Origin of the sequence: Aeromonas sp. FDAARGOS 1405 (genome assembly GCF_019048265.1) — a bacterium.
Taxonomy (GTDB): domain Bacteria; phylum Pseudomonadota; class Gammaproteobacteria; order Enterobacterales; family Aeromonadaceae; genus Aeromonas; species Aeromonas veronii_A.
On the sequence record NZ_CP077311.1, the window covers coordinates 2,454,485 to 2,512,155 of the forward strand.

47 protein-coding genes (2 of these 47 running past the window's edge) are annotated in these 57,671 nt (G+C 61.0%); 23 read left to right on the forward strand and 24 right to left on the reverse strand.

All coding sequences use genetic code 11. The features are described from left to right. On the forward strand, positions 1-181 hold the final stretch of the coding sequence (locus tag I6L35_RS11640; RefSeq protein ID WP_005338498.1) for an HAAAP family serine/threonine permease. The gene continues 1,112 nt to the left of window position 1, outside the view; 181 of the gene's 1,293 nt are visible here — the last part of the coding sequence; the start codon falls outside the window, past its left edge; the stop codon is at positions 179-181. Between the two features lie 66 nt (positions 182-247). Here the strand turns inward: I6L35_RS11640 and I6L35_RS11645 are convergent, their stop codons facing one another. Further along, positions 248-1,276, reverse strand: coding sequence for an MBL fold metallo-hydrolase (locus I6L35_RS11645; RefSeq protein WP_216978226.1), 1,029 nt, complete (start codon positions 1,274-1,276; stop codon positions 248-250). A 155-nt stretch (positions 1,277-1,431) separates the two neighbouring features. On the opposite strand from I6L35_RS11645, the gene I6L35_RS11650 reads away from it, so the two are divergent. The 6 genes from I6L35_RS11650 (at position 1,432) to pdxY (ending at position 10,898) form a co-directional block, all read left to right on the forward strand. Further along, positions 1,432-2,331 carry a LysR family transcriptional regulator gene (locus I6L35_RS11650; RefSeq protein WP_216978227.1) on the forward strand — a complete coding sequence of 300 codons (900 nt, stop codon included), beginning with the start codon at positions 1,432-1,434 and terminating at the stop codon, positions 2,329-2,331. A gap of 101 nt (positions 2,332-2,432) precedes the next feature. After that, positions 2,433-3,713 (forward strand): L-methionine/branched-chain amino acid transporter, encoded by a 1,281-nt coding sequence (gene yjeH, locus I6L35_RS11655; RefSeq protein ID WP_216978228.1) that lies wholly within the window; start codon positions 2,433-2,435, stop codon positions 3,711-3,713. A 388-nt stretch (positions 3,714-4,101) separates the two neighbouring features. After that, positions 4,102-5,655, forward strand: coding sequence for a lysine decarboxylation/transport transcriptional activator CadC (cadC, locus tag I6L35_RS11660; RefSeq protein ID WP_216978229.1), 1,554 nt, complete (start codon positions 4,102-4,104; stop codon positions 5,653-5,655). Positions 5,656-6,396: 741 nt separating this feature from the next. Continuing rightward, the gene (gene cadB, locus I6L35_RS11665) at positions 6,397-7,731 is read left to right on the forward strand and encodes a cadaverine/lysine antiporter (protein ID WP_005347861.1); all 1,335 of its coding nucleotides are present in this window, start codon (positions 6,397-6,399) and stop codon (positions 7,729-7,731) included. Positions 7,732-7,808: 77 nt separating this feature from the next. Further along, positions 7,809-9,941, forward strand: coding sequence for a lysine decarboxylase CadA (locus tag I6L35_RS11670; protein WP_216978230.1), 2,133 nt, complete (start codon positions 7,809-7,811; stop codon positions 9,939-9,941). Between the two features lie 93 nt (positions 9,942-10,034). After that, positions 10,035-10,898 (forward strand): pyridoxal kinase PdxY, encoded by an 864-nt coding sequence (gene pdxY, locus I6L35_RS11675; protein ID WP_216978231.1) that lies wholly within the window; start codon positions 10,035-10,037, stop codon positions 10,896-10,898. An 81-nt stretch (positions 10,899-10,979) separates the two neighbouring features. Here pdxY and I6L35_RS11680 read toward each other — a convergent pair whose 3' ends face one another. Beyond that, complete coding sequence (locus I6L35_RS11680) at positions 10,980-11,417, reverse strand: PliI family lysozyme inhibitor of I-type lysozyme (protein WP_005347855.1); 438 nt, start codon at positions 11,415-11,417, stop codon at positions 10,980-10,982. 120 nt (positions 11,418-11,537) lie between these two features. Then, a complete protein-coding gene (locus I6L35_RS11685) occupies positions 11,538-13,571 on the reverse strand; it encodes a M13 family metallopeptidase (RefSeq protein WP_216978232.1) in 2,034 nt (677 codons plus the stop codon). Between the two features lie 180 nt (positions 13,572-13,751). On the opposite strand from I6L35_RS11685, the gene tilS reads away from it, so the two are divergent. Next, a complete protein-coding gene (tilS, locus tag I6L35_RS11690; RefSeq protein WP_216978233.1) occupies positions 13,752-15,110 on the forward strand; it encodes a tRNA lysidine(34) synthetase TilS in 1,359 nt (452 codons plus the stop codon). An 80-nt stretch (positions 15,111-15,190) separates the two neighbouring features. Here tilS and I6L35_RS11695 read toward each other — a convergent pair whose 3' ends face one another. Further along, positions 15,191-16,093 (reverse strand): GGDEF domain-containing protein, encoded by a 903-nt coding sequence (locus I6L35_RS11695; protein ID WP_005347848.1) that lies wholly within the window; start codon positions 16,091-16,093, stop codon positions 15,191-15,193. A 118-nt stretch (positions 16,094-16,211) separates the two neighbouring features. Here I6L35_RS11695 and I6L35_RS11700 point away from each other — a divergent pair, with 118 nt between their 5' ends. Then, the gene (locus I6L35_RS11700) at positions 16,212-18,164 is read left to right on the forward strand and encodes a monovalent cation:proton antiporter family protein (RefSeq protein ID WP_216978234.1); all 1,953 of its coding nucleotides are present in this window, start codon (positions 16,212-16,214) and stop codon (positions 18,162-18,164) included. A gap of 28 nt (positions 18,165-18,192) precedes the next feature. Here I6L35_RS11700 and I6L35_RS11705 read toward each other — a convergent pair whose 3' ends face one another. The 4 genes from I6L35_RS11705 to I6L35_RS11720 form a co-directional block, all read right to left on the reverse strand. Beyond that, positions 18,193-19,338, reverse strand: coding sequence for a patatin-like phospholipase family protein (locus I6L35_RS11705; RefSeq protein WP_158111224.1), 1,146 nt, complete (start codon positions 19,336-19,338; stop codon positions 18,193-18,195). 112 nt (positions 19,339-19,450) lie between these two features. Continuing rightward, positions 19,451-20,329 (reverse strand): alpha/beta hydrolase, encoded by an 879-nt coding sequence (locus I6L35_RS11710; protein ID WP_216978235.1) that lies wholly within the window; start codon positions 20,327-20,329, stop codon positions 19,451-19,453. A gap of 81 nt (positions 20,330-20,410) precedes the next feature. Beyond that, on the reverse strand, positions 20,411-21,007 hold the full coding sequence (locus tag I6L35_RS11715; RefSeq protein ID WP_216978236.1) for a TetR/AcrR family transcriptional regulator: 597 nt from the start codon (positions 21,005-21,007) through the stop codon (positions 20,411-20,413). 113 nt (positions 21,008-21,120) lie between these two features. Beyond that, on the reverse strand, positions 21,121-21,765 hold the full coding sequence (locus I6L35_RS11720; RefSeq protein ID WP_201937267.1) for a response regulator transcription factor: 645 nt from the start codon (positions 21,763-21,765) through the stop codon (positions 21,121-21,123). Between the two features lie 171 nt (positions 21,766-21,936). Between I6L35_RS11720 and I6L35_RS11725 the strand changes: the two genes are divergently transcribed. After that, complete coding sequence (locus I6L35_RS11725) at positions 21,937-22,563, forward strand: glutathione S-transferase (RefSeq protein ID WP_216978237.1); 627 nt, start codon at positions 21,937-21,939, stop codon at positions 22,561-22,563. A 75-nt stretch (positions 22,564-22,638) separates the two neighbouring features. On the opposite strand, the gene I6L35_RS11730 is transcribed toward I6L35_RS11725, so the two are convergent. The 5 genes from I6L35_RS11730 to I6L35_RS11750 form a co-directional block, all read right to left on the reverse strand. Beyond that, positions 22,639-24,750 carry an alpha-amylase gene (locus tag I6L35_RS11730; RefSeq protein ID WP_216978238.1) on the reverse strand — a complete coding sequence of 704 codons (2,112 nt, stop codon included), beginning with the start codon at positions 24,748-24,750 and terminating at the stop codon, positions 22,639-22,641. A 229-nt stretch (positions 24,751-24,979) separates the two neighbouring features. After that, positions 24,980-26,146, reverse strand: coding sequence for a hypothetical protein (locus I6L35_RS11735; RefSeq protein WP_216978239.1), 1,167 nt, complete (start codon positions 26,144-26,146; stop codon positions 24,980-24,982). Continuing rightward, positions 26,146-26,517 (reverse strand): GtrA family protein, encoded by a 372-nt coding sequence (locus I6L35_RS11740; RefSeq protein ID WP_216978240.1) that lies wholly within the window; start codon positions 26,515-26,517, stop codon positions 26,146-26,148. The genes I6L35_RS11735 and I6L35_RS11740 overlap by 1 nt, the downstream gene beginning before the upstream one ends. Beyond that, entirely contained in the window at positions 26,514-27,533 is a 1,020-nt protein-coding gene (locus I6L35_RS11745) for a glycosyltransferase family 2 protein (RefSeq protein ID WP_216978241.1), read from the reverse strand. Before I6L35_RS11745 ends, I6L35_RS11740 begins: the two co-directional genes overlap by 4 nt. Positions 27,534-27,588: 55 nt before the next feature. After that, positions 27,589-28,134, reverse strand: coding sequence for a hypothetical protein (locus tag I6L35_RS11750; RefSeq protein WP_041202288.1), 546 nt, complete (start codon positions 28,132-28,134; stop codon positions 27,589-27,591). Between the two features lie 316 nt (positions 28,135-28,450). Here I6L35_RS11750 and I6L35_RS11755 point away from each other — a divergent pair, with 316 nt between their 5' ends. The 4 genes from I6L35_RS11755 (at position 28,451) to I6L35_RS11770 (ending at position 31,802) form a co-directional block, all read left to right on the forward strand. Next, complete coding sequence (locus I6L35_RS11755; protein ID WP_216978242.1) at positions 28,451-29,215, forward strand: ABC transporter substrate-binding protein; 765 nt, start codon at positions 28,451-28,453, stop codon at positions 29,213-29,215. Between the two features lie 92 nt (positions 29,216-29,307). Further along, positions 29,308-30,792: a murein L,D-transpeptidase gene (locus I6L35_RS11760; RefSeq protein ID WP_216978243.1), complete on the forward strand. Its 1,485-nt coding sequence runs from the start codon at positions 29,308-29,310 to the stop codon at positions 30,790-30,792. 165 nt (positions 30,793-30,957) lie between these two features. Next, complete coding sequence (locus tag I6L35_RS11765) at positions 30,958-31,503, forward strand: DUF882 domain-containing protein (RefSeq protein ID WP_005338458.1); 546 nt, start codon at positions 30,958-30,960, stop codon at positions 31,501-31,503. 47 nt (positions 31,504-31,550) lie between these two features. Next, on the forward strand, positions 31,551-31,802 hold the full coding sequence (locus I6L35_RS11770; protein WP_005338457.1) for a hypothetical protein: 252 nt from the start codon (positions 31,551-31,553) through the stop codon (positions 31,800-31,802). Between the two features lie 85 nt (positions 31,803-31,887). On the opposite strand, the gene I6L35_RS11775 is transcribed toward I6L35_RS11770, so the two are convergent. Continuing rightward, positions 31,888-32,502, reverse strand: coding sequence for a trimeric intracellular cation channel family protein (locus tag I6L35_RS11775; RefSeq protein WP_005338456.1), 615 nt, complete (start codon positions 32,500-32,502; stop codon positions 31,888-31,890). A 146-nt stretch (positions 32,503-32,648) separates the two neighbouring features. Continuing rightward, positions 32,649-33,413 carry a sulfate transporter CysZ gene (gene cysZ, locus I6L35_RS11780; protein WP_100654293.1) on the reverse strand — a complete coding sequence of 255 codons (765 nt, stop codon included), beginning with the start codon at positions 33,411-33,413 and terminating at the stop codon, positions 32,649-32,651. Positions 33,414-33,626: 213 nt separating this feature from the next. On the opposite strand from cysZ, the gene I6L35_RS11785 reads away from it, so the two are divergent. The 3 genes from I6L35_RS11785 to ligA all read left to right on the forward strand — a co-directional run bounded on the left by I6L35_RS11785 (position 33,627) and on the right by ligA (position 40,259). Then, a complete protein-coding gene (locus I6L35_RS11785) occupies positions 33,627-37,001 on the forward strand; it encodes an AAA family ATPase (RefSeq protein ID WP_216978244.1) in 3,375 nt (1,124 codons plus the stop codon). 15 nt (positions 37,002-37,016) lie between these two features. Beyond that, positions 37,017-38,147, forward strand: a complete 1,131-nt coding sequence (gene zipA, locus I6L35_RS11790; protein WP_005347811.1) for a cell division protein ZipA — start codon at positions 37,017-37,019, stop codon at positions 38,145-38,147. Between the two features lie 99 nt (positions 38,148-38,246). Then, a complete protein-coding gene (ligA, locus tag I6L35_RS11795; RefSeq protein WP_216978245.1) occupies positions 38,247-40,259 on the forward strand; it encodes an NAD-dependent DNA ligase LigA in 2,013 nt (670 codons plus the stop codon). Positions 40,260-40,457: 198 nt separating this feature from the next. Here the strand turns inward: ligA and ygjK are convergent, their stop codons facing one another. The 4 genes from ygjK to I6L35_RS11815 form a co-directional block, all read right to left on the reverse strand. Further along, entirely contained in the window at positions 40,458-42,938 is a 2,481-nt protein-coding gene (gene ygjK / locus I6L35_RS11800; protein WP_216978246.1) for an alpha-glucosidase, read from the reverse strand. A gap of 195 nt (positions 42,939-43,133) precedes the next feature. Next, a complete protein-coding gene (locus I6L35_RS11805) occupies positions 43,134-43,934 on the reverse strand; it encodes an AraC family transcriptional regulator (protein WP_216978247.1) in 801 nt (266 codons plus the stop codon). Between the two features lie 11 nt (positions 43,935-43,945). Further along, positions 43,946-44,482 (reverse strand): YbhB/YbcL family Raf kinase inhibitor-like protein, encoded by a 537-nt coding sequence (locus I6L35_RS11810; protein ID WP_043822362.1) that lies wholly within the window; start codon positions 44,480-44,482, stop codon positions 43,946-43,948. A gap of 197 nt (positions 44,483-44,679) precedes the next feature. Beyond that, on the reverse strand, positions 44,680-45,936 hold the full coding sequence (locus I6L35_RS11815; RefSeq protein WP_005362191.1) for an adenylosuccinate synthetase: 1,257 nt from the start codon (positions 45,934-45,936) through the stop codon (positions 44,680-44,682). Between the two features lie 170 nt (positions 45,937-46,106). Between I6L35_RS11815 and I6L35_RS11820 the strand changes: the two genes are divergently transcribed. Next, the gene (locus I6L35_RS11820) at positions 46,107-47,021 is read left to right on the forward strand and encodes a LysR family transcriptional regulator (RefSeq protein ID WP_042658174.1); all 915 of its coding nucleotides are present in this window, start codon (positions 46,107-46,109) and stop codon (positions 47,019-47,021) included. Positions 47,022-47,125: 104 nt separating this feature from the next. Here I6L35_RS11820 and I6L35_RS11825 read toward each other — a convergent pair whose 3' ends face one another. After that, positions 47,126-48,538, reverse strand: coding sequence for a TAXI family TRAP transporter solute-binding subunit (locus I6L35_RS11825; protein ID WP_216978248.1), 1,413 nt, complete (start codon positions 48,536-48,538; stop codon positions 47,126-47,128). A gap of 81 nt (positions 48,539-48,619) precedes the next feature. Further along, a complete protein-coding gene (locus I6L35_RS11830) occupies positions 48,620-49,765 on the reverse strand; it encodes a MalY/PatB family protein (protein ID WP_216978249.1) in 1,146 nt (381 codons plus the stop codon). A 182-nt stretch (positions 49,766-49,947) separates the two neighbouring features. Here I6L35_RS11830 and I6L35_RS11835 point away from each other — a divergent pair, with 182 nt between their 5' ends. Continuing rightward, positions 49,948-51,120 (forward strand): MFS transporter, encoded by a 1,173-nt coding sequence (locus I6L35_RS11835; protein ID WP_005334914.1) that lies wholly within the window; start codon positions 49,948-49,950, stop codon positions 51,118-51,120. Between the two features lie 15 nt (positions 51,121-51,135). On the opposite strand, the gene I6L35_RS11840 is transcribed toward I6L35_RS11835, so the two are convergent. Together I6L35_RS11840 and I6L35_RS11845 are read right to left on the reverse strand one after the other, a co-directional pair. Then, positions 51,136-52,050 (reverse strand): LysR family transcriptional regulator, encoded by a 915-nt coding sequence (locus I6L35_RS11840; protein WP_216978250.1) that lies wholly within the window; start codon positions 52,048-52,050, stop codon positions 51,136-51,138. A gap of 127 nt (positions 52,051-52,177) precedes the next feature. After that, positions 52,178-52,933 carry a YciK family oxidoreductase gene (locus I6L35_RS11845; protein WP_216978251.1) on the reverse strand — a complete coding sequence of 252 codons (756 nt, stop codon included), beginning with the start codon at positions 52,931-52,933 and terminating at the stop codon, positions 52,178-52,180. A gap of 222 nt (positions 52,934-53,155) precedes the next feature. On the opposite strand from I6L35_RS11845, the gene sohB reads away from it, so the two are divergent. The 3 genes from sohB (at position 53,156) to I6L35_RS11860 (ending at position 57,006) form a co-directional block, all read left to right on the forward strand. After that, the gene (gene sohB / locus I6L35_RS11850) at positions 53,156-54,163 is read left to right on the forward strand and encodes a protease SohB (RefSeq protein ID WP_216978252.1); all 1,008 of its coding nucleotides are present in this window, start codon (positions 53,156-53,158) and stop codon (positions 54,161-54,163) included. Between the two features lie 180 nt (positions 54,164-54,343). Then, positions 54,344-55,564 (forward strand): MFS transporter, encoded by a 1,221-nt coding sequence (locus tag I6L35_RS11855; protein ID WP_216978253.1) that lies wholly within the window; start codon positions 54,344-54,346, stop codon positions 55,562-55,564. 236 nt (positions 55,565-55,800) lie between these two features. Further along, a complete protein-coding gene (locus I6L35_RS11860; RefSeq protein ID WP_216978254.1) occupies positions 55,801-57,006 on the forward strand; it encodes an MFS transporter in 1,206 nt (401 codons plus the stop codon). A 1-nt stretch (position 57,007) separates the two neighbouring features. On the opposite strand, the gene I6L35_RS11865 is transcribed toward I6L35_RS11860, so the two are convergent. Then, on the reverse strand, positions 57,008-57,361 hold the full coding sequence (locus I6L35_RS11865) for a DsrE/DsrF/TusD sulfur relay family protein (RefSeq protein ID WP_216978255.1): 354 nt from the start codon (positions 57,359-57,361) through the stop codon (positions 57,008-57,010). Between the two features lie 158 nt (positions 57,362-57,519). Here I6L35_RS11865 and I6L35_RS11870 point away from each other — a divergent pair, with 158 nt between their 5' ends. Beyond that, on the forward strand, positions 57,520-57,671 hold the 5' end (the start) of the coding sequence (locus I6L35_RS11870) for a DUF1090 domain-containing protein (protein ID WP_216978256.1). 241 nt of this gene lie beyond the right edge of the window; 152 of the gene's 393 nt are visible here — the first part of the coding sequence; its start codon is at positions 57,520-57,522; the stop codon falls past the right edge of the window.

Genomic DNA, 57,671 nt, shown 5'->3' on the forward strand with positions numbered 1-57,671 from the left:
CCTCGGCATGATTGAAGACCTGGGCGGCCCGATCATCGCAATGCTGCTGTTCCTGATGCCGATGTACGCCATCACCAAGGTTCCGGCCATGCGCAAATACGCTGGCAACATCAGCAACGGCTTCGTGACCATCATCGGCCTGATCGCCATGTCCGGTATCATCTACAAGCTGATTGCCTGATAACTCCGGTTAATCTGTTTAGTGAAGAAGCCGCCTCGCAAGAGGCGGCTTTTTTATGGCCGGGATTCAGGATTGGGCATTGTCGATATTCTCCGCCTGCCAGAGGGCATAGCCCTTGCCGGACGGCGTGGTGGGCAGGTCAATCTGCATCAGGTCATTGCCGATGACGAAGGGGCCTGTGTAGCGGGCGCGCAGATCCTGCGCCAGATCTTTCACCGTGATCTTGCCGTTGAGCCCGATGTGGCTGAATACGGTCAGCGCCGGTTTGGCCTCATTCAGAACGCGGGCGGCCTGCTCGGGGGAGGCGAGGTGACCGGCTATCGCCTTGTAGCCCGGGTTGGCCTTCATCTGCTCGGCAGAGGTCATGGAGACGCAGTGCACCAGCAGATCGGCTCCCTTGGCCTCTTTCACCACCTGCGGGCTGTAGCGGGTATCGCCGGAGAGCACCACGCTGTGGCCGTGGTAGTCGATGCGATAGCCAAACGAAGGCTTGATGTTGACCCCGTGGTCGTTGTCAAAGGCGGTCACCTTGACCCCATCCCGGTCATAGACCACCCCTGCTGTTACCTCGTGGCTGTTGATCTTCACCCCGTCCAGCGGCGTCCCCTCATCCTTGACCCGGGTAGCGATATCGGTGGCGTAGGCCTGCTGCAGGCCGTGAGCCAGGGCATCGGTGCCCTTGGGGCCGTAAAGCTCCATCGGCGCGTGGCGCTGGCCATAGGCCGGTTGCAGCCAGCCGGTCAGCCAGAGATCCGCCAGCCCGTTGGTGTGGTCGGAGTGAAAGTGGGTGAGGAAGAAGGCGTTGACCCGGCCGATGGGGATGTGCAGCTGCCACAGGCGAGTGGCGGAGTTGCGGCCAAAATCGAACACCAGCTTCTGGTTGCCCGCCTCGATGAGGGTGCTGTAACCGCCCCGGCTGATCCGGGGTACCGGAGTGCCGGTGCCGAGCAGGCTGACCCGAAAGATATCGGGCCGGGCTTGAGTTGCTGAGGCAGGTGCATGGTCGTGGTTGCTGATAAAGCTGCTCTCGGCGGCCTGACTGGCGCCGCTGGCCAGCAGACCGACCAGTAATGCGGCCAGATAGGTGCTTTTCATGGGAATTTATCCTGTGGGGAAGGGACGGCATCACTGTATTGGTAACTAAAGGTTGAATAAATTGGCTAAAATCCATTTCTTACTAAACTTATGGTTGTGAATCAGGGCCCTGGTCGCGGGCCAAACGGCCTTGAAACGGGCAAAAAGGAGGGGTTGTGGACCGATTGACCAGCATGCGTATCTTCACCCGGGTGGTGGATCTCGGCTCCTACAGCGCGGTGGCGAGCGAAGAGGGGATCAGCGCCCAGATGGTGGGTAAGCATGTGTTGGGGCTGGAGCAGTGGCTGGGGGGCAAGCTGTTTCACAAGACCACCCGCCAGCAGACCCTGACCGAGCTGGGCCAGCTCTTTCTCGCTCGCTGCCAGCGGGTGCTGGAGGAGCTGGCACTGACCGAGTCGCTCACCCAGAACCTGCTGGCCGAGCCGGCCGGACGGCTGCGCATCGCCGCTCCCCTCAGCTTTGGCCACCACCGGCTGGTGCCGCTGCTGCCCGCTTTTCTCGACCGCTACCCCAAGCTGGATCTGGATCTGCAGCTCACCCCCCGCTGGGTCGATCTGGTGGAGGAGGGGTTCGATGCCGCCATCCGTACCCTGCGCCCGCAGGATGAGGCGCTGATTGCCCGTCCGCTGCTGACCCAGCACTACCGCCTCTGCGCGGCCCCCGACTACCTCAATCACCACGGCGTGCCCCGTCATCCGGCCGATCTCGCTCACCACCAGTGCCTGCACGGCAACTGGGGCGAGCACGAGCGTTGGCAGTTTGTCGGGGAGGATGGCCAGAGCGAGGAGGTGCGGGTCGCCTCGCGCCTGCGCATCAATCACTGGCCAGCCTTGTTGACGGCTGCGCTCTCGGGGGCTGGCATCACCTTGCAGCCAGCCGAACAGGTGCGTGAGCATATCGCTGCGGGGCGTTTGCTGCCGCTGCTTGGTCGCTATCAGAGCCCGGCCAAGAACCTCTACTTCATCTATCCGGCGGCGCGGCGGCAGGTGCTCAAAATCACCCTGCTGGGGGATTTTCTGGCCGAATCCCTGCAAGCTGAGTCCGAGCCTGAATAAAAGGCTGCATATTCTCGCCACAGTGCTTAACCATCGTACTTAACAAAAGGGCGGGGCAGGCCTAACATGGCGGGATGTTTTTTTAGTCAGGACAAAAGGATATGTCTGGGTTGAAAAAGGATCTCGGGCTCTGGCAGGGGATGGGGCTGCTCGCCACCTCGCTGCTTGGCACCGGGATCTTCGTGGTACCGGCGACCGCCGCCTCGCTGGCGGGCGGGGCCTCGCTCTGGGCCTGGTTGCTGCTGATTGCGCTGGTGCTGCCCATCGCCTTTACCTTCGCTCGCCTCGGCCGTCGCTATCCCCATGCGGGCGGCGCGCCGCACCTGATTGGCCTAGCCTTTGGCAACGGCGCCGAGCGCTTCTCCGCCTTCCTCTTTCTGGCGGTGCTGCCGGTGGGGCTGCCTGCCGCCCTGATGATTGCCGCCGGCTTCTGGCACGCCCTGTTCGAGATGGGGGAGTGGACCCTCTGGGCCATCCAGCTGCTGACCCTGCTCGGGGTCTTTCTGCTGGGGCTGCGTGGGGCGCGATCTTCCGGCAACCTGCAACTGCTGATTGCGCTCGCCATTTTGGGGCTGACCCTGCTTATCTGGTTCAAGGGGGAGGTGAGCTGGCGCGATGCAGCCCGGCCATTGCCTAGCGCGGACGAGTGGCCCCCTATGGCCACCGCGCTGGCGGTGATGTTCTGGTGTTTTGTCGGGCTGGAAGCCTTCGCCCATATGGGGGAGGAGTTCAAGCGGCCGGAGCGGGACTACCCCATCGCTCTGCTCGGCGGGGTGCTGCTGGCGGGGCTTATCTACTGGATCCACTCGCTGGTGGTGCTCAAATATGGCCTCTACGGCGATGAGGCGAAAAACGCCACCGCCATCCCCTCCCTGCTGGCGCTGCTGTTTGGCCCCACCGCCAAGTGGCTGGTGGCGGTGCTCGGTTATCTCTCCTGCTTTGCCAGCATCAATATCTACATTCAGGGCTTTGCCCGGCTGATCTGGAGCATGGCGCGGGAAGGCAAGCTGCCCCCCTCGCTGGCCGTACTCACCGCGCGCGGCGCGCCGCTGCGGGCACTCGGTCTGGTGCTCGCTATCTGTCTGCTCTGCATCACCCTGATCATCTGGCTGCGACTGCCGCTCGATGAGCTGATCCGCTACGCCAACGGCAACTTCGTGCTGGTCTACCTGCTCTGCATGGCGGCGGGCTGGCGTCTGCTTGGCGGTGTGGGCAAGGGGCTGGCGGGGGTGAGCGTGCTGCTCTGTGCTCTGGTGCTGGTGGCGCTCGCCACTCAGGTGCTCTATGCGGTGGCGCTGAGTCTTGGCTACGGCGGCTTCTCGTTGTGGCGGCGTCATCTGCGCCGCAGTCGTCAGCAGGATGCGCTCCCGGTAGCGAAGTAACGTCTCCCCGATGGTCGAAGAAATGAGAAAGCCCTGATGTTCAGGGCTTTTTGATTCCGGCATATGGGATGTTCATATGAATACTGGTTGGCACGCTATTTGCCGAAAAGTGCGGTGTCGGATCAACTCAACGGCGATTTATAGCCAAAAAAAGTGGGATCCAGCTCCCGTTTTGCTTAAAGTGCTTTTTCCGATCCCGTTAGTCGGAATGCCCGCAAGGATGCCCTTCAGACGCTAGCAGGATGGCCTGGCCAGACTGGCTCACAGAGATTTTATTGCTTCGGTTCTCTTTCATCTGTCACCTCGTGACAGCATCCTGTTCCGTTCAGTCAGTCCGGGTTTTGCGTCTCTCTCATCGTGCATTGTCTCCATCTGCAGCGAGTGAATCATGAGCGAATCGGTTTTTGAGATCCACGACTGGACCCTGAGCGTTGACGACAACATGTTGTGTCGCCCCGACCGCGAGGTCTACCTCGAACCCAGACTGGTCAATCTGTTGCGGTTTCTGGCCCACAATGCCGGCACCGTGTTTGGCCGCGATGCCCTGATCAACGAGGTGTGGGATGGCGCCGAGGTGACCGATCAGGTAGTGACCCAGTCCATCTTCGAACTGCGCAAGATCCTCAAAGATGGTCGCACCGATGCGACCGACTATATCGTCACCGTACCCAAGCGCGGCTACAAGCTGGTGGCACCGGTGCGGCCGCTGCAGGTGGTTTCCGTGGTGATGGCGGACGAGCAACCCGTGCCCGCAGTCAATACCGCTCTCTCCGACAACTCGACGCTCTCCGATCTGAGCCCACCCGCGGCTGAGCAGGATGATGATGCACAGCCCAATGTCGCCCCTTTTCCCGCCGGGCCCCTGACCCGCGCCATCTCCACCCATGCCAAGGATGCCCGCAGCCGCTGGAAGATGGTGAGTTTCGATATCTTCGTTGCCATCGTGCTGATCGCCATTGTCAGCATGCTCAGCTACCAGCACACCAGCCCCCAGGTACACGCCATGCTGGATCCCAACCTGCTGGTGTTCCGCTTTCACTCCGGCATGGATGACAACAACGAGAACGTGCGCCTCGCCGATGGCATTACCCGCGCCCTGATGGGGGAAGTGGCCGTGGCTGCGCCGCTGCGGGTGCAGTACGGCGCCACCACTCTGATGGGGGGCATCATGCCCGGCAAGGAGCTGAGTGTGCGGGTCACCCGCCAGCCCCGTGGCACCTATCTCGATCTGGAGTATCGCAATATCAATACCAACCGGGTGCTGTTCAGCCATCAGTACCAGCTCAGTCGCCACAGTGTGCACGGCGTGTTGCAGGCCAGCAGCCAGGATCTGCTGCGTGCCCTCGACCAGCCCGATGCCGAGCCGGGGATGGGCTGGCCGACCGATGATGCCTCCCTGATGGCGATGATGGAGGCGCAGTACTACATCAACAGCCGGGATCCGGTCGCCCTCAAGCGCGGCATCGATCTGCTGGAGCAGGCGCTGATTGCCCATCCGGATCAGCCGCTGCTGCTGGCGGAGCGCTATCTGGCGGGCGAGGCGCTGGCCACCCTGGCGGGCAAATCCGAGAGCGAGCGGCTGCAGGGGATTGGCACTCATCTCGCCAGCGTGGTGCAAAACAGCGGCGCCCTGCCAGCCCGGGTGTGGGAGGCGTTGACCCTGCAGGCGATCCTCAATGGCCAGCAACAGCAGGCCAACTATCTGCTGGAGAAGGCGGCGAGTCGCGGCCGCTCGGTGCTCTATTACATACTGCAGGGCAAGCTGGCGGAGCTGGACGGTCGCCCCGAGGCGGCGGGTGATGCCTACAGTCAGGCCTTCCTGATGGAGGCGACCGAGCAGACCTATCTGCTCTGCCAGCAGCTCGGTTTCTACAGCAATATGGAGAGCCTCACCCCGGCTCTGTTCAATGCGCTGGGCCAGAGCAAGGTGAAGCTCTTCTAACTCCGCAGTGTTGGTTTTCCCCCGGTCGGCGCGGTTGCCGACACCATCCACAGGCTGCCTTCGGGCGGCCTGTGCGGTTTCTGCTTGTTTCAATCCTGCTTGTTTGCCACCGGGGATAGTCGCTATGGTGCGGCCCGATTTATCCCCCCGCAGCTCCCCACTATCCCCATTTGCCTTTGTCTTGCACGCGGCATTCTGCCCGGCTTTGCGCCGCGCGCAGCTTGTGACATCTGCTCATTGTCGGTTGCGGGATAAGCTGTCTGTCTCGACCCATTTCTCATTGCTGACCGGTTATCGCCGTTGCGCTTTACCTCTGAGTTTGGATTGTGATGAGCCGAGCGGAGGGTCAAGCAGGAGGTGAGCGGCCACTCAGGGTAACACTCCAAAGGGCTGCTAGATGGTTACAAGGGGAGTGGGCGCAATGGGAGCTGCTTTATCTCGGGTTTATCTGGCCAAAAATATCAAGACGGCGAGATAAGGGGGTTATCAAGGGGCAAAAATGGGGCGGAAGGATATCAAGGTTTTATCAAGGCGGCGGTGTGGGTTGATGTCAACTGACTGTTTTTAAATGGTTTTTATCAAAAATAATGAGACAGCGAAAAAAGTTGGCTCATATTTTTATCCGTTAGCTGGTCTTTATGTTTTCCGGGGATGAGAGGCCTAGTCTGTGCCCATTCTTTGGCGGGGCGTTCCGCCAAATGTGTATGTGACGACCCGACCTTTTATAGAACCGGAGATCTTATGTCCCTAGATACGAGCAAGAAGATTGGCCTTATCGCCTGTACAGGTGTGGTGGCCGGCAACATGATGGGGAGTGGCATCGCGCTGCTGCCTTCGGCACTGGCCACCATCGGATCCATCTCTGTCTTTAGCTGGGCAATCTGTCTGGTAGGCGCCATGGGCCTCGCCTTCGTCTTCGCCCGCCTTGCTACCAAGAACCCGCAAGAGGGTGGCCCCATTGCTTACGCTGGCGAGATCTCTCCGGTGTTCGGTTTCCAGACCGGTGTGCTTTATTACCACGCCAACTGGATCGGTAACCTGGCCATCGCCATTACCGGCGTCTCCTACCTCTCGGTCTTCTTCCCCATTCTCAACAGCCCAATTCCGGCCGCCGCAGCCACTATCGCTGCCGTCTGGATCTTCACCTTCGTCAACCTGCTTGGCGGTAGCTGGGTGAGCCGACTCTGTACCCTGGGTCTGGTGCTGATCCTGCTGCCGGTTGTCGGTACTGCGGTGATGGGCTGGGGTCATTTTGATGCCACCGTCTACAGCCAGAACTGGAATACTACCAGCGGCAGCGACCTGCATGCGGTCATCAGCGCCGTGCTGATCTGCCTCTGGTCCTTCGTCGGTGTTGAATCTGCCGCCGTCTCTTCCGGCATGGTGAAGAACCCCAAGCGCACCGTACCGCTCGCTACCATGCTGGGTACCGGTATCGCCGGTGTTATCTACATCCTCTCTACCCAGGTGATCAGCGGCATGTTCCCGGCCGGTGAAGTGGCTGCCTCCGGCGCCCCGTTTGCCATGGCCTCTTCCGCCATCTTCGGTAGCTGGTCTGCGCCGTTTGTTTCTGCCTTCACCGCTTTGGCCTGCTTCACCTCGCTCGGTTCCTGGATGATGCTGGTAGGCGAGGCGGGCAAGCGTGCCGCCAACGACGGCAACTTCCCGAAAATCTATGGCGAAGTGGACAAGAACGGCGTAGCCAAGAAGGGTCTGATCCTGGGCTCCCTCAAGATGACTGCCCTGATGGTTGGCCTGACCGCCTTCACATCCCAATCCGCTCACGCTGCCGATCTCTTCAACGTGCTGACCACAGATGCGGTGCTGCTGACCATGCTGCCCTACTTCTACTCCAGCATTAACCTGATCCGCTTCGAGGGCATGACCTCCCGCAGCATCGGCGCGATGATCTTCTCCGGTGTGGCCTGCGTCTTCTGTCTGGTAGCCCTGATGGGTGCCAAGGGTTCCAACCTCACCGCTACCTTCGTGGTGTCGCTCATCATCCTGATGTTCTACGCCAAAAAACAGGGTCTGCGTCAGCACGACGCCCTGCTGAACGAACAACCCAGCAACTGATTCCCCCTTTTATCTTCCGAGCGCTCTTCACTCACCATCCCTGATGGAGAGCGCCCCATTACGTGTGGAGCATTACGATGAATATCATTGCCATCCTCAACCACCTGGGCGTTTTCTTTAAAGAAGAACCCATTCGCCAGCTACAAGCCTCCCTCGAGCGCAAGGGTTTCGAGGTTGTTTATCCGGTCGACGTCGCCGACCTGCTGAAACTGATTGAGAAGAACCCCCGCGTTTGCGGCGCCATCTTCGACTGGGACAAATACTCTCTGGGTCTGTGCAAGGAGATCCACGATCGCAACGAGAAGCTGCCGATTTTCGCCTTTGCCAACGACCAGTCCACCCTGGACATTCACCTGACCGACCTGCGTCTGAACGTCCACTTCTTCGAGTACCGTCTCGGCATGGCTGACGACATCGCCCTCAAGATGGGTCAGGCCACTCAGGAGTATCAGGACGCCATCCTGCCGCCGTTCACCAAGGCGCTGTTCAAGTACGTGGAAGAGGGTAAATACACCTTCTGTACTCCGGGTCACATGGGCGGTACCGCCTTCCAGATGAGCCCGGCCGGCAGCATCTTCTATGACTTCTACGGCCCGAACGCGTTCAAGGCTGACGTCTCCATCTCCATGCCGGAGCTGGGCTCCCTGCTGGATCACTCAGGTCCGCACAAGGAAGCCGAAGAGTACATCGCCCGTACCTTCAACGCCGATCGCTCCTACATCGTTACCAACGGCACCTCCACTGCCAACAAGATCGTCGGCATGTACTCAGCGCCGGCCGGCAGCACAGTGCTGGTTGACCGCAACTGCCACAAGTCGCTCACTCACCTGATGATGATGAACGACGTGACGCCGATCTACTTCCGTCCGACCCGCAACGCCTACGGCATTCTGGGTGGTATCCCGCAGAGCGAATTCAGCCGCGAGACCATCGCTGCCAAGGTTGCCGCGACACCGGGTGCCCTGGCTCCCCGTTACGCCGTCGTCACCAACTCCACCTATGATGGCCTGCTCTACAACACCGGCTTCATCAAGGAGAGTCTGGATACCCCTTACATCCACTTCGACAGTGCCTGGGTGCCTTACACCAACTTCAGCCCGATCTATGAAGGCAAGTGCGGCATGAGCGGCGAAGCGATGCCGGGCAAGGTGTTCTACGAAACCCAGTCCACCCACAAGCTGCTGGCAGCCTTCTCCCAGGCCTCGATGATCCACATCAAGGGTGACGTGGAGGAAGAGACCTTCAACGAAGCCTTCATGATGCACACCTCCACCTCGCCGCAGTACGGCATAGTGGCATCGACCGAGATCTCTGCTGCCATGATGCGTGGCAACACCGGCAAGCGTCTGATCAAGGACTCCATCGATCGCGCCATCTCCTTCCGCAAAGAGATCAAGCGTCTGCGTGATCAGAGTGAAGGCTGGTTCTTCGACGTATGGCAGCCGGACAACATCGACACCGTCGAGTGCTGGAAGCTGGATCCGAAAGATGACTGGCACGGCTTCAAGGACATCGATGACAACCACATGTACCTGGATCCCATCAAGGTCACTCTGCTGACTCCGGGTATGGGTCGTGACGGCCAGCTGCTGGAGAAGGGCATCCCTGCCTCTCTGGTCTCCAAGTTCCTGGACGAGCGCGGCATCGTGGTCGAGAAGACCGGCCCCTACAACATGCTGTTCCTCTTCTCCATCGGTATCGATCAGTCCAAGGCGATGCAGCTGCTGCGTGCCCTGACCGAGTTCAAGCGTGGTTACGATCTGAACCTGACCATCAAGAGCATCCTGCCGAGCCTCTATCGTGAAGACCCGAGCTTCTACGAAGGGATGCGCATTCAGGAGCTGGCGCAGCGCATTCACGAGCTGACCAGCAAGTACCGTCTGCCGGAGCTGATGTTCAAGGCGTTCGACGTACTGCCGGAGATGAAGATGACTCCGCACGCCGCATGGCAGCAAGAGCTGGCCGGCAACGTGGTGGAAGTGCCGCTGCGTGACATGGTTGACCGCATCAGCGCCAACATGATCCTGCCGTACCCGCCGGGAGTACCGCTGGTTCTGCCGGGCGAGATGGTGACCAAGGATTCTCTGCCGGTGCTCGAGTTCCTCGAGATGCTGTGCGAGATCGGCGCCCACTACCCGGGCTTCGAGACCGACATCCACGGCCTCTATCGTCAGGCCGATGGCAGCTACACCGTCAAGGTGCTGCGTTAATCGACAGTGACAACAGTCGAAAGTGACAACAACGGGCCGCAAGGCCCGTTTTTCCCTCCGGAATTCCTGTTCTTATTGCGTGAGTCGCCAACCATGAAGCGAGTGCTCTCCATTCAATCCCACGTAGTCTTTGGCTGTGCCGGCAACAGCGCCGCCGTTTTTCCCATGCGTCGCCTCGGGATCGAGGTGTGGCCGATGAACACGGTGCAGTTCTCCAACCACACCCAGTACAGTGAGGGGTGGCAGGGGATGGTGATGCCGGCGGGCCATATCGCCCAGCTGGTGGATGGGCTGGCGGAGATTGGCGTGCTGGCCCGGTGCGATGCGCTGCTCAGCGGCTATCTCGGCTCGGCCGAGCAGGGGGAGGAAATCCTGGCGGCGGTGGCCCGGCTCAAGGCATGCAATCCCGGCGCCCTCTACTTCTGCGATCCCGTAATGGGTCACCCGGACAAGGGGTGCATAGTGGCGCCCGGCGTCACCGACTTTTTCCGGGAGCGGGCCTTGCCCCGTGCCGATCTGCTGGCCCCCAACCTGCTGGAGCTGGAACAGCTGACCGATCGCGACATCGGCAATGTCTCGCAGGCGCTGGCGGCGTGCCAGCAGCTGCGCGCGCAGGGAGTCAAGATGGTGCTGGTGAAACATCTGGGCAAGGCCGGCTTTGCTATGGACCGCTTCGAGATGCTGCTGGTGTGCGAGGAGGGGGCGTTTCACCTCTCGCGTCCGCTCTACCCCTTTGCCCGCCACCCCATCGGGGTCGGGGATCTGCTGAGTGCCACCATGCTGGCCAATCTGCTGGCCGGTTTCACTCCGGTGGTGGCGTTCGAGCGCACCAACGCCAGTGTCGATGCGGTATTGGCTCGGACCTGGCTGACGGGGGCCTACGAGCTGCAACTGGTGGAGGCCCAGCACGAAATGGCGTTGCCGCTGGTGCGTACCCGGGCCACTCGCCTTGAGTAGCAGCGTCGCCGATTCTGGATACAAAAAAGCCCTGCTGGTCAGGGCTTTTTCTATTTCTGAAGGATGTGGGGCTGTCGCGCCTTAATCCTTGGGATCCTTGAGCGCCTCGATCACATCCTCCTTGGGCCCGAGTCCCTCGACATGGTTGAAGGTGTCGAGTCCCTCCTGCGCACTGATGGTAAAAGCGTCGGCGCTCAGGTAGCTGCCGCTGCCGGCGCTCTCCATGATGACCACCAGCTCGGGCTGCTTGTCACCGTTGAGATCCAGCAATTTCAGCTCCTTGATGGAGCCATCGCGCGGCAGCACCTTGCCATCGATGAACTGATCCAGCGGGAACTGGGGATTGGCGCCGGAGTAGAGGCGCACATCGTAGCTGCCGATGGAAGCGGGTTCACCGCGTCCTTCGGCCACCGTGATCACCTGACCGGAGGGGAGTGTCAGCTGTTTGAAGAAGCTCTCCGCTGCCTGGCCGGTCAAGGGCAGAGTGAGCAGACCGAGTGTCATCAGCAAGGTTTTCATAGGCGTTACTCTTGTTACTGCGGTGAGCGGCATGGCCGTTCACTGACGTCAACGTATGGAGATGGGGCGGTGCCGACACATGGCATCTGCCCCTCTGTTATGCCTCACAAGAGGCGTGCATTACCAGATCTTCACCCGTTTTTGGGGTGGCAGATAGAGCTTGTCCCCCGGCTGGATGTTGAATGCCTCGTAGAAGGCGGGAATGTTCGGCACTACGCCGTTGACCCGGTACTCGGGAGGCGAGTGGGGGTCGGAGCGCAGCAGCATCTGCATCAGCTCGGGGCGATACATCCCCTTCCACACCTGCGCCCAGCCGAGGAAGAAGCGCTGTTCGCCGGTGAAGCCGTCCAGCACCGGCGCCTCCTTGCCATCCAGTGACAGCTCGTAGGCCTTGTGGGCGATGGTGAGACCGCCGAGATCACCGATGTTCTCCCCCAGGGTAAACTGACCATTGACGAACTGGCCGTTGATGGGCTCGAAGCGGTTGTACTGGGCCACCAGACGGCTGGTGCGGAAGCGGAACTCCTTGAGATCTTGCGGTGTCCACCAGTCGCGCATCATGCCGTCACCGTCGGATTTGGCCCCCTGATCATCAAAACCGTGGCCCATCTCGTGGCCAATGACCCCGCCGATGGCGCCGTAGTTGACCGCATCATCCGCCGTCATGTCGAAGAAGGGGGGCTGCAAGATGGCCGCCGGGAAGACGATCTCGTTGTTGCTCGGGTTGTAGTAGGCGTTCACCGTCTGGGGCGACATGTGCCACTCGTCCCGGTCGACCGGTTTGCCGAGGCGCGCCAGACTGTCTGCGTATTCAAAGGCTTGCGAGCGTTGCAGGTTGCCCACCAGATCATCCGGTTTGATGGTGATGGCGCTGTAATCCTTCCACTTGTCGGGGTAGCCGATCTTGGGGCGGAACTTGGCCAGCTTCTCGAGTGCCTGCGCCTTGGTCTCGGGCGACATCCAGTCGAGCTCCTTGATGCTCTGGCCGTAGGCGGTGCGCAGGTTCTCCACCAGCAGCTCCATCCGCTCCTTGGCCGCTGGCGGGAAGTAGCGGGCCACATAGAGCTGGCCGACCGCTTCACCCAGATGATCGTTCAGCACCCCGAGCGCCCGCTCCCAGCTGGCCCGCTGCTTGGGCGTGCCGCTCAATGTGGTGCCGTAGAAGGCGAAGTTGGCGCGGTCGGTCTCGCTGTCGAGATAGGGGGCGTAATCGGTCAGCAGTTGCCACTTGAGGTAGGCCTGCCAGTCGGCGATGGGAGTCTGGGCCATCACCTGATCCAGCGCGCTCAGATAGGTCGGCTGACCGATAATGAGCTCCGGCTGGCCAGCAATGCCTGCGGCATTGAGATAAGCCTGCCAGTCGAGATGGGGGGCGAGGCGTGCCAGTTCGCTGGCGGGGCGCTTGTTGTAGTTCTTCTCCCGATCCCGCAGGGCCACGTTGTCCCACTGGATGGTGGCGAGCCGGGTTTCGAGGGCCAGAATCCGCTTGGCCTTGCCGCTCGGGTCAGATTCCCCGAGGCGGCTCAGCATGGCGGCGATATGCTGCTGGTACTTCTGGCGCAGGGCCTGACTCTCGGGATCCTGCTTGAGGTAGTAGTCCCGATCCGGCAGTCCCAGTCCACCTTGATAGAGGTAGACAGCATAGCGGTCGGGGGACTTGGCATCGGCGTCGATCCAGATGCCAAACGGCGCGCCGCCGCCCATGCGGCCACTTTGGGCAAAGGCGCGGGCCAGCGCGGCCTGATCACCGATCCGGTCGATATCGGCCAGCGCCGGTGCCAGCGGGGTGAGCCCCTTGGCATCGCGGCCTGCCTGATCCAGATAGCTGGCGTAGAGATCGCGGATCTGCTGGGTCGGCGTGCCGGTGGCGGCCTCCTGCTTGGCCAGCCCCTCGACCAGCACCCGCACATCGGCGAGGGATTTGTCCCGCAGCATGTAGAAAGCGCCATCGGCGGGGCGATCGTCGGGGATCTTGGCGGTGGCGAGCCACTTGCCATTGACGTAACGGAAGAAGTCATCGCCGGGTTTGACCTGGGTGTCCATATTGGCCAGCGCCAGCCCGGAGTGTTTGGGGGAGTCTTGCGGTACCTGACTGCAGCCAGCCAGCAGGGCCAGTCCAATCAGGCCGGCCAGTAAGCTTTTCTTATTGTTCATCTTGTTTGATTCCAATTCCGATTGTTTGCTTCCCTGCCCATCTTCCTTGCTCCAACCGGTTGTGCGACCGCCTTGCGGCCAGCCTGGTGGAGAGGGCGGGCGAGCCTCACTCTAGCAGCAGGGTTGCAGCTTGATAAGCCCGACTCTGCTAAGATCGGCCGGTCCGTTTTGGGGAAGCCTATGATTTCTCATCTTTATTCTCGCTTTTGTCTGACTATGCCAGCGCCGGAAGGTTCCACCGGTCTGCTGGTGGCCTTCAGTGGCGGCCTCGACTCCACCCTGCTGCTGGTGCTGGCGGCGCAGTATGCCCGCGAGCACAGCCTGCCACTTCGCGCCCTGCACGTGCACCACGGCCTCAGTCCCCATGCCGATGAGTGGGTCGCTCATTGTGAAGCCGTGTGTCAGCAATTGGCGGTGGAGCTGCTGGTCGAGCGGGTAACCCTTGCCCGTGGCAATGGCGAGAGTCTGGAGGCGCAGGCGCGCACCGCCCGTTACCAGCGGCTGACTGCCCGGATGCGGGAGGGGGAGTGGCTGCTCACCGCCCACCATCAGGACGATCAGCTGGAAACCCTGCTGCTGGCCCTCAAGCGCGGCGCCGGTCTGCGCGGGCTGGCGGGGATCTTGCCAAGCCAGCCCTTTGCCGGCGGCCTGTTGCTGCGCCCGCTGCTCGATATGAGTCGCGCCGAGCTGGGAGAGGCGGCGGCGAGCCTCCCCTTTGGCTGGGTGGAGGATGAGAGCAATCTGGACGTGAGTTATGACCGCAACTTTTTGCGCCAGACGCTTATCCCCCAGCTCAAGGCGCGCTGGCCCGCCATGGCCCAGACCGCGGCGCGCAGCATGGCCCTGTGCGCCGAGCAGGAGGCGCTGCTGGATGAGCTGGCCGAGAGTGACTGGCAGCTGGCGGGCGAGGGGGAGGCGCTCCATATCGGTCCGCTGCACGCCCTTTCACCCACCCGGCGCAACAATCTGCTGCGCTACTGGATCCGCCGGCAGGGGGGCGAGATGCCATCCCGTGAGCAGCTTGCCCGGCTGTGGCAGGAGGTCGCGTTGGCGCGCGGCGATGCCAATCCCCAGCTCAACTGGGGGCGCCAGAGCTGTCGCCGTTATCAGGAGCGGCTCTATCTGGTGAGCTCTGACCTGCAACCCTGTCATCAGGTATTGCCGCTGACCGTGGGTGAGCCGCTGACCCTGCCGGACGGGTTGGGCGAGCTGGTGGTGCGCATGGCGGAGCACTGCGAGGGGCTGCTGCGTGCCCCCCGAGCGGATGAGCCGCTCTCGGTGCGTTTTCAGGTGGCGCCCGGGATCCCCCTCAAACCGGTGGGGCGAAGCGGCAGTCGGCGGATGAAGAAGCTGCTGCAGGAGTATGGCGTGCCTTCGTGGCAGCGGGGGCGCATCCCCATCCTTTACTATGGCGAGCAGGTGGCGGCGGTGGTGGGGCTCTTTGTCTGCGATGGTTTTATGGCGCAGGGGGCCGGGCTGGTCTGTCACTGGCAGGAGAGCGGTGCAGCCCCCATTCTGCCTGAGCTGGATCTCCCCTGACTTGATCGGGGGTTAACTCCCCAAAAAAAGAAGCTCCGGTCACATGGCGCGCATGTGCCGGAGCAAAGAAGAGTTCGGGATTATTCGTTAGGGCTGGCCTTGCCGGCTTTTTTGCGGGCGTAGAGGTGACTGTCGGCCGCCTCGTAGAGGCTCGGCACATCGACCCCGGATTGCCAGCTGGCGGCGCCAAGGCTGCATCCGACCGAGAAGGTGCTGAGCTCCTTGTTGGTCATCAACATATGCTGCAGTCGCAGCCAGACCGGGCGCCACGCCTCGGGTTCGGCCGGTTGCAGCAGCAGGGCAAATTCATCTCCCCCGAGCCGGAAGGCTTGATCCGTGCTGCGGATACACCCCTTGAGCAGCTGGGCAAAACGGCTCAGCACCAGATCCCCCACCGGATGACCCCAGGTGTCATTGATCTGCTTGAAGCGATCGAGATCCAGCAGCACCAGCACCAGACCGTGGGGCTCGCGGCTGTGCTGCTCGATGGCGCGACCGATGGCCTCGTCAAAGTAGGAGCGGTTGCCAAGGCCGGTCAGGTGATCGAGCCGGACCAGCTGATCCAGTTTTTCCAGCCGCAGATAGAGGGGCAGCAGCAGGCAGAGCAGCTGATGGTATTGCATCAGTACCCGTTGCTGGCTGCCGCTCAGCGGATGTTCCAGCTCGTAGTGGAGCTGGCCGAGCAGCTGGCCATGCTGACCGCGCAGCTCGAACGGATAGTTGTGCAGGTTGAGGGTGGCCAGAGGCGGGTGCTGGATCAGCACATGGGGCTGGCCACAATCGAGGTAGAGACCGTGGATCCTGACAATTCTTGCCGCACGATCGGCAAAAGTTGTCAGCAGACCGCCGAGATCGCTCTGCCCCAACAACTGCTCGAGCAACTGGTTGCGTTCAACGCTGGGCAACGGCGTGAGCCGCTCCATCTGGCGAACCCACTGCTCGATGCCATGGCTAAAGCCATTAAGTGACGACGTATTTTCCATGGTCTTCCACCTGTAACACCTGACTACTGTCTCCTCCGTGCAATTGGCATGCCCAATATATCTTTCCTGCCCGCCAGATCGGCTGACTAAGCTTAAGTCGATAAAAGGAGAGGGAAATTTGTACACCGACCTGTTGATCCTGCTGTTCGCCGCCGTGCTGCTGGTGGCAACTTTCCGGCGCCTCGGCTTGCCGGTGATCCTCGCCTACCTGATTGCCGGCGTGTTGCTCGGCCCCCACGGGCTGGCGGTGATCACCGGCCAGTCGATCATGCAGACCATTGCCGAGCTCGGGATCGTCTTTCTGATGTTCTCGCTGGGGCTGGAGTTCTCCCTGCCGAAATTGCTGGCGATGCGCCGGTTGGTGCTGGGGGTCGGGGTGCTGCAGGTGCTGCTCACCTCGCTGCTCTTTTTTGCCATCGGCTGGTGGTGGGGGCTGGGTTTGGCCCAGTCGCTGGTGGTGGCGGGGACGCTGGCGCTCTCCTCCACGGCGGTGGTGATCAAGCAGCTCGGCGAGCAGAAGCAGCTCCATACCCGCCGAGCCCAGCTGGGGGTGAGCGTGCTGCTGTTTCAGGATCTGGCGGTGGTGCCCCTGCTGGTGATGATCCCGATCCTCGCCCAGCCTGAAGTACAGGGGAGTGCCCTGGCCGCCGAGATCGCCTGGGCCACCCTCAAGGGGTTGTTTGCCTTGCTCACCCTGCTGGCGGTCGGCAAGTGGTTGCTGCCGCTGCTGTTTCACGAGGTGGCGCGGGCCCGCTCCGACGAGTTGTTCGTGCTTAGTGCCCTGCTGGTGGCGCTGCTGGCTGCCTACATGACCCATTCGCTCGGGTTGTCGATGGCGCTGGGGGCGTTTCTGGCGGGGATGATGCTGGGGGAGTCTCACTACCGTCATCAGCTGGAGGTAGACATCAAGCCCTTTCGCGATGTGCTGATGGGGCTCTTCTTTATCACCATCGGCATGGCCATGGAGTGGGAGCTGGTGGCGCGGGCTTGGTGGCAGGTGCTGATCTGCGTGGTGCTGCTGGTGCTGTGCAAATCCCTGCTGGTACTGCTGGCCGGGCGGCTGATGGGGGAGCGCAAGCGCGACAGCATGGCCGCCGGCATCATGCTCAGTCAGGTGGGGGAGTTTGGCTTCGTGCTGCTGGCGCTGGCGTTGCACCACGGCCTGCTGGATCAGCAACTGGTCTCCCTGCTGATCGGCATCGGCATCATCTCCATCGCCATGACCCCCTGGCTGGTGACCCAGGCCCATTCGCTGGCTCGCAGCCTCACCGATCCGGCGCTGCTGACCCGCTCCGAGGTGGCCCAGTCGGGCCTGAGCAAAAACCAGCATGTCATCATCGCCGGGTTTGGCCGGGCGGGGCAGACCTGCGCCCGCTTCCTCAAAATCGAAGAGATCCCCTTTCTGGCCCTCGATCTCGACCCCGAGCGGGTGAGCGAGGCCAAGCTGGCGGGGGAGCAGGTGGCCTTCGGCGATGCCAGCCGCCGCGATATTCTGCTGGCTGCCGGGCTGTTGCGGGCACGGCTGGTGATCATCACCTTCGATGACCGCAAGCGGGTTGAGGCGATGCTGGCACTGATCCGCGAACTGGCGGGGGATCTCAAGGTGCTGGTGCGCACCCGGGATGACAGCTTTCTGGAGCAGTACAAGCAGGCGGGGGCTTTCGAGGTGATTCCCGAATCCCAGGAGGGTGCCCTGATGCTGGTCTCCCACCTGCTGCTCAACTGCGATATCCCAATTGGCCGGGTGATCCGTCGGATGGAGCTGGAGCGCAGCAACCAGTATCGCTTCCTGCACGGCTTCTACTGGGGGGATCAGAGTGCCAGCAATCTGGAGGCAGATCAGCTGCTTGAACGCCTCCATCCGCTGTTGCTGCACGATCAGGCGTGGGCGGTAGGCCGTGAAGTGCGCGAGCTGCCGCTTGATGAGGTGCGGATCAAGGAGGTGCAGCGCGCGGATCAGAGCCTGGAGCCCAGACCCGAGCTGGTGCTGGCGGCCGGTGATCGGCTGATCCTGTTTGGTACCGTGGTGGCGATGGAACAGGCTGAGCAGCGTTTGCTGGAGGGGCGCTGAGCACCCTCGCACTCATCGTCTGCCCCCTTTACTCCCGCTCTTTTGGTAGCCCTTCGATATCGAGGAAGGCGACGACCCGCTCCCGCTCCCTCAGGGTGTCCTGATAGCCCAGCTTGATCAGCTGTTGGCAATAACCCGGATAGAACATCAAAAAGCTGGCCAGACTGCTGGTCTCATCCCCCTTCACGCCCAGCACCCGCAACAGGCGGCGCAACTTTAGCGGTAGTTTGCGCAGGTAGGCCAGTGCGATGGTGTCGAGATCCTGACTCGGTTTCAGCACGCAGGTCTCCACCCGCTTCAGCTTGAGGCGATTGCGCTCCCGCTCAGGGATCAGATCCAGAGTCTGGTTGATGCGCCACAGCCGCTCCAAATCAGAGTTGAGAGTGTCGGTAAAGACGGTATCGAGCAGATGGCTGGCGATATTGGAGCTGGTGAGATGGCCGTGATGATGGGTCGGCGCCGAGTGGGCTGGCGGATCCAGGGTGATCAGCAGGATCCGCTCCGCCCCCAGATGGATGGCGGGGCTGAGTGGGCTCAGCTGGTGGATGGAGCCATCGCCGTAGAACTTCTCGCCGATCCGGGTGGCCGGAAAGACGAAGGGGAGCGCCGAGGAGGCGAGCAGATGCTCAGATGTAAGCACGGTGCGCACCCCGCGCCGTCTGGCCCGCTCCCACGGATGGTGGTCAGCCCGCCCCTGAAAGAAGGTGGTCGAGAGACCGTCGTCATAATCCGACGCCGTGATGGCCAGCGCCTCCAGACTGCCGTAGAGGATGTTGTCATCGATGCGGTGATAGTCGATGAGCTGATCCAGCAGGCGGCGCAGCGGGGCGTTATCAAAGAGCTGAAAAGCGTGGTTGGTGTGGGGATTTATCAGCCCTGCCGAGCCTTCATACATCAACCGCCACAGCAGGCGCCCCGGGTGAAAATCGAAGATGTGGTGCGTCTCGAAGCGCCGCCAGACCCACTCCAGCTTGCGCACCCCCAGATGGAAGCAGGAGGCGTAGCAGGCGAGCGCGGTGACGTTGATGGCCCCCGCCGAAGTGCCGCACAGGATGGGAAAAGGGATGCCGAGATTGCGCGGGTAGAGCTCCGCAATCGCCTTGAGGGCGCCGACCTGATAGGCGGCGCGAGCACCGCCACCGGTGAGCAACAACGCTGTATTGGGTCTGGCCATATGCTGGCGCCTTATTGTGTCCTGACAAGAATGTTCCCACTGACAAATTAACTATAAGGCGCTGTATCAAATATAAAAACGGGCGCTGGCCCGTTTTTTTCATGGCCCCATGTCAAAGGGCGCGGTGAGGATTTTCCGGTCGAGCCAGCTGATCGAAGGCGGCGAATACCGGGGCGCTGGCGAGGATACGACCGTGGCCCAGACCCCGGGTGCTCACCAGCCGGGTATGACCATCCTGACTGGCCCGCAAGGAATCGCCGTGCGGAGCAAATCTGTCCTCCTCGTCGTGCACTATCATCGCCGCGCCGCTGCGACTAGCGAGGCGACCCAGTGGATCGACCGTGCTCAAGGGGTGCTGGTACTCTTGCTCAATCTCCTTGACCACCGCATCGAACAACCGGATGGAGTAGCCGGAGCGCGCCACCATGCCGTAGAGTTGGGGCACATAGTCGAGCACTGGCGAAATCAACAGCAGCGGCAGGGTATCGATACCCGGCTGACGGCTGGAGAGGGTGACGGCGCCCCCCATGCTGTGGGCGATGATCCCGTGCAGCGGACCTGCTTCGCTGGCCAGCTTGGTCGCCAGCTCGTCGAAGGCGCGCACGAAGCGGGGCAGATGGCCAGTGTTGCCTGCGCTCTGGCCGTGGGCCGGATGATCGTAGGCAATGGCGGTGAAACCCTGCGCGGCGATATGGCTCATCAGCGGATAGAACTGGCTAGCGCTGCCGGACCAGCCGTGCATCAGCAGCCACAGTGGCCCCTGACCGAGCCGATAGCTCATCAATAACCCTTCGCTGGTATGGACGGCCTGCTTCACCAGACCCGCAGGCTCGTGGTCATCCCGCTGGTTGCGCTGGGGGGTGAGCAACAACTTGCTGGCGGTACGCTTGGCATGGGTAGGGGCGAGTCTGTGGTGCAACCGGGTACCGATCCCCAGCAGCCATTTGCTCGGGCTGAAGCGGCGGGTGTTGAAGTAGATCTTGCTGCTCATGTTCATCCTGTGGTTTTTATGTGCGAACGGTCGTGCTTTTTATCGGTTTTTAAAAAGTCGTGTTGAACGGATGCCAAAACATCAGCGCCAGCTGGCGAGCAGAGCGTCCACTTCGGGCCAGAAGTGGCGGGCCGGATCCTGACACAGTTCGAGATCGTTGAACACCTGATCCGCCAGATAGAGGCCATAGAGGCGGTAAACGGCGCGCCAGGGATCCATCTCCTGTCGCCACTCGCCTGCAGCCTGACCCTGCACCACCTGACGGGCCAGATAGTCGAGCCAGAAGCGCACCAGTTGCCGGGCGGCTTGCTGCACCTGGCTCTTTTGCTCATGGCCATCCTGCACCGAGGTCCAGGCGTCGAGAAACATGCAGCGTCCGGCGAAGCAGTGGTTCCACGCCTGCCAGGCCCGCAGCAGGGCGATCAGCTTGTCATGCTGGCTCTGGTGCTCCTGCTGGCGTACCGGCTGGATCACCCGCAGCCGGAACACCTCGGCGGCGTACTCCAGCACGGCGATCTGCAGATTGTCGCGGGATTGAAAGTGGGCAAACAGGCCGCTTTTCGACATCTCGCAGGCGCTGGCCAGCGAGCCGATGGTCAGGCTCTCCAGCCCTTGCTGGCTAGCCTGCTCAAAGGCGTTTTGCAAAATGTTTTCCCGGGTCAGGCGCCCTTTACTCATCCTTCTCTCCTCGTTGGCGCTGGCAGCATAAAGTACGATCGTGCTAATTGTCGAGCAACAAATAGCCAGCATGGCTGGCTATGTCGTCTCGCGCGTGTCACTGCGTGCGGGTTTCAGCTCTCCTTGATATCGAGCTGTTGCAGGGCGATAACCGCCTGAGTGCGGTTCTTGACCCCCAGTTTTCTGAAGATGGCGGTGATATGGGCCTTGATGGTGGCCTCGGAGACATTGAGCTCCCAGGCGATCTGCTTGTTGAGGCTGCCATCGCGCAGCATGATCAGCACCTTGTATTGCTGGGGGGTGAGGCTGGCCAGCTTGCTGGCGAAATCGGGGCCGTCTTCCGATTCAGGATGGAGCGAGATGCCTTCCGGCACCCAGTTATCCCCCCCGATCACCGTATTGAGGGCGTTGACCAGCTCCTTCATCGGCACCGACTTGGGGATAAAGCCGAGCGCCCCGAGCCGCAATACCTGCTGGATGATGGCCGCCTCTTCTGAGGCGGAGACCACCACGATGGGCAGGTCGGGATACTGGCCGCGCAGGTGGGCCAGCCCCTCGAAGCCATTGGCTCCCGGCATCTTGAGATCGAGCAGCAACAGGTCAACTTCGGGGTGCTCGCCGAGCAGGCTGGTCAGGCTGTCGATGGAGTCCGCTTCCAGCAATTGAGCGTCGTTGATGGCCATGTGCACCGCTTGGTAAAGGGCGCCCCGAAACAGGGGGTGGTCATCTGCGATGACGATGGTAAATTGGCTGTCCATATTTCGGTTAATGGCTCACATTGTTGCTAACTGATTGTTTTGAAAAATCAAACTAGCATCGCTCACCAAGAGGGTCAAACCCGCCGGTGCGCAAATGTGAAGCGACCATCGGATGTTTTGCCATCAAGGGCAGACAGGCCGGTCGCAGGCAACTCATGCAGGAGGCAACAGATGGGATCCTTGGTATTGGCGGTGGGCACCGGCTCCACCTGGGCGATGCGGGCGGCACTGGTGCTCGCCATGAGCGGGCTGACGTGGCAGGAGCAGGTGTTCGATCTGGAGGATGCCAAGTCGCTGGCGCGGCTCAAGCGGCTGGCACCGGCCGGTCTGGTGCCCTGGCTCGAACACGATGGCGTGCGGGTTCACGACTCGCTGGCCATCGCCGAATATGTTCACGAGCTCTGTCCCGACCGCCAGCTCTATCCGGTTTTGCTGGCCGAGCGGGCACTGGCTCGCAGCCTCTGCGCCGAGTTGCACGCGGGATTTCGGCAGATCCGTTCTCTGCTCCCCTTCTTTCTTGGGGCGCCAACCCGTATCGATCCCCCGGTGGAGGCGGTCGGTGAGCTGGCCCGTTTGCAGGAGATCTGGTCGCAGGCGCGGGGCCCCTTCTACTTTGGCGAGGCGGGCATTGTCGATGCCTTCTATGCCGTGATGGCCTATCGACTGGCCAGCTACGGCATCCTGTTGCCCGGTCAGGCGGGGGCGTATCAGCAGGTGCTGCTCTCTTGGCCTCTGTGGCAGGAGACCCTGCTCAAGGCGCGGTTGCAGTGGCCGGTGGCGGCGCGCCAGTCACAGTGAACCTTGGCAGATAGATAAACGAGAGAGGGGAGCCAGTGGCTCCCCTCTCTGCTGCAGGTCAATGTGGCTCAAGGGTTACTTCTGCCGGCCGGCAAAGACCACCACCACCTTGTCATCCCCCTTCTCCCGCACAAAGGCGTAGGGGGCATCCGAGAGTTTCTGGTGGTTGCCTGCCGCAATGGCCGGATGGGCGGCGCGGAACTGGCCCAGTTGCTGCCAGTGCTTGACCAGCTCAGCCTTGTCTCCGCTGGCCAGCTCCTGCCAGTTCATGTCCGAGCGCAGCGCCTGATCGAACACCCCGCCATCCTTGGCCAGCCCGCGGCCGGACTCGTCGCCGTAGTAGAGCTGGATACCGCCCGGCAGCAGCATAAAGCTGTTGGCGACCCGGCGCTGTAGCGGCACATCCTGATAGTCGCCAAAGAACAGCTTGGTGTCGTGGGAGCTGATGTAGCTCAACACGTTGAACTCGGGATCCTGATTGATGCGGCTGGCGTAGCTGGCATAGGTGGGCTCGGCGCTGGCCATGCACTGGGCCTGTGACAGTGCGAACTCGCGCTGATAGTCGAAGTTGATCAGGGAATCGAAACCGTTCTGATACCAGAAATCCTTGGCCACCCCGTGATCCCACACCTCGCCCACCATGTAGAAGGGCAGATCGTCGAGGGCCTTGCTCGGGTTCGCAGTCTTCCACTCCTTGAGCGCAGCGGTGCCCGCCTGCTTGAGCTTGGCCCACACTTCGGGCTCCAGATGCTTGACGGTGTCGGCGCGGAAGCCGTCGATACCAAAGCGGCGCACCCAGTCGGTGTGCCAGGCGATGAGATAGTCACTCACGGTAGCGTCGGGCTGCGCCTTGGCGAGGGTATCTTTTTTCGCCGCCAGCAACGGCGGCAGCCCTACCGGTTTGGCCGATTCGGTCAGAAAGTCCGGCAGCCCCGCCACCGAGCCGGTGACATCGTCGGTGCCGGGCTGCGGGTAGCCGGGCAGACCGGCGCGCACCCAGTCACCACTCCACCACTTGTTCCACGCGGGTGATTGATAGTCGATGAACTGGTTGTAGCCATGCCAGTTAAGGCCGCCGCTCGGTCGCCACTGGTTCCAGACGGTCGGCAGTTTGCCGCTGTTCTGGGTCAGTTCGGTGAGCCCGAGATCTTGCAGATCGGCGAGGGTGGCATAACCGGCGTGGTTCATCACCACGTCGAGGATGATCCGCATGCCGCGCTTGTGGGCCTCATCCACCAGGGTTTTCAGACTCTCTTCATCGCCGTAGTTGGGGTCAATCTTGGTGAAGTCGAGCGCCCAGTAGCCGTGGTAGGCGTAGAAGGGGAAATTGCCCTGCTCGCCGCCACCAATGAAGCCGTGAACCTGCTCCACCATGGGGGTGATCCAGATGGCGTTCATGCCGAGGCTCTTGATGTAGTCGAGCTTCTCGGTCAGCCCCTTGAAGTCACCGCCATGCCAGGTGGCTACCTCATCCTGTCCATCCTTCTGGCGGCCGAAGCTGTTGTCGTTGGCGGGGTCGCCGTTGTGGAAGCGGTCGGTCAGCAGAAAATAGACGCTCGCGTGATCCCAGCTGAACGGTGCTGGCTTTGCTGCCTTGACCGGCTCGAGCAGCAGCAGGCCGCCGCTCTCTTTGCTCGGGGTCAGGGTCAGTTTGCCCTGTTTGACTACCGCCTCCTGTTTTGAGTAGGCATCCCTCAGTCGGGTGCCGTCGGGCCAGACCCCTTTGAGCGACACAGTGACCGGGCCGCCATCCCAGCTGATGCAGGGCTCTTCTGGTGGCTGGCGCTTGAACTCGCTCTTCTTGGTCGCCCGCAACACCTTGAGGCTGGGGATATCCGGGTTGAAGGTGAACTGATACTCCCCGGCCAGCATCACCCGCAGGGTAAAGCTGTGATCCTTGCTGCATTTGTCCATGGGCTGGGCGGTGCCGAAGGAGAGTGGCTTGCTCTCACTCGGGCCAAAGCTGGTGCCGCAACTGTTGCCTGCGTCGCTGATGCGGATCTGGTGGCTCCCCTTGGCAAGGGGATGGATCAGCTCCACCGTACCCTTGTCCAGCGCGATCGGAGTCGCCACCGGCTGACCATCTACATAGAGGCGAACCTCGGGGGCAGCCATCGCCTGTTGGATGAACAGAGGGGCGGCCAGCAGGGCGAGCCAGAGAGGGGATAAGTGATGAGCACGACGCATAAGCCATTCCTTGAGCAGGGCAGTTCGGACAAGGGCCCATTCTAGGAGCAGCAAAGCGCGCCTTGGATCGGCAAAACGCCGATTTGTGACATCAGTTCAAATGGTTACGTTTTCAAGCCGAGGAAAGTGTGACGGGGAAGTGGTGGGATGCTTTGTCGATAAAAATAGCGGCCATAAAAAAATGCCGGTCAGGTGACCGGCATTTGGTGTGTCAGGCATTGTCGTCACATCAGACGGTGAAGAACTTGAAGTTGACGAAGGCCACCGCGATGAAGGAGGCAACCATGCCGCTGATGCATAGCACAGCAGGGCGGATGGCGGGCCAGCGATGGGTCAGCAGAATGATGGCCAGCAGGGTCGGGTAGAGCCCGAACATATAGCGTGGCATGGCGTTGAGGCCGGTCATCAGCGGGATGGTGCAGCAGATGAACATCAGTGTCGCTTCGGCCCAGCGCTTCTGGCTGAACAGGTAACCGTTCAGGCACCAGCCGAAGATCACCATGATGGAGAGGTAAGCCTTGCGGCCGCCCAGCTCGAAACCGCTCAGCCACCAGTCCAGCGGGCTGTCCATGTAGCGACCCCACGCCACCTGAATGTGCTTGAAGGCGAAAGCATCGCCGGTCAGGTGATAGAGGTAGACCATGTAGGCAAACAGGCCAAAGGGGATCATCCAGAGGGTGAACACCACCTTGAAGGCGCGCTCGGTAAAGCGGAAAAATTCCCGCCAGCCGTAGGCTTGCAGCGCCAGGATCAGCACCGGGAAGACCATCATCACCCCCAGGTTGCGGGTGGCGGAGATACAGACCCCCAGCACGGCCACCATCAGCCACTGCTCCCGATAGGCGAACAGGAACATCCCCAGCATCAGCGCCATAAAGGTCGACTCGGTATAACCGGAGACGAAGTAGGCGGAGAAGGGGGAGAAGGCGAGCAGCCAGACGCCGAAGCGGGCGGTATCGTCCCCCAGCTTGAGCTGACGCAACACCAGCAACATCAGCGGCAGGCTGGCGAAGAAGGAGATATTGGTAACAATGATGAGGCCGATCAGGCTCTCGACATTGAACAGGTTGGAGATGGCACCGGAGACCATCGGATAGAGCGGCATAAAGGCCCAGTTGGCCGCATTGCCCTTGCTCAGCCAGCGCGGGTAGAGGTCGTAGCCGTTTTCGATGATGCGCTGGAACCAGACGCAGTCGAACTGGCAATAGGCCTGCAGTGGCCCGATACCGGGAGTGCCATAGAGCTGGACACCGAAATAGCCCATGCCATAGAGGGCAACGCGGCTCAGCACGAAGGCGGCAATGATCATCAGCCAGTCACGGCCGCTGATGCGCAGTGACGGGCGATAGGGGAGGCTGTCCCCGGGCAGGGAAGCGGTATTGGTCATGTCATTCATCAGGCAAAAACCCAGACGCGAGAGAGGATGTAGGTGAGTACAGTAACGGTCAGGGTGGCGATGACCACCGGCAGTAGACCGGAGAGTCCCGCAAACAGCAGGCCGCTCAGGATCAGGTTACGCACCGCCAGCGAGAAGAGGGCAACCAGCAGAAACTTGCTGGCGGCTCCCTGCTTCTGGAAGGTGATGTAGCGGTGACCAAAGAAGGAGAACCAGAACGCGATGGCAAAAGCCAGCGTGGTAACCAGGTGCTCCGAGATGGTGGGCCAAGTATGAAACAGTGCGATGGAGGTGCCAAGGTCGACGAGGGTAGCCCCCCCGCCGACAAAACCGAAACGTACCAGCCGCCAGAATTCCTCGCGGGAGATCATTGCGGTGCTTGCTCCTGTTGCTCTTGCAGGTTGCTGTCAGCGCTCTGCGGTTTGCCAGCATCCTGCTTGGCATACTGGCCATAGACCCCTTCAATGAGGTAGACCGGGCGCTGTTTCACTTCCACAAACATGCGGCCGATGTATTCGCCGATGATGCCGAGCGACAGTAGTTGGATACCGCCGAGGAACAGCACCACGGACATCAGTGAGGCATAGCCGGGTACGTCGATGCCGAAGAAGATCACCTGGGTGATGATTTTCAGGATATAGAGGAAGGCAACCAGCGAGACGCTGACACCCACATAGCTCCAGACCCGCAGCGGCCAGCTGGAGAAGCTGAGCAGACCGTCGAGGGCGAAGTTCCACAGTTTCCAATAGTTGAACTTGGTTTCACCGGCGTGACGGGCCGGGCGCTCGTAGGGGACGCCAACGGCACGGAAACCGGCCCAGGCAAACAGACCCTTCATAAAGCGGTTGCGCTCCGGCAGCAGCTTGATCGCCTCGACCACTCGACGGTCGATCAGGCGGAAGTCACCGGCGTTCTCCGGCAGCTTGGTGCTGGTGGAGAGGGCGTTGAAGAAGCGGTAGAAGCCACCGGCAGTCAGGCGCTTCATCGGGGTATCGGCGCTGCGATCGACTCGGATGCCGTAGACGGTGTCATAGTCACCGGTCTGCCACAGTTTGACGAACTCCAGGATCAGGGCGGGCGGGTCTTGCAGATCCACATCCATCGGCACGATGGCATCCCCTTTGGCCTGATGCAGACCGGCGGTCAGGGCCGCTTCTTTACCGAAGTTGCGTGCCAGGTTGACCAGGGTCACGCGCGGGTCACGGGCGATGGCCTGCTCGACCACTTCACGGGTGCGGTCACGGCTGCCATCGTTGACGAATACAATTTCAAGCTGGTCTTTCAGCGGGGCCAGTTCGTTGTCTATCGCGTTGATGAAGGCATCGATGCTCTCTTCCTCGTTGTAAACGGGAACGACCAGAGAGAGTCGAAAATCTGGATGCGACATAAGAACGTCCTTATTTGGGATAGTTGTTTTTATAAAATGGTATTCGGGGCAAGGATCACTGGGCTACGGTCAAACGTACCGACTGCACATTGATGGGAGTAGGTGCCGAGAGCGCCAGAAAATTGGGGCGCTTGGGATCTGCCGTGAGCGAGTCGCCGGGCAGACTGAGGCGGATTTCGTTGATGCCCGCTTTGGCCAGTTTCACCGTGGTGGTGAAGTCGTGACCCAGCGCCACTTTCAACAGGGCACCGGCTTCCGGGCTGTTGATGCGGGCCTGTACGGTAAGCTGATCCGGATTGGCCGCCTGCTTGGGCAGCACAAAGTAGAGACCGCCCTGACCGCTAAGCAGGGTACCTTCGTCGCTCGGCTTCTTGGCCCAGCCTTCGCTGGAGAGGAAGCGGCTTGGCTTGGTCAGATTGAGCTCGTTACCCGGCTGATAGGTCATGCTGGAGTTGTGTTCCCAGAAGCGGGTTTTGCCTTCCAGATAATAGAGTTTGTAGGCCAGGCTCACGTTGGGGTGAGCAGCCAGATAGAGGGTGTAAAGATAAAAACCGCTTAACGCCAGAATGGCAGTCAAAAAACCGAACTTTTTGTACGTCATATCACTCTCTATGCCTGACAGAATGGGTAGGCCGATGTCGCGCATATGCTAATCCAATTGCAAAAAAAGCATAGTGGATCACAAAAAAATATTTGGTCACATATTAACCCCTTTTTACCCCTGTTCCAAACGTTGCTGTTTCCCGGTTAAACAGGTCTGGCGGGGCGCAGGTTGCCAGTAGTGCTCCGGCAGGGCAATTGGCAAATAGAAGCGCTTTGCTGCGTCATTTTCTAGCGGATGCGATAGTCATCTGGCTTCTATCGCCATTTTGCAGGGGGCGATTTATGATGACTCACTTATTCGTCAAGGATGACATATGAAGTGGCTCTCTTGCTGTCTGTTGCTTGGATTATGGGCGCCAATGGCATTGGCCAAGGCCCTGTGTCCCGAGCCCATTCAGGTCGGTTACGATAACTGGCCCCCCTACCATTATTACGAAGCCGACTCACCGCAAGAGGTGCGCGGTTATGCCGCCGAGGTGCTGACGGCTGTGCTCACTTCCATGCACTGCAAGGTCCACTATGTGGAGCTGCCCTGGAAGCGGGTACTGCACGAAATGGAATATGGCGAGATAGACATGGCGATGGAGGCGAATATCAATGATGAGCGCGCCCGTTATGCCTGGTTTTCCGACTCCTACAACCCGGGGCGCACCTTGCTGTGGATCCGCAAGGGCAGCCACTATCCCGAACAGGATCTGACGAGCTGGCTGGCCAGTGGTTACTCCCTCGGCGTCACCAAAGAGTACTTCTATGGTGAGGAAGTGATGTCGCTGCTCGCTCGCTATGCCAAACAGGTGAGTGCGGTGAGCGATCAGCAGAATTATGAGAAGCTGGCCCGCGGGCGGATCGACGGTTTCCTCGGTGACATGCTGGCTACCCCCAGCGCCCTTAACAAGGAGGGGATGAGCGGTCTGTTCACCAGCCACCCCATGGTGGTATCTGAATCGCCAAGCTTCTTTATGTTGGGCAAGCGCAGCTTTTCGCCGCAGTTCTTGCAACAATTCAATCAGGCGTTGGCGCGGTTCAAGGAGACAGATGCGTATGACATTATCTGGCAGCGTTATGCCCCCGAGCGCTAGCAAAGTATTGGCCGTTCACGCATCATGAGCGGCCTGAGCATCGGGTCTGCTTGTCAGGCCTGACAGAGTGAACAAACCGTTTTGAGGTACCCATGGGGATGAAGTATTGGCTGGCCCTTGCCAATCTGGTGTGGCTGGGATGTTTGCCCGCTGGCGCGGTACATGCGACCGAAGCACAAGTTGTGGTGGCGGCCAGTGAAACCGGACACGACTGGTATCAGGGCAGTCAGGCCGAACAGGCCCGTGTCGAGCTGGAGCAGCAGTTGCAAGAGGCTGTGCTTGCCCAGCTGCACCCCGATTTTTTCACGCTGTGGAAGCGCCTGCAGGCCACCCATACAGACAAGCGTGGTGCCATCTATGACGACATTTTTACCAAGCTGAGCCGTTTCCAGCACGCCTGGCGGGGGATGGATCTGGTCTCTCGCGAGCAGATGAAGACCCTTAAGCTCGATTTGAACCGCCCTGTGGTGACCCAACCCAGCGATGATGACCTGCTCACCCAAGTGAAATCTCTGCGCCCCCAGGTGGCGGAATACGAGGCGGTGCGGGCCAAAGTGCACAAACTGCTGGCAATGCCGATGGCCAGCAAGTGGCCGACCCTCGATATGCCAACCCTGCGTGCCGGAGAGCGCTCCACCGAGCTTGGCCAGATCCGCGCCATGCTCAACGAGCTGGGCGACAGCGCCCCGAGCCATGGTGATCAGATTTACGATGGTGATACCGAGCAGGCCATCAAGCAGTTCCAGCGTCGTCACGGTCTCACCGCGGACGGCATTATCGGCCGTCAGACCCGCTCCTGGCTCAATACCGGCCCGCAAGTGCGCGCCAGCCTGCTGCTGCGTAACCTGTGGCGTCGCGATCTGGTGGATCAACTCGCCGGTGGCCGCTACGTGCTGGTCAATATTCCTGACTACCGCCTGAGCGTGGTGGAGTCCGGCAACGAGGTGTTTACCAGCAGGGTCATCGTCGGCAAGGAGCAGCGGGCCACCCCCATTCTGGCCAGCGAAATTCGCTCCATCGTGCTCAACCCCTCCTGGCATGTGCCGCGCTCGATCCTGAGCAAGGACATCCTGCCCAAGCTGGGTCGCGATCCCGCGTACCTGAGTCGCGAGCAGTTCGAGGTGATCGACAGCGAGGGCAATCCGGTCCAGTTCACCGAAGAGGGGTGGCATCAGGCGCTGGCCGCCGGTTTCCCCTATCGCCTGCGGCAAAAGCCGGGGGATCACAATGCCCTGGGGCGCTACAAGTTCTACCTGCCCAACAATGACGCCATCTATCTGCACTCCACCCCGCGCAAGGCGCTGTTCGAACAGGGGGCGCGCGCCTTCAGTTCGGGTTGCATCCGGGTGGAGCATGCTGACGATCTGGCCGAGCTGTTGTTGGCGGACTCCCGCTATCAGCCGGACAAGGTGGCCAATATCCTCAAGGAGAGCCAGACCAAATGGTTGCCGCTTACCACGCCGATCCCGGTCTTTACCGTCTACTGGAGCAGCTGGATCGACGAAAATGGTCGCCAGCAACTGCGCAACGACATCTACGGATTTGATCGGGTCAGCTTCCAGAGCCGCCTGCTGTGATCCCTGCCACAGAGTGAAAAGCCCGGCCTGTGCCGGGCTTTTCTATGGGCGATTGTGGTTTGACAGCTCCCCCCGCCGGAGGGTAGTTTCAAGCGCCTGTATCACATTCAATCAGTGATCTTATTCAACTATTTTTCGCTTGAATCTGCGATGGACGAACCCCTTATGCTGGAACAAGAGATAAGTCGACGTCGCCTGTTGTTGGGAGCCGGTTGCCTGCTGGGCAGCTCGCTGATCTCCTTCCCTGCACTGGCCAGCCGCAGTACCACCGGGCGTGAACTCAGTTTCTTCAATCTCAATACCGGCGAGCGGGTGCGCGCCAGCTATTGGGAGAACGGCCACTATCTGAGCGACGGGTTGGCCGAGCTCAACCACATCTTCCGCGATTACCGGCGCAACGAAGTGTTCAACATCGACAAGAAGTTGTTTGATCAGCTGTTTCTGTTGCAGCACAAGCTGGGTCGGCGCAGTGAAATTCAGCTGATCTCCGGCTATCGCGCCCCGGCAACCAATCGTCAGAAGCGCCACAAGAGCCGCGGCGTGGCCAAGCACAGCTACCACACCCTTGGGCAGGCGGTGGATGTGCGGATCCCCGGCGTACAGCTGGCCCATCTGCGCAAGGCGGCGCTCCAGCTCAAGGTGGGTGGGGTCGGTTACTATCCCCGCGATAACTTCGTTCACCTCGATACCGGCCCGGTGCGCAGCTGGTAAAGGGGTTGGCAAGCTGCCAAGCTCTTCCCACCAGAGAGGAGATAGCGATGAAAAAGATAGTGATTGGCGGCCTGATCGCCCTGTTGCTGACCGGTTGCAGCAAGCTCAACCGTGAAAATTACGACCAGTTGAAGATGGGGATGAGTTACGCCGAGGCCAGCACCATTCTGGGCAAGGCGGAGCGTTGTGATGATGCCTTGGGCACCACCAGCTGCCTCTGGGGCGGGGAAGGGAAGAACATCAAGATCCGCTTTATCGCCGACAAGGCGACCTTCTTCAGCTCGGAAGGGATTAACTGAGTCGCAGACCGTCCATGAAAAAAGCGCCGCTCGGGCGCTTTTTTGTTGCTCGCAATCCAACCCGCCTCGCCAGAAGCTGGCGTACTCAGTGGGTCGCGTACTGGTAGTTGAAGGTGGGCAGACCCCACTTGAAGCGAACCGCCAGCAGCCGCAGTACAAAGCCGATCCCGATGGAACCGAACGCGGCCCAGTTGGTCGGCAAGCCCTGATCCAGCGCCAGACAGTAAAGCGCTGCGGTGATCAGCGAAATGGCTGCATAGAGCTCGCGACGAAATACCAGTGGAATGCGCTGACAGAGCAGATCCCGCAGCACCCCGCCAAAGACCCCGGTCACTACCGCCATGATGCAGGCAATACCGGCGCCGTGGCCCATATCCAGCGCCCGGGCTGCACCGAAGATGGAGAAGACCACCAGTCCCAGGGCATCAAGGGCCATGAACAGCTTGCCGAGGTAGCGCATCAGGGGGGCAGAGACCACACCCGCCATCGCAGCTGCCGCAACCAGCAGTACATATTCCGGATGTTCAATCCAGAGCAGCGGATAGTGGCCCAGCAGCACATCGCGGATGGTGCCACCACCGATGGCCGTCGCCGAGGCGATGATAACCACACCAAACAGATCCATCCGTCGCCGACCCGCGGCCAGCGCGCCGGTCATCCCTTCGGCCACCAGGCCCACCAAGAAGAGTGCATGTAACATGAGATATCCCAGGGAACGAGAAAGGCCAGAATCCTACCAACTCGTGTCATATGGGACAAGCTATCGAATGCATGCATTAATTTAATTCATGCTAAATACGAAAAAGGCACCGTTTCGGGTGCCTTTTTCTAATCAATGTTCAAGGGTTAGCGCCCCAACTGCTCCTGCCGGTAGTGATCGACCCACATGGCGGTGGCACCACAGATGGCGACTGGCATCACGAAGAGGTTCACCACCGGAATGGCGGAGAAGAGGGTCACCAAAGCGCCGAAGCTGAGGCACTTGCCACGGCGTTGCTTCAAGGCGTCACGCATGGTGATGAAGTCGATCTTGTGGTTGTCGAACGGATAATCCACATACTGGATCGCCATCATCCAGGCGCTGAACAGGAACCAGAGCACCGGCGCCAGGGTCTGGCCCACCACAGGGATCAGGAACAGGATCAGGCAGCCAATGGCCTTGGGAAGGTAATACTTCAGCTTGGTCCATTCGCGGCCGAAGGTGCGTGGCACATCCTTGACGATATCCAGCATGCCGCCGTCATTGGCGGGCTGGCCGGTGAGGATCTGCTCCACCTTCTCCGCCAGCAGGCCGTTGAAGGGGGCGGCTACCCAGTTGGCAACCGAGCTGAAGATAAAGGAGAAGACCACCAGTATGGTGATGAGCGCGATGGGCCACAGCAGGTAGTCCAGCCAGTCGAGCCAGGCGGGGATCTGCTGATGGAGCCAGGCGAACAGGCCGTCCAGTTGCAGCAGCAGGGCATAGAAGGCCCCGGCAAACAGCACGAAGTTGACCAGCAGGGGGATCAGCACAAAGGTGCGGATGCCCGGTTGGCGAATAAGGGAAAATCCGCGCAGGAAATAGTCTGCACCGCTGATTGAATCTTTGACCATATGGGGTGATTGGCTCATGTGAGCTCCATCTATGCATGGGAGAACTGCCAGCATATTACAAACAAGCCTTTGATTTGGTAAAGTCGCCGACTATTCCTTATTTCGTGCCGTGGCGACCAAAAATCGGGCATGAATGGGGATGATGCCTGCATATTACAAACAAAGCCGGGTCTGGATTTGGTAAAGTCACCTGCCCGCCTCCTCTTTATTTAGCCACTGATACAGGTCGCCATGCGTCTGAAACTGATCAAACTCGCCGGCTTCAAGTCGTTCGTCGAGCCGACCCGCATCGAACTGTCGGCAGACATGACCGCCGTGGTGGGCCCTAACGGCTGTGGCAAATCCAACGTCATCGACGCGGTGCGCTGGGTGCTGGGAGAGAGCTCCGCCCGCCATCTGCGCGGCGAGAACATGACCGATGTCATCTTCAACGGCTCCATCAATCGCAGTGCGCACGGGCGCGCCTCGGTCGAGCTGGTGTTCGACAATCCCCACAACCGGGTGCCCGGCGAGTTCGGTCGCTTTACCGAGATCTCGGTGCGCCGCGAAGTGCTGCGCGACGGCTCCAACCACTATCAGATCAACGGCCAGAAGTGCCGCCGCAAAGATGTGACCGACCTCTTCCTCGGCACCGGCCTTGGCCCCCGCAGCTATGCCATCATCGAGCAGGGCACTGTCAGCCGACTGGTGGAGTCACGTCCGGCCGATCTCAAGCTCTTTATGGAAGAGGCCGCCGGGGTTTCCCGCTACAAGGAGCGGCGCCGCGAGACCGAGCAGCGCATTCGCCACACTCAGGAGAACCTGGAGCGCCTCGGCGATATTCGCGGCGAGCTGGGTTCGCGCCTTGAGCACCTCAAAGCCCAGGCCGAAACCGCCGAACGCTACAAACAGCTCAAGAGTCGTTCGCGCGCCGCTCGCGCCGAGCTGATTGGCTCCGAGTTGTGGGCGCTGGAGACGCGCCTTGGCGAGGCCAAAACCGAACTGGCACATGCCGAGCAGGCGCTGGCGGCGCTCGATGCCAAGCGTACCGCCGATGAGGGGCGCCACGTCACCCTGTCGGTCGCCAGACAAGAGGCGCAAGCCGAGCAGGCGAGCCGTCAGCAACAGATTTTTCTCGGCGGGCAGGCCATCGCCCGTCTCGAACAGCAGCAACTGCACCAGAGTGAACTGGGGCGCGACTGGCAGGCCCGTGCAGAGGCGCTGGGCGAGCGGATTGCCACCCGCAAGGCGCAGCTGGCCAGCCAGCAGGATCAACTGACCGAAGGGGTATTGCGCGCTGAGCAGGAGAGCGCTCGGCTGGAGCAGTGTGAGCAGTTGCTTACCGAGCAGCAGGAGGCTCGCCAGCACGCCAGCGAGCAACTGGAACAAGCCCGCTTGCGCCAGCAGCAGTGGCAGCAACAGTTGGCCGGGGTGCAGGGGCAACTCAATCAGACCCGTACCCGGTTGGGTGGTTTGCAGGAGCTGCAAGCCAAGACCCGGCTGGCGCGCCTCAAGCTGGAAGATGAACGCGCTGGCCCCCTCGGCGCAGAGGCCGACGATCTGCAACCGGCCCTCGATGCCCTGAGTGGTGAGCTGGAGCTGACGCGGGCGGCCAATGACGAGCTGACCGAGCAGCTGGCGCAGGCTGTCCACACCCATGAACAACTCAAGCAGCAGCATGGCCAGCAGTTGAGCCTGCAGCGGGAGTTGGAGGCGCGGCTGGCGACGCTGGATCAGATCCTCGGCGAACAGATGGAGGGGGTGACTCTGGCCGACCGGTTGCAAGTTGCCCCCGAGTGGGCACAGGCGCTCGATAAGGTGCTGGGTCGCTGGCTCACCGCAACGCCAGCGGACGAGTGCAATCTGGCGCAAGAGGGACTCTGGATTGGCCCGGCACAACCGGCGGTTGCCGGTACGCTGGCGGCGCAACTGGGCGGCAAGCACATTCCCGCCTTCCTCAATGCCATCTGGCTGGTGGAGAGCCGGGAGGCCGCATTGGCCCGCCAGCCAAGCCTTGCGGCCGGTGAGTCGGTACTGACTCCTGCTGGCGACTGGCTGGGGCCAAACTGGGCCGATCTGGGGCTGGGCGCGGCGCTCGGCACCATGGCGCTGCTCGGTGAGCGTGAGCGGTTGCACACCGAGCTGGAGAAGGTTGCCGCGGGGCAGGCACAGCTGAGCGAGCAACTTGTGGCTGCCGATGCCCGGCGTGCCCAGCTTGCCAGTGCGCATGAGTTGTCGCAGCGAACCTTGCGCGAGCAAGAGCAGAAATGGCAACAACTGCGCGAAGCCTGGAGCCTGCAACAGGGTCAGCGGCAGGAGCGGTTGCAGCGGCTCGGTCAGCTCGGCGAAGAGCTGATCCGGCTTGATCAGGAGCAGGCCGAAGAGGCAGAGCGACTGGCCAGCGCCCGTGAACAACTGGAACTCGATGAGGCGCGCCTTGCCGAGTTGCAGGAGCAGGGGGAGCCGCTGACACAAGGGTTGCAGGTCGCGCAGGAGCAGCTGACCCGCTGCGAGCGGGCGGTCGATGAGGCGCGAGTGCGCCGCGAGCAGCAACAAGCGGCCTGCCAGCGTTTGCAACTGGAGTTGGGCAATCTGCGCCAACTCATTACCCTGGGTGAAGAGGAGCTGGCGAGGCTCGGGCTGGAGCTGGCCGGGCTGAAAGGGCCGGATAGCGAGGCAGTGCCGGATCTGGCGCCCCTGCTGGCCGAGCAGCGCAATCTGGAGGCGCAGCAGCTCGCCTGCCATCAACGGCTTGCGGAGCTGGAGCGCCAGCTGACCGAGCTGGAACAGGCCAGAAGAGCCGATCACAAGCAGCTTGTTACCTTGCAAGAGAAGCTGGCAACCCTGCGCCTTGAGCGTGAACGCAGCCTCACCCGTCGACAGGGGCTGCACGAGCAGTTCGAAGAGCTGGGGGTTCGACTGGTAGATCTCGATCAGGCGGTGCTGATCGCTGCAGATCGCAGCAAGCTGCGGCAGGAGATCCAGACCCTGGAGGGGCAAGTGGAGGCACTCGGCGCCATCAACCTGGCGGCGCTGGAGGAGTACGAAGAGGCGAAAACGCGAGCAACCTATCTTGAAAATCAGTGTCAGGATCTTGAGCAAGCGCTGGAAACCTTGAGCCAAGCCATTAAAAGAATTGATAAAGAGACACAAATACGGTTCCGGGACACTTTCGATAAGGTCAACGAAGATTTAAAATCCCTCTTTCCGAAAGTGTTCGGTGGGGGCAGTGCCTGGCTTGAGCTCACCTCCGATGATCTTTTGGAGGCCGGAGTGAGCATCATGGCGAGACCTCCGGGTAAGAAGAATGCTACCATTGCCCTGCTTTCCGGGGGGGAGAAGGCGTTAACCGCGCTTGCGCTGGTTTTTGCCATCTTCAGACTCAACCCAGCACCTTTTTGTCTGCTGGATGAGGTGGATGCACCGCTCGATGAAGTGAACGTCGGTCGCTTCTGTTCTCTTGTCAAAGAGATGTCGAGCACAGTACAGTTCGTTTACATCAGTCATAATAAGGTCTCCATGGAGATGGCTGAGCAGCTGGTTGGCGTCACGATGCAAGAGCCCGGGGTTTCGCGCATTGTGTCGGTCGATATCGGTGAAGCCGTCGCTTTGGCTGAGCAAAACTAGAAAGAGAAGCAGCTAATGCAGGAATTGCGTTACATCTTGGTTGCCCTGGGCGGTATTGCCATCGCGGCATTGCTCATTCACGGGTTGTGGAGCAACAGAAAGAATCGTCAGGCACCGATCAAAGAGAAACCCCTTGGCCGGATGGAATCCAAATCGCGAAACCGCGATGATGACGCCTTCGACAGCGATGGCATCGGTCAGGTGCGTGTAGTCAGCAGTGGCCGCCGTGCCGAGCCCAAGCTGCGCAGTGAAGAGAGCCTTCAGCCGGAGTTTGGTCGCCGTGCCGCCGTGCCCGCCTTTGACGATGAAGATGATGAGGATGAACTGCCACCGCCCGTCGTGCGCAAGCCTGCTGCCCGTCCGGTTCCGCCGCCTCCTGCCTATGAAGAAGAGGAACCGGGCTTTGATGAGCCGCTGCCTGACGTCATTGCGCAAGAGCCTGCCGCTCCGGTACGCAAACCGGCCCAGGTCAATCGCCGTACCCCGGTCTACCGTTCACGTCCCCAGCGCGAGCCAGTCATGCCTGTTCAGGATGACGAGCCGCTGATCGAGCCTGCTTATGCCACAGCGCCCACCTTTGGTGTGCGAAATGAGCCTGTGCGAGCCACTGAACCTGAAGTGAAGGCCCAGCCACGCCATGTGGAACCTGAACCTCTTTACGAAGAGCCCGTCTACGAGGCTCCCGTTGCAGAACCTCGCTCAGCTCCCCAGCCGGTAGAAAAAATCTGGCAGGATGTCTATGTCATCAACCTGATGGGCCGCCCGGGGCATGAGCTGCAAGGGGCGACTCTGCTCTCCTCCCTGATGGCGCTTGGCTTCAAATTTGGCGAGATGGATATCTTCCACCGTCACGAAGATGCCAATGGCAAGGGGGAAGTGCTCTTCTCCATGATCAACATGGTCAAGCCGGGCACCTTTAACCCGTACCGGATGGAGCAGTTCACCACGCCGGGTGTCTCCCTGTTCATGCAGCTGCCGCTGCGCAGCAACGCCGCGTTTGCCTTCGAGGATATGCTGCAGGCCGCCGATCAACTGGCCAGCGATCTCGATGCCATGCTGACCGATATGGAGCGCAGCCCGCTGAGTGACGAGACTATTGCCCGTTACCGGCATGAACTGGCTGCCTACGAGGCCAGCCGCGACTAATACGCCATGCGGGTCGAATAGATAAAAGTGCGGTACCCAGGTACCGCATTTTTGTTTCTACCCCGGGCCGGATTTTCAATCACACTTCGAGACTTTTTCATGAGCGATATTCTCTCCCGCCACCGTCAACTGTGTGAGCTGCTTACCGAATATGGTCATCAGTACTATGTGCTGGATAACCCGACCGTACCGGATGCTGAATACGACCGTTTGATGCGCGAACTGATCGCGCTGGAGGCCGACCATCCCGAGCTAAAAACTCCGGCTTCCCCGAGCGTGCGGGTCGGCGGTCAGCCGCTGACCGCCTTCAAACAGGTGCGCCACGAGATCCCCATGCTGAGTCTGGATAACGTCTTTAGCAGCGAAGAGTTGCTGGCGTTCGAACAACGGATGAGCGATCGCCTCAAGCGTGACGTGCGTTTCACCTTCTGCTGCGAGCCCAAGCTCGACGGTCTGGCGGTGAGCCTGCTCTATGTAAATGGTCAGCTGGTGCAGGCGGCCACCCGGGGCGATGGCGCCACTGGTGAGGAGATCACCGAGAACGTGCGCACCATCAAGGCCATTCCGCTCGCGCTGCGCGGCACTGGCTGGCCAGAGCGGCTCGAGGTGCGTGGCGAAGTCTTTATGCCCAAGGCCGGTTTTGAGGCGATGAACGCCAAGGCGCTGGCAGCGGGCGAGAAGGTGTTCGTCAACCCGCGCAACGCCGCCGCCGGCAGCCTGCGTCAACTCGATTCACGCATCACCGCCAGCCGTCCCCTGAGCTTTTACGCTTACGGTGTCGGTGTTGGCGGCGAGCTGCTCGGTGACTCTCACTTTGGTCGCCTCAATCAGCTCAAGGAGTGGGGGCTGCCGCTTAGTCCCGAGGTGAAACTCAAAGAGGGGGCTGCCGGTTGTCAGGCGTTCCACGACGACATTCTGGCCCGCCGTGGCGAGCTGCCTTACGAGATCGACGGCGTGGTCTACAAGGTGGATGCCATCGCTCTGCAAGAGGAGCTGGGCTTTGTGGCCCGCGCCCCGCGCTGGGCGACCGCCCACAAGTTCCCGGCGCAGGAGGAGATGACTCTGCTTGAGAACGTCGAGTTTCAGGTTGGCCGTACCGGCGCCGTGACGCCGGTGGCCAAGCTCAAGCCGGTGTTTGTCGGCGGCGTCACCGTCTCCAACGCCACTTTACACAACGCCGACGAGATCGAGCGCCTTGGCGTCATGGTCGGCGATACCGTGATCGTGCGCCGGGCAGGGGACGTGATCCCGCAGATCGTCGCAGTGGTGGAGGCGCAGCGCCCAAGCGACGCCCGTGCGATCCTCTTCCCGACCGAGTGTCCGGTCTGTGGCTCTGCGGTGGAGCGGCTGGAAGGAGAGGCGGTTGCCCGCTGCTCCGGCGGCCTGTTCTGCGAGGCGCAGCGCAAGGAGGCGATCAAGCACTTCGCCGCCCGTCGTGCCATGGATGTGGACGGCCTTGGCGACAAGATTGTCGAACAGCTGGTGGACAAGGGGCTGGTGAAGACCCCCGCCGATCTGTTCAGCCTCAACGCCATCCAGCTGGCAGGTCTTGAGCGGATGGGGCAAAAATCGGCCCTCAATCTGGTAGCCGCCATCGATGCGGCGCGTAGCACCACCCTGCCGCGTTTCCTGTTTGCCCTTGGGATCCGCGAAGTAGGGGAGGCGACTGCGCTCAACCTTGCCAATCACTTCCTCACCCTGGATGCCCTGCGCGCGGCCTCGGTGGAGCAACTGCTCGAAGTGGCCGATGTGGGTGATGTGGTGGCCAAGCATGTCTACTACTTCCTGCGTCAGCCCCACAACGTGGAGGTGCTGGAAGCCTTGCTGGCTGCCGGCATCCACTGGCCGGCCATCGAGAAGAAAGAGGCCGCGGAGCAACCCTTTGCCGGCAAGACCTTCGTGCTGACCGGCACCCTGACCACCTTGTCGCGCAACGACGCCAAGGCGGCATTGCAGGCGCTGGGGGCCAAGGTGGCGGGCTCTGTATCTGCCAAGACCGATGTGCTGGTCGCGGGGGAAGCGGCCGGTTCCAAGCTGGCCAAGGCACAGGAGCTCGGTATCACCATCTGGAGCGAAGAGGAGCTGCAACAGGCGTTGCAAGGCCAGAGCTGAGTTCGTCTCTCTGATAAAAAAACAACCCGGCATTCGTGCCGGGTTGTTTTTTATTCCCCCGCTATCACCATTTTTTGCGGGGGAGCAGCAAGCGCCTGAGCAATATTTCCCGAGTGCTCAGTTTGCTCAATCAGTATGGCAACACTCTACAAGGCCACCTGATGCATCAAGCCGAAGGGGGGCATCCTCTCTCGAGGCTTATTCCTGTGGCTTGAGGAAGTTGCGATAGAGCATATAGAGGTGGGCCGAGCTCCAGCTGAAGTTGCTGGCCCCCTGCATGGCGCCGGTCTCCGGATTGTAGTTTTCGCGGATGGGGCCGCTGCCCGCCAAGCCCTCAGCGTTGTTGAACAGCTTGTTGACCAGAGCCTCGGCATCGCTGCGGTAGCCGTAGTTTTCGAGCCCCTTCACCCCGAAGTAGAACTGATCGAGCCATACCCGGCCGCGCCAGTAGATATTGGGGTCGTAGGCCGGGTTGGTCAGCGCGGCTGTGCCCAGCGGGATCTTTGTGTTGAACTCCTGGGCGTTGAGCATCACCTCGCGCACCCGTGCCGCTTTCTCCTTGTCGGCGACTTCTGCCCAGAGCGGGCTCCACCCTTCCGGGCCACGGCCGCGGGCTGTCAGCAATTTGCCGACGCAGCCGTTGCCGTCAGCAACATCCCCCTGAGCAATCTGGCGATCGTAATAGAAGCCTGATGCCTCATCGAACATGCAGCTGTTGATGTAACCAGCCAGCTGGGTCGCGCCATCGCGGTAGCGGCTCGCGTCGTCCGGCTTGTCAAGCAGGTCGGCCATGTCTGCCAGAATGCGTTTCTCCTTGGCCAGGAAGGCGTTGAGCTCCACTGACTCCTGATCGATGGAGAAGCCGATCAAATCGCCATTGTCCTGATGGTTTTCAAAGAAGGCGACGTTCCAGTCCTGACGTGCCTTGGCCAAATCTCCGCCATAGGTCTTGTCGGCATAGCGTTGCAGCTGGCCCGGTTCGATAAAGCCGAAGCGGGCGGCGTTGTCCATGCCTGACTCCCAACCGGCGCCGTGCTGGGCACCGATATCCATGTCGCTGTACCCGCCCACGTTCAACACCTGTTGATAGAGCGGCATACCGGCGCAGGCATACCAGCCATCCCCCTCACTGGTACAGCTGGAGAGATCCAGCCCGGCGGGAATACCGTTGGAGTACTGCACTTTGAAGGTGATATTGCCGTACTCGTCGTTGTGCTCCACATGCTTGGTGGCGCCATATTCGATGATGCCGTTGCGGTTGTTGTCCCGCGCGCGGTACCACCAGTCGTGGTAGGCCTGCAGCTTGGGATACATCTCGGCGATAAAGGCCTTGTCCTTGGTGGCGCTGTAGATTTCCCAGATGGCCCAGGCGGAGAGGGGCGGCTTGGTGTCGCGCTCGTTCCAGTTGCCGCCATCGCCACCGCGATCCGCCAGCTTGTTGTAGAAGACGGCGTCGATCACCATGCCCGCATCCTGTGGTCGCACCGGATCATCCGGCTGTACCTGATAGTCATACATGGCGCGCACGTTGTTCTTGGCCACCTCCGGGTTGAAGTGTGCCATGGCATAGGCGTGCTTCCAGCTATCCCAGGCCCAGACGCCGTCGAACCAGCGTGCGGTATTGGAGGGGGTTACCCCGTCGTGGAGGATGGCGCCAGCCGGGGAGCGCCAGTTGCCGTTGAGGGTCTCCATCGCCTTGACGGCGATGCGACGCTCCGACTCGGGGATCCCCTGATTGGAGAGACCGTTGGCAAGGTAGCCCTCCCAGCGGCGGATGGAGTCGGCAAAATAGCTGGCCGGGTCGGCCAGCAGGGCCTGACGGCTCTGCTGATGGCGGCTGGCGTCATCTGCGGAGTGGAGATAGCTCTGCAGGGTGTAGATATCCTCGCTCCCCTTGGCGGCCAGGGTAATGCTGGCGTCACTTTGGTATCCCAGTGTCTTCTGGTCGAGGGTGGTGCGACTTGGCAGGGTGCGGTCGATGCGATAGCGGGCGCTGCCGCTCTGCATGATGTTCCAGGTGCTGCGCAGTTTGCCGAACTGGAATTCGATTCCTTTGTCGCTCTCGCTGATGGTGCGAGTCCAGCCTGGATATTTGCTGGCAATCGTATCCTTGGCATCCCATTGATTGAGCAACTCGCCCTGCCAGTTGAGGTTGAGGGTGAGCGGTGCATCGGTCTGATTGATGAGTCGGGTGCGGATAAGGGCGGTGCGGGCATCGCCATAACGCAGCTCCAGCTCCAGCGTAAAGGGCTCGAACTCGAAGCGTTGCACCAGCGCACCGGGAATGGCGTACACCTCCTGCTTGCGGGCGCTGGTGAGCGGGAACGGGCGGCCGCTCGCATCGCTCAGGGTGAGCTTGTCCAGCTCGCTGGCAAAGAAGAGGCTGTACTCCTCGGAGATGACCATGGGGCCGGTAAAGCCCCCCCACTCCTTGTCGCTGGCAGGCAGCAGGAAACCGTGCCATGCCCCCAGATCGAGCAGCGGGTTGTATTTGAGGTTGGAGTAGCTGTCAAAGTCGCGGAATTGGGTCGGTGTTCCCCGACGGTCGATCACGTCCTTGTACTGGATGGCCTGCTCCGGTTTGGCGACTGTGCTGCTCTCTGTCTGGTTATCGTTGCAGGCGGTCAGTCCGAACAGGGCGGTGCCGAGGGCTACCGAGAGTAAAGTTTTACGAAACATTTCTCGCTCCAATTCCGTTTATGTAGGTTAAAAGGAAGATTTTTTACGCTTATTTTTAGTGAAAAGGTGTTCGGTAGCCATTGTATGGCAAGGGGAAAGGGAGCGTTGGCGCGAGATCACACTCTGAAGAGGCGGCAATGTGAGCGGGATCACCGGGTTACATCAGGTTACATAGAATGGTCTTTAAGTAATATTTTACTTTTCGTTGCTCGCCAATCTGGCAGGGCAGGTGTGCAGGTATTGGTGGGGTGTCAGGCCGAACTCCTGTTTGAAGCGGGCGGCAAAACGGCTGGGGGAGTCATAACCGCAGGCGAGGGCGACCTCCAGCGGGGTCAGGCCCTGTTGCAACAGATTGAGGGCGTGACTCATGCGCACCTGAGCCAGCAACTGGCGAAAGCTGCGACCTTCGGCGGTCAGCTTGCGCACCATGGAGGCGCGGCTCATGGAGAAGTGGGGGGCCACTGCCTCCAGGGTGTGGTCGATGCCGGGTTCCACCGCCAGGTAGCGGGCCAGCCGCTCTGCGAGGGTCATGGTGCTGGCGGGAAAGAGCAATCCGAGGGCGTTGGCGGCCCGCAGCTCGGCATAGAAACCGCGCAGCAGTTCGGCCTGGGTCGCCTCGCTCAGTCCCCGTTCGGCCATGGTGCTGATGAGTTCAAAGCAGAAGGCGAGCCCGGGGGTGACCTTGACGGCGGGTTCCTCCAGGTCGGCGTGGGAAGAGGCTGACTCGGCCAGCCATTCTGGTGGCGGCGGAGTGAGCAGCGTGATGGCGTGGGAGCGAAACTTGCCCTGCTCCGGCTGATTGACGAAGGTGAGCTGGTGGCCTGCCGGGATCAGCAGCCAGCGCTCCCTGTCAAACGACAGACGCCGCTCGCGCCACCACAGTTGTTTGCTCCCCTGGGTGACCCAGATGAGGGTTGGGGCATAGATGAGCACCCGGTGCAGGGGCTGCTGGCGGATCCCGAGATAGTGGCTCTGTTGCAGCAGGGAAGTGCTCATCCGGTTGGCTCCTAGGGGGTGACGAAGGTGGCGGTCAGGGTGGCTTTGCCGAGCGCCATGCTGTTGAGCATGTAGCCTATCATAGCGGGCGGGGTATCAGCCTTTACCTCGAGATCATGGGGCAGGGCCCAGGCGGTGAACTGATAGCGGTGCATGCCGTGACCAGCGGGCGGGCAGGGGCCGCCGTAACCCTGGCTGCCAAAGTCGGTGCGGATCTCCAATCCCTGCTTGAGCTTGCCGGAGGCATTGCTGGCCAGCTCGCTCTGGGTGGCAGGCAGGTTAACCACCAGCCAGTGCCACCAACCGCTGCCGGTGGGGGCATCTGGGTCATAGGCGGTGATGGCAACACTCTTGGTGCCTGCCGGCAGATCCTGCCAACTCAGCTGGGGCGAGTGGTTGTCGCCGCTGCAGCCAAAGCCGTTGAAGCTGAACTGTTTGGCCATCAGCTGGCCTTCGTGAATATCCGTGCTCTTCAGGGTCATGGCAAAGGCTGGCATGGCCGTCAGGCAGAGCAGTGGCAACAGGGCACTCTGTTTGAGCAATTTCATCGGGTGACTCCTCGTGTGGTAACGGGTTCACTTTAGCGAGAGCAGGGCAAAATAATATTGCAGAACGGCTCAATGTGAGGTCGATTGGTGAGTTAATTGAGCCTTTGGGTGGTTTTTATGGCGATAAGGTAAATAGCAGCCATAAAAAAACCGGCATCAGGGATGCCGGTTTTTTGTTTGACGATAAGAGGTGCGGCTTAGCGCAGGATCATCTCGTCACGGCCCGGGCCGACGGAAACCATCGGAACCGGTACGCCGAGCAGCTCTTCGATACGCAGCACGTACTGCTGGGCCGCTTTGGGCAGCTCTTCGAAGGTGCGGCAGCCGGTGATGTCTTCGCTCCAGCTTTCCATCTGCTCGTAAACCGGCTTCAGGGCAGCGGTTTGCGGCCAAATCGGGTTCTCGGTGTGGGCACCTTCGTAGGCCACGCAGATCTTCAGATCCGGCAGACCGGTCAGGCAGTCCAGCTTGGTCAGAGCCACTTCGGTGGCGGCTTGCAGCTCGACACCGTTCTTGGTGGCGACGGCGTCGAAGTAACCGACATCACGGGGACGGCCAGTGGTAGCGCCGAACTCATTGGTGATCTTGCGGAACTCGTCCTGGTTCTCCATGGCGGTCAGCAGGGTGCCGGTACCGACAGAGGAGCTGAATGCCTTGGCCACAGCGATGACGCGCTCCGGACGCAGACCCGGCAGACCGCCACCGATACCGGCGTAGGCGCCAGATACGTGGGAGGAGGTCACCCAGGGGTATTCGCCGTAGATCAGGTCACGGCCAGCGCCCAGCTGGGCTTCGAACAGCAGGGTCTTGCCTTCAGCCTGCAGCGCTTTGAGCGGCATGCTGACGTTGCACACTGCGTCGATCCAGGGTGCAGAGACTTCCAGCAGCCAGTCGGCCATCTCCTGGGCAGTCTGGGTGAATTCGAAGGAGGGGTAGATAGCCTTCATCTGCGGCAGTTTCCAGTCCAGCATGAACTGGATGCGCTCGACCAGCACGTCCGGCTGTTTCAGCCAGCCAACCAGGATTGCTTTCTTCATCACGCGATCGCCGTAGGCAGGGGCGATGCCCTGACGGGTGGAGCCATAGGCGCCGTCACCCAGACGTTGCTCTTCCAGGGTATCTTCCAGTGCGTGCAGCGGCAGGCAGAGAGTTGCGCGGTCAGAGATGGCCAGCTTCGGAGTCACGCCGGAGGCTTTGACTTCCTCGAGCTCGACGGTCAGTTTCTCGGGGCTGATCACCATGCCCGGGCCGAGGACAACCAGGCAATCCGGGTTGAATACGCCACTCGGAACCTGGTGCAGCTTGAAGGTGCCAAGGTCGTTGACCACGGTGTGGCCAGCGTTGTTGCCGCCCTGGAAGCGAATGCTGGCGCCAGCTTGACCTGCCAGATAATCCACGATGCGGCCTTTGCCTTCATCACCCCAGTTAGCACCTACGACTACGATAGACGACATGACTCTTTCTCCTAAGACGTTAGGCGTCCATCCTAGGAGCCTGATGCGGATTAGAAAAATTAATTATCTTTATAATTCCGATAAGAGAATCATATAATTATGGCCAATTTAGCGGCAAACCGTCCGATTTTGCCTGGCAAGCCCCGCACATTGCGGGTTGAGGGACTCTTATGCTGGATATTCACTGGTTGCAAACCTTTGTCACCCTGGCCCGATTGCAACATTTTGGCCAGACAGCCACCGAGCTGCACATGACCCAGCCCAATGTCAGCCTGCATATCAAGCGGCTGGAGCAGGCGACCCGGGTGCGGCTGATCGAGCGCAGCCCGTTTCGCCTGACGCAGGCGGGGGAGCGGCTGCTGCAAAGCGCCGAGCGCACCATTGCCGAGTTGCAGCTCTGCCAGTCCGATCTCAATGCCCTCAACCAGCTGAGTCAGGGGACGCTGGCCATCGCCGCCAGCGACATCATCTCCCGCCTGCTGCTGATCCAGCCGTTCCAGCGCTTCAAACGGGAGTTTCCCGGCATCGACCTCACTCTGTTCAACACCACTTCGGATCAGGCCGCCGAGCTGGTCAAGGCGGGCAAGGCGGATCTGGGTTTTGTCATGGCGCAAAAGCGCAGCGAACCGCTCTTCTATACCGAGCTGCAACAGGTGACCTGGTGCGCGCTGGGCCACGGCCTTGCCCGCTGGCAGGCGCGGGCGGTGGCGGGGGAGAGCGATCCCCTCGACGAGCCGACCCTGATCCTGCTCGGTCACGACACCCGTACTCGGGCGCTGATCGACCCGTCCCTGCCGCTGCTGGCCTTGCCCCCCTGCCGCATCATGGAGGTGGGCAGCGTGGACGCCCAGCTGGATTGGGCCGAGGCGGGCTTTGGTGTCGCCATCGTGCCGGACTTTTCCCTGCATCCGCGACTCAACCTCACCGCGCCGGTCACCAGCCTCGGCGACTTTCCCGGTACCAGTCTGGGCTACGTAGTGCGCCAGAATCAGGTGTTGTCGCGGGCCATCAAGCAGTTGCTGCACTGGGTGGAGGAGGAGATCCAGAAGCCCAACCCCTATCTGACCCGGGTGATAGAGCCATAGCTGTACGGCAAGGTGAACAGGCCAATCGACTGCGCCACTATCGAACGCATATCAATAATCAGGGCAGCCGAGGCTGCCCTGATGCGTTTGTGGGTGCTGACCACTCAGTGCTGCGGCGGTGTGGCTGCACTGGTGGCAGGGGAGGGAAGTATATCGGTTTTATCCTGCGGTGGGGTTTCGTCAGCAACCGCGCTGCTGGCCGGCTGGGTTGCCTGCTCTTGCTGCGAAGTTGCCGCAGAGGCGCTCTGTGGCAACTGAGTCGAAACGGCAGCCGATGGTGATGGAACCGTTGACGCTGCGGCAGAGGGAGCCACTCTTTCCCCCTCGGTGGTCGGCGTAGCAGTGAGTTCGGGGGTGACCTCGAGCGCCTCTTCGGGCAAGGGATTAACCTCTGTTGCTTCTGTTGCCACTGCGGCACTGCTGGTGGCGGTCGCGTCAGAGGGCGCAGTCGCCCCGTCGGCGGCACTCACCGGCCCTGTCGTGGGCGCCGCCTCCGAGGCCGATGGCGCTGGTGCTAACGGCTCCGGCATCAGCTGTTCCGCGGTTAACTTCTCGGGGGTCAGTGGCAAGGGGGCTGGCGGTTGATCCGACATCCCCGCATGGAGGGGTAGCTCGGTTTGCGCCTGCAACTGCTCGGGGGTCACCTTGCTCAGGGCAGGATGCAGCCGACTGAACTGTTTGACCCGGGCCAGCAGGGTATCGCGCACGGTTCGGACGATGGGGTCCGGCAGGCTGGCCAGCGCCACCAGTTCGGCACTCATCCCGATGTTGTTGATAGCTGTAGTCTGCCCCGGATAGAGGTTGGCGGCGATGCGGCTGCGCTGGTAGTAGGGGTGCTGCTTGAGCAGCGTGTCGATCTGCTCCCCTTCGATGGGGATGAGGCGCACCTTGCAGCGGCTGATCAGGTCGCCGACCGCCAGACTGGGGTGACCGGCTACCACAAAAGCGGCATCCAGCGAGCCATCGCACAGCCCTTCCAGCGGTTCGCTGTCCGATTTGAGCTGATAGGCAGCAAACTGCCCGGGTTGCCATCCCATGGCTGCCATCAGGGCATGGCTGGTGATCTGCTCACCGGCGCCCTTGTTGCCCGGATAGACCCGCTTCCCTTCGATATCTGCCAGGGTGGTGATGCCGCTATTGGGGGCGGCCAGCAGGGCCAACGACTCCTGATAGAGGCGAAACAGGCTGCGCAGCTCATTGTTGGCCCCCTGCCCACTGAAGGGGCCGGTGCCGTGCAGAGCGTGGTGCAACACATCGGACTGCACCAGCGCCAGCTGTACGTCCCCCTTGTCGAGTGCCTTGAGGTTGGCCATCGAGCCACGGGTGCTCTGCACGGTGCAGCTGTCCCCATGCAGGGCATGGCCGGCATTGAGCACCCGGCAGATGGCGCCACCGGTCGGGTAGTAGACCCCATTGAGCGGGCCCGTTCCGATAGTCAGCGCCTGGCTGCCAAAGGGGAGCAGCGCAGAGAGTGCACAGAGTGGGAGCAGAAGGTGATGCAAGATCCGTAGAGACATAATTGACCGTTGACTGAGTTGACCGCTGGCTGATGACACAGGGAAAAAGGGATGGGGCTTGCCCATCCCGTTGCTGGCTGATCAGGGCTTGTTGTGGTTGAGGATTGCCCGCTCAATCCGCGCCAGCGCGTCGGTCAGCCGTGCTCTGGTGCAGCCGAAGTTGAGCCGCACGAACTGACCGTCGCCAAACTGGGCGCCGGGGGAGAGACCAACCCCGGCCTGCTCGAAGAAGGCGATGGGATCGGCAAGGCCAAGGGCGCTCACATCGATCCAGGCCAGATACGTCGCCTGATGGTTGGCCAGCTTGACGCCGGGCCAGCGGGCAACCGCCTGCTGGATCAGGGCCAGATTGGCCGCCAGATAGTCGAGTTGCTCGGTCAGCCACTGTTCGCCACCCTCATAGGCCGCTTCGGCGGCGACAAAGCCCAGCAGGTTGACGTCGGCGCTGATGCCGCGCATCGCCTGTTGCAGCCTGAAGCGCAGACGGGCGTTGGGGATAATGGCGAAGGAGCAGCAGAGACCGGCGATATTGAAGGTCTTGCTCGGGGCCATCATCACCGCGCAGCGTTCGGCCGCTTGCGCACTGATGGCGCCGTAGGGAATGTGGCGGGCGTTTTTATCCAGCAGCAGATCGCAGTGGATTTCATCGGAGCAGATCACCAGATTGTGGCGCGCGGCGATGGCATCGATGGCCAGCAGCTCGTCACGGGTGAAGATGGTGCCGCCCGGGTTGTGGGGGTTGCAGAGCAGCAGCAGATCTGCGGCGGGGGCCTGACGCTCCAGCTCTTCAAGATCCAGCACCCAGCGACCCGCTTCCTCAATCATCGGCACGGTGAGCAGGGGACGATCATTGAAGCCCGGCGCCTGCAGGAAGGGGTAATAGACCGGCTTGGGGGTGATGATGCCGCGACCATGCTGGCTCCAGGCCTTGCAGGCGAGGTTGAGCCCCGGCACCACGCCTGGCAGGAATACCAGCCATTCGGGCTCGATAGTCCAGCCATAGCGGGTCGCCATCCGTTCGATAATGAGTTCGATCAGTCGCGGCGAGGGGCGTGAATAGCCGAAAATGCCGTGGGCGACCCGTTTGGTCAACGCCTCGATCACGGATGGGGGGGAGACAAAGTCGGTATCGGCAACCCACATGGGCAGCACATCCTGACCCTTGTACTTGTCCCATTTCAGGCTCATGGTGCCACTGCGGTCTACTTCCTGATCAAAATCAAACATGCGAACTCCTTGTGCTGGCAGGATGGGCTTTCACTCTACGGGGTCGCGGCCTCCCTCGCAAGGCGCACACCTGCTTATGCCATCCTTGAGCCCGCTCTTGATAGTGACATAAGATAGGCGCCGAATTTTCATACGGCTGCCGCCCGTTAGCCCGTATCGTCCTTCCAATCAGTGGTAACCCTATGAGCTTGTCGATAGCGGCGGTCAAACGCCCGGACCCCGTCTCCCTTTCATTTCTTGCCGTGACCTTTATGACCGGCGTCGCGGTGGCATTGCAGGTGCCTACCTTAAGTCTGTTTCTGGCCGAGGAGGTGCAGGTGCGCCCCTTTCTGGTTGGGCTCTTCTATACCATCAACGCCGTGGTGGGCATTCTGGTCAGCCAGTGGCTTGGCCACCGCTCCGATAACAAGGGGGATCGCAAGCGACTGATCCTGCGCTGCTGTTTTGCCGGGGTGGCGCTCTCCTTGCTGTTTGCCTGGAACCGCAACTACTGGCTGTTGGCGAGTCTGGGGGTGATGCTGGCGGCGCTGGCGGCCACAGCCAGTCCCCAGCTGTTTGCGCTGGCGCGGGAGTACTCCGACAGCCGCAACCGGCGGGCGGACATGTTCAGCTCGGTGATGCGGGCCCAGTTTTCGCTGGCCTGGGTCATAGGCCCGCCCATCGCATTCGCGCTAGCCATCGGCTACGGCTTCGAACTGATGTACTTGGCCTCGGCACTGGCCTATCTGCTCTGCGCCCTGGTGGTGTGGCGCTGGCTCCCCTCTCTGCCTTTGCCCAAGATGGCCGAAGAGACAGAGCGGGTCAGCAGCTGGCGGGATCCGGCGGTGCGGGCGCTCTTTATCGCCTCCACCCTGATGTGGACCTGTAACAGCATGTACCTGATCAATATGCCGCTCTATATCACCCGGGAGCTCGGGATGGATGAGAAGCTTGCCGGTATCCTGATGGGCACAGCGGCGGCGCTGGAGATCCCCTTCATGCTGCTGGCGGGTTATTACACGGCCCGTTTTGGCAAGCGCCCCATGATGTTGTTGGCGGTGCTGGCTGGCGCGGCCTTTTACACAGGTCTGGTGACCCTCACCGACCAATACGCCCTGATCGCCTTGCAGCTGTTCAACGCCATCTTCATTGGTATCGTGGCGGGGATCGGCATGTCTTACTTTCAGGATCTGATGCCGGGGCGAGCCGGGGTGGCGACTACCCTGTTTGCCAACAGCATCCGCACCGGCTCCATTATGGCGGGGGCCATCGCCGGGGTGGTGGCGGAGGTGTGGAGTTTCCACGGGGTCTTTATGGTGGCGTTGGGATTGGCACTGGTAGCACTGGCCGCCAGCTGGCGGGTGCCCAACGTCTGACGGGGGATCTGGCTGTTATTTATCGTGCTGGGAGTGGGCGTGCGGGAGCGGCGCTGATTCGCCCTGATATTCGTTGCGCAGGCAGCGCAGCAGCAGCTCGGTCGCGGGGCCGAGGGATTCGGGGGAGAGGGTCAGCAGATAGGTGTAGAGGTGGCGCTCGTTGCCGCTCTCCAGATCCAGCTGTATGAGTGAACCTTCCGCCAGCTCCCGCTCTACCAGATGGCGCGGCAGCCAGGCATAGCCGAGGCCGAGGCGCAGCATGGCGAGCACTTCGTGGTAGTGGGTCGCCTTCCAGCCGGTATCATCTGCATCGTTCCAGTCCACCGAGCGGTGAATGGGGGGGTGAAGGCTGATCTGGTTGTGGCTGGTCAATACATCGTTGCGGATCGCCCCCTCCTCCTGTGCCAGCGGATGACTGGCGGCGCAGAGGGGCAGCAGGCACACCTCGTCCAGCAACAGGCCGGTGCGATCGCCGGGCAGGTGCTCGGAGAGCATCAGATCCCCCGGTTGCAGGGCGTTGAAGTGGCAGTGAATGCGTTCGTGCAGGTTGACCCGGCAACCCCGACTGCGAGGATAGAAGCTGGCCAAGGCCCGATAGAGGCGATCCCTTGGCTGCAGCGCCGAGACATAGAGGTTGATCTGCGGCTCCCACTGCCGCTCTAGGTTGTTGGCCAGATTCTCCAGCTCTTCCACCTGCTGGCTCAACTGACGGGCCCGCTTGAGGAAGATCTCGCCCGCCGGTGTCAGCACTGCCTTGCGGCCGCGCACCTCCAGCAAGGGCACCCCCAGACTCTGCTGCAACTTCGCAACCGCATGATTGAGGGAGGACTGGCTCTTGTTCAGCGCCTCGGCCGCCTGGGCGTAGCCGCCGCAGTCGACCACCGCCTGAAAGATCCGCCATTGCTCAAACGTGCTCTTGGGACGAAACATAGTTCAACCTGATTGGAGATAGGATGGTCAGTGGTTCGAACAGGGAGCCTGTGCCCCCTATTCAATTTAACCCTTGCCGCACAACACTCTGGGTATTTTATTGATTTATTTGGGCTGATACGCCTGTTTATTTTGGCTGAGCCACAAAGGTCTGGCCGGTTTTGCCGCGGCTGTCCGACCCCATCAGGTAGAGGTAGAGCGGCATCAGGTCGGCCGGGGTCTTGAGGTTCATGGGATCTTCCGCCGGGAAGGCGCTGGCGCGCATCTTGGTGCGGGTACCGCCCGGATTGAGGGTGTTGACCCGCACGCCTGTGTTCTCCAGCTCGTCGGCCAGCACTTCCATCATTCCCTCGATAGCAAATTTGGAGATGGCATAGGTGCCCCAGTAGGCGCGCCCTTTGCGTCCCACGCTGGAGGAGGTGTAGACGATGGAGGCATCGCCCTGCGCCTTGGCGGTCTGGCGCAGCAGCGGCAGCAGTGCCTGGGTCAGCAGGAATTCCGATTTGACGTTGACCTGCATCACCTCGTCCCACTCCTTCTCCTGAATATGTTCAAACGGAGAGAGGGTACCGAGCAGACCGGCGTTGAACAGCACGCCGTCGAGGCGGCCAAACTGCTGGGCGAAGGTTTCGGCCATGCCGCGGTAGTGGGCGGCGGTGGCCTCTTTCAGATCCACCGGCACGATGGCGGGCAGCGGATAACCGGCCGCTTCAATCTGGTCATACACGGCTTCGAGTTTGGCGCTGGTGCGGCCGAGCAGGATCACGGTGGCACCGTGGGCGGCGTAGGTGAGGGCGGCTTCGCGGCCGATCCCGTCGCCGGCACCGGTGACCAGAATGACTTTATCCTTGAGCAGATCGCGGGGGGCCTGATAATCGAGCATGACAACTCCTGTTAACAAATTCCGGCCATAAGTGCATGGCAATCGGCGCCAAGTGTACTGATCCGCGCTCCTGTTTGACCAGCCAGCGGCAAGAAAAATGTGAAGAAAATAGAGAGGTTGTGATGCTCTGGTTGGTTTTTCCGGGCACTGGCTGCGATTTTTTGCGCGCATTCACCAAACTCCCTAGAATGTGACGAAAACCGATCCATTCTGGAGTCCATCGTGACATTTCTGACCGAATATGGCCTGTTTCTGGCCAAGACAGTGACCTTTCTGCTGGCCATCGGCGCCATCATCCTGATGATCGTCAGCACTCGCCAGCCGAAAGCGCGCAAGGGTGAGCTGGTGGTGACCGATCTCTCGAGCGAGCTGGAGCAGGGGCAATTTGCCCTCAAGAGCGCGCTGGCCAGCAAGGCTGAGCGCAAGGTGATGGAAAAGCAGCAGAAGGAAGAGCAGAAAAAACGCACCAAGGCCGGTGATGAGCGAAGCCGCCTGTTCGTGCTCGATTTCAACGGCAGCATGGATGCCAAAGAGGTGGCCTCCCTGCGCGAGGAGGTGAGCGCGGTGATTGGCGTCGCCCAGCCCGGCGACGAGGTGCTGCTGCGGCTCGAATCCGGTGGTGGCGTGGTGCATGGCTATGGCTTGGCCGCTTCCCAGCTGCAGCGGCTGCGCGATCGTGACATCAAGCTCACCGTGGCTATCGACAAGGTGGCGGCGAGTGGCGGCTACATGATGGCCTGCGTGGCGGACAAGATCCTGGCTGCCCCCTTTGCCATCGTCGGCTCCATCGGGGTGATCGCCCAGATGCCGAACTTCAACAAGTTGTTGAAAAAGCATGACATCGAATTCGAGATGCACACCGCCGGGCAGTACAAGCGCACTATCACCATGTTCGGCGAGAACGACGATCTGGGGCGCGAGAAGTTTCGCGAGGAGCTGGCGGCGATCCACGAGCGCTTCAAGGCCTTTGTGGCCGAACACCGCCCGCAACTCGATATCGATCAGGTCACGACCGGTGAGCACTGGCTGGCGAGTCAGGCCAAGGGGCTGGGGTTGGTGGATACCCTCTGCACCAGCGATGACTACCTGCTGGCGCAGGCCAGCCACCACAAGGTGTTCGGCATCAGCTATCGCAAGCCAAAAAGCCTGACCCAGAAGCTGGGGCAGCAGGGCGCGCAGGCGCTCGAGGCAGGAATTGGGCGGCTGTGGCAGCAGAGCCCCTGGCGCTAGCCAGAGAGAAATCCTGTGATAAAAAGGCCAGCCGATGCCCATCGGCTGGCCTTTTTGCATCCGGTTGCACCTTGTCGGTGAGCGAGGGTTGTTTCTATTGAGGCCCTCTGTTACAACTGAATGCTTTCCCCGTTTATGACAGGATCTTGTGGTAAGAGCTGCGGGGCATGGAGCATAGCGATGTCATGGAGCACCTTCAGGCAATTTACCCCGCTGGTCTGGATCGTCATTCTGGGCACCTTTATGGTGCGCACCAGCTACTACATGGTGTGGCCCTTCCTCTCCATTCTGCTCTATCGGGAGTATGACCTTTCGGCCACCTTCATCGGCCTGTTGCTGGGTGGCTCGATGGCCCTCTCTACCCTGGTCAGTTTCTACGGCGGCTGGCTCTCTGATCGCTTCGGGCGGCGCAGCATACTGCTGGCCGGTTGTCTGGTGGCGATGATCTGGTTCGGTCTGCTCGGTTTCTCCCATGCGGTGTTCTGGCTCGGGATAGGAGTGGTGGGCAGCGGCCTCTCGTCGGGGCTCATCGATGCCCCCGGCAAGGCGCTGATGGCCGACAGTCTGGCCTCGGCCAAGGCGCGGGAGCTGGCACTGCACCTGCGCTATTTTCTGCTCAACCTGGGGGCGGCGCTGGGGCCGCTGCTCGGGGTGACCCTCGGGATCAACGCCCAGCAGGAGACCTTCCTGTTTCTGGTGGTGAGCTATTTGCTGCTGGCGCTGGCCTTTGGCTGGGGCTTTCGCCGGGCTGGCAGCACAGGCAAGCCGGGGACTGCCGGGCCCGGCTTGCGGGATGCAATCAAGGTGTTGCTGGCGGATCGCGCCTTCCTGTTGCTGGTGATGGCCAATCTCCTGATGGTGCTGGTCTACTCCCAGTTTCACTCACCGCTGGTGCAGTACCTGACCCGGGCCGGTATGCCGCAGGTGGCCGAGCTGGTTGCTCTGCTGGTGGCGACCAATGCCCTGACCGTGGTGCTGCTGCAGTTTCCGCTGCTGCGCTTGTTGTCACGCTGGCCGGTGCGGGTACGGCTTCATATCGGCATGGCGCTCTTTCTGGCGGCCCAGCTGCTCTTCGCGCTGGGGGACCCGATGGTGCGCAGCCACTGGTTTGGCGCTGTTCTGCTGCTCAGCATCGGCGAGACCATCCTGTTCCCCCTGCTCAACGTGCTGATCGATCAGATGGCCCCCGCTCATCTCAAGGGGAGCTACTTTGGTGCCAGCGCACTGGCCGGGTTGGGAGGGGCCGCCGGCGCGCTGCTGGGAGGCTGGATCCTCGAACAGTGGAGCGGTCAGCTGCTCTATGTGCTGATGGCGCTGCTCTGTGTGGTCACTCTTTCGTTGTATGAGTCGGGTGCTCGTTATAGCGCTCGACACAAGGAGGGGGTTGGCAAGGCGGTATGACGCCCGAGCTACCTGTGATGTTCCTACTTGAGTGCTAAATATCAGCCTGAAATCCCTCTAACGGGATGAAAGGCAGTCAACAAGGCCACGCTGGCTGACCTTGTGTATTGAGATGTTTCGGAGGAAAACGCCGTTCAGCTGGTCCGGCGCGGATAGTGGTTGCCTCGATGGAGTCCTCTGTTGCAACTCCCCTTTTTGCCACTGATTATTTGACCCACGCTCCACGGAGTCTTGCTATGCCATGGAATACCCTCAGGCAATTTCCCCTGCTGGTCTGGATCGTCATTCTGGGCACCTTTATGGTGCGTACCAGTTTTTTCATGGTCTGGCCTTTCCTCTCCATCCTGCTGTATCGGGAGTATGACCTCTCCGCTTCCGGCATCGGGATGTTGCTAGGTGGCGCGGCAGTGCTTTCCAATCTGATCGGCTTCGACGTGGGGTGGCTTTCCGACAAGATTGGCCGCGGCGCCATTTTGCTGCTGGGCTGTACAGTGTCGTGTGGAGCCTACCTGCTGCTTGGTTTTGGCCACTCTCTTTGGCTGATCGCACTGGGGGTGTTTGGCTCAGGGCTTTCCTATGCCTTTATCGATACCCCGGGCAAGGCGCTGATGGGCGATCAGCTGCCCCAGAAAGCGCAGCGAGAGCTGGCTCAACACCTGCGCTACTTCCTGCTCAATGTGGGGGCAGGGGTGGGGCCCTTGATTGGCGTGATGTTTGGGCTGGGGGCGCGGCAGGAGACCTTCTTGGTGACCGCGGTGAGCTACGGCTTGCTGGGGCTTGCATTTTTGTTCGGGTTTCGTCGTGCTTGCGCCAGTCAGCCTGCTGCCGGGCTCACGCTGGGGACCATGCTCAGGGTGTTGGCACAGGATCGGGCCTTTATGCTGTTTATCCTCGCTAACTTGCTGATGATGCTGGTCTATGCCCAGGTGGAGTCGCCGCTTATTCAATATTTGACCCGGGCCGGTGCACCTGAGGTCGAGACCCTGGTGGCGTTGCTGGTGGCGACCAATGCGGTCACCATCATCACCCTGCAGTTTCCGCTGTTACATGTGACCCGGCGCTGGCGGGTGAGTCTGCGGTTACGGTTCTCCATTCTGTTGATGGCGGCGGCCCAGGTGCTGTTCGCCCTGTCGAACCCGGCATTGCATTGGCCCTGGTTGATGGCTGTGTTTTTGCTAAGTGTCGGGGAAGCGGTGCTCTTTCCGCTCTTTAACGTGCTGATCGACGAGATGGCGCCCCCTCACCTCAAGGGGAGTTACTTCGGTGCCAGTGCTCTTGCCGGACTTGGCTGGGCGCTTGCCCCCTTGGTGGGGGGCTGGCTGTTGCAAGTATGGGGAGGGCCAGCGCTGTTTGTCGTGATGGCGGGGATCTGTGTGCTGGTGTTCGCCCTGTACGGAGCGGGTAACCGGGAGGCCAGGAGTCTGACCTGCCCGGTGAAGTAACTCAGAAGGTCAGTACTTTGTCGGCAGCCAGGGTCCATTGAGCCAGCATCGCCAGGGTGCCGACCTCAATCCCTTCGATCAGTGGCAGGGCGGTGATGCCCCGGGCATCGGTGCAGGTTTTGCACAGGCGAATGGTGACGCCCTGAGCCAGCAGGATCTCCAGCATTTGGCGCAGGTTGTACCCTTCGGCCGGTGCCTGACCGGCCAGTGCCGCACTCACCGCATCTGACAACAGGAACAGCTTCAGGCTGGCGTCACCCTGTTCGCTCAGGGCGATAGCGAGACGCAGGGCATTGAACAGGGATTCGCTGCCATAGGGGGCGCCATTGGCGATCACCACAATCTGTTGATTCATAAGAGACTCCTGATTCTAAAAAGCGTCATTGTAGAACCAACCGGATGACGATAGCGTGATGTCGCACAACTTCTGTCGCACCTTTTCCCTGCTTGCTTGACCCGTTAGCGAAACACGGTTCTTATGGTCAGTTCGCAAACATGACCGGGTGAATCGAGATGTGGAAAAGTGTAGGAATAGGGTTGCTGCTGTTGGCGGGTCATACCTATGGCAGTGAAGCTGTCGGCTGCAAGGCTCGTCTGCAGGCCGTCAACGACCAACTGGTGTTTGCCAAAGCTCACAACAATGCCGGACAGATTGCCGGCCTGGA

Coding starts and splice junctions, on each gene's coding strand:
- I6L35_RS11645 (WP_216978226.1), bottom strand. CDS start 1,276: ATGAAAAGCACCTATCTGGCCGCATTACTGGTCGGTCTGCTGGCCAGC.
- yjeH (WP_216978228.1), top strand. CDS start 2,433: ATGTCTGGGTTGAAAAAGGATCTCGGGCTCTGGCAGGGGATGGGGCTG.
- cadC (WP_216978229.1), top strand. CDS start 4,102: ATGAGCGAATCGGTTTTTGAGATCCACGACTGGACCCTGAGCGTTGAC.
- cadB (WP_005347861.1), top strand. CDS start 6,397: ATGTCCCTAGATACGAGCAAGAAGATTGGCCTTATCGCCTGTACAGGT.
- I6L35_RS11670 (WP_216978230.1), top strand. CDS start 7,809: ATGAATATCATTGCCATCCTCAACCACCTGGGCGTTTTCTTTAAAGAA.
- pdxY (WP_216978231.1), top strand. CDS start 10,035: ATGAAGCGAGTGCTCTCCATTCAATCCCACGTAGTCTTTGGCTGTGCC.
- I6L35_RS11680 (WP_005347855.1), bottom strand. CDS start 11,417: ATGAAAACCTTGCTGATGACACTCGGTCTGCTCACTCTGCCCTTGACC.
- I6L35_RS11685 (WP_216978232.1), bottom strand. CDS start 13,571: ATGAACAATAAGAAAAGCTTACTGGCCGGCCTGATTGGACTGGCCCTG.
- tilS (WP_216978233.1), top strand. CDS start 13,752: ATGATTTCTCATCTTTATTCTCGCTTTTGTCTGACTATGCCAGCGCCG.
- I6L35_RS11695 (WP_005347848.1), bottom strand. CDS start 16,093: ATGGAAAATACGTCGTCACTTAATGGCTTTAGCCATGGCATCGAGCAG.
- I6L35_RS11705 (WP_158111224.1), bottom strand. CDS start 19,338: ATGGCCAGACCCAATACAGCGTTGTTGCTCACCGGTGGCGGTGCTCGC.
- I6L35_RS11710 (WP_216978235.1), bottom strand. CDS start 20,329: ATGAGCAGCAAGATCTACTTCAACACCCGCCGCTTCAGCCCGAGCAAA.
- I6L35_RS11715 (WP_216978236.1), bottom strand. CDS start 21,007: ATGAGTAAAGGGCGCCTGACCCGGGAAAACATTTTGCAAAACGCCTTT.
- I6L35_RS11720 (WP_201937267.1), bottom strand. CDS start 21,765: ATGGACAGCCAATTTACCATCGTCATCGCAGATGACCACCCCCTGTTT.
- I6L35_RS11725 (WP_216978237.1), top strand. CDS start 21,937: ATGGGATCCTTGGTATTGGCGGTGGGCACCGGCTCCACCTGGGCGATG.
- I6L35_RS11730 (WP_216978238.1), bottom strand. CDS start 24,750: ATGCGTCGTGCTCATCACTTATCCCCTCTCTGGCTCGCCCTGCTGGCC.
- I6L35_RS11735 (WP_216978239.1), bottom strand. CDS start 26,146: ATGAATGACATGACCAATACCGCTTCCCTGCCCGGGGACAGCCTCCCC.
- I6L35_RS11740 (WP_216978240.1), bottom strand. CDS start 26,517: ATGATCTCCCGCGAGGAATTCTGGCGGCTGGTACGTTTCGGTTTTGTC.
- I6L35_RS11745 (WP_216978241.1), bottom strand. CDS start 27,533: ATGTCGCATCCAGATTTTCGACTCTCTCTGGTCGTTCCCGTTTACAAC.
- I6L35_RS11750 (WP_041202288.1), bottom strand. CDS start 28,134: ATGACGTACAAAAAGTTCGGTTTTTTGACTGCCATTCTGGCGTTAAGC.
- I6L35_RS11755 (WP_216978242.1), top strand. CDS start 28,451: ATGAAGTGGCTCTCTTGCTGTCTGTTGCTTGGATTATGGGCGCCAATG.
- I6L35_RS11760 (WP_216978243.1), top strand. CDS start 29,308: ATGGGGATGAAGTATTGGCTGGCCCTTGCCAATCTGGTGTGGCTGGGA.
- I6L35_RS11765 (WP_005338458.1), top strand. CDS start 30,958: ATGCTGGAACAAGAGATAAGTCGACGTCGCCTGTTGTTGGGAGCCGGT.
- I6L35_RS11770 (WP_005338457.1), top strand. CDS start 31,551: ATGAAAAAGATAGTGATTGGCGGCCTGATCGCCCTGTTGCTGACCGGT.
- I6L35_RS11775 (WP_005338456.1), bottom strand. CDS start 32,502: ATGTTACATGCACTCTTCTTGGTGGGCCTGGTGGCCGAAGGGATGACC.
- cysZ (WP_100654293.1), bottom strand. CDS start 33,413: ATGAGCCAATCACCCCATATGGTCAAAGATTCAATCAGCGGTGCAGAC.
- I6L35_RS11785 (WP_216978244.1), top strand. CDS start 33,627: ATGCGTCTGAAACTGATCAAACTCGCCGGCTTCAAGTCGTTCGTCGAG.
- zipA (WP_005347811.1), top strand. CDS start 37,017: ATGCAGGAATTGCGTTACATCTTGGTTGCCCTGGGCGGTATTGCCATC.
- ligA (WP_216978245.1), top strand. CDS start 38,247: ATGAGCGATATTCTCTCCCGCCACCGTCAACTGTGTGAGCTGCTTACC.
- ygjK (WP_216978246.1), bottom strand. CDS start 42,938: ATGTTTCGTAAAACTTTACTCTCGGTAGCCCTCGGCACCGCCCTGTTC.
- I6L35_RS11805 (WP_216978247.1), bottom strand. CDS start 43,934: ATGAGCACTTCCCTGCTGCAACAGAGCCACTATCTCGGGATCCGCCAG.
- I6L35_RS11810 (WP_043822362.1), bottom strand. CDS start 44,482: ATGAAATTGCTCAAACAGAGTGCCCTGTTGCCACTGCTCTGCCTGACG.
- I6L35_RS11815 (WP_005362191.1), bottom strand. CDS start 45,936: ATGTCGTCTATCGTAGTCGTAGGTGCTAACTGGGGTGATGAAGGCAAA.
- I6L35_RS11820 (WP_042658174.1), top strand. CDS start 46,107: ATGCTGGATATTCACTGGTTGCAAACCTTTGTCACCCTGGCCCGATTG.
- I6L35_RS11825 (WP_216978248.1), bottom strand. CDS start 48,538: ATGTCTCTACGGATCTTGCATCACCTTCTGCTCCCACTCTGTGCACTC.
- I6L35_RS11830 (WP_216978249.1), bottom strand. CDS start 49,765: ATGTTTGATTTTGATCAGGAAGTAGACCGCAGTGGCACCATGAGCCTG.
- I6L35_RS11835 (WP_005334914.1), top strand. CDS start 49,948: ATGAGCTTGTCGATAGCGGCGGTCAAACGCCCGGACCCCGTCTCCCTT.
- I6L35_RS11840 (WP_216978250.1), bottom strand. CDS start 52,050: ATGTTTCGTCCCAAGAGCACGTTTGAGCAATGGCGGATCTTTCAGGCG.
- I6L35_RS11845 (WP_216978251.1), bottom strand. CDS start 52,933: ATGCTCGATTATCAGGCCCCCCGCGATCTGCTCAAGGATAAAGTCATT.
- I6L35_RS11855 (WP_216978253.1), top strand. CDS start 54,344: ATGTCATGGAGCACCTTCAGGCAATTTACCCCGCTGGTCTGGATCGTC.
- I6L35_RS11860 (WP_216978254.1), top strand. CDS start 55,801: ATGCCATGGAATACCCTCAGGCAATTTCCCCTGCTGGTCTGGATCGTC.
- I6L35_RS11865 (WP_216978255.1), bottom strand. CDS start 57,361: ATGAATCAACAGATTGTGGTGATCGCCAATGGCGCCCCCTATGGCAGC.